The sequence below is a fragment of the Listeria rocourtiae FSL F6-920 genome, assembly GCF_000525975.1.
Taxonomy (GTDB): Bacteria; Bacillota; Bacilli; order Lactobacillales; family Listeriaceae; genus Listeria_A; species Listeria_A rocourtiae.
In genome coordinates, this window is sequence record NZ_AODK01000012.1 from 1 (window position 1) to 57,671 (window position 57,671).

Genomic DNA, 57,671 nt, shown 5'->3' on the forward strand with positions numbered 1-57,671 from the left:
ATTTCAAATAATTATTTGAATTCAGAAAAAAAAGAGGTTATTTATAAATTGGTTCTTTTTTTTTTATCTTTTTTTTAGAATAGCCCAATCCAGGCTCTGTATCATGTTAAATTAGATGTAACAAGAGCAAAGCATAGGATAAAATATAGGAGGTACAAAATGCAGCAGTTTTTTAAAATTTTTTGTTAGATGATGAGATATCACCCATTAAAAGTGAAAAGCAGACTTTTAATAAAGGTCAAAAATTATTACTTGAAGATATCGATAAGACAGTTAATTATGTGTTTGGTATTTCTGAAGGAATAGTTGCTATGAATAGCGATACAGTAACAATTGATTTTCTAGGAGTAAATCAATTTCTAGGGCTATATATGAATGATGAATTGAACCTACATGGAGAAATACTTTCAAAAACAGCGGTTATCTGGAAATTCGAATTAACAGATGTTTTAGCTAAAGTAACAAGTCATAAAAAAGGGTTGTTACTATACAATAAACATGTGATGGATATACAGAAAAATGTGACACAGAAAAGCAATGTAATGAAACTAAACAACAGTAATAAGGTATTACTTTCTTTAAGAACAATTGCTTCACGTTTTGGTGAAGAATTGGATAGTCACGATGTGGTTAGAATTCCAGCATACTTCACTAGAAAAGTGTTGTCAAATTATACAAATATTAAAGCAACAACTCTTACAAACGTCCTAAATAAATTATATAGTAAAGATAAGATTCTTTATGGTAGGCGTGTAATCCTTGTGTACATCTAAGTGTAAATGTGTTTAGAAGTATATATAGAACTAAAATGATACAAAGTTCATCATTTAGACACAAATTATACACAAAAATGTATAAAATTAGAGGTAAAAACGTATAAAATCATATATTTTTAGAGCGAAGGGCTATAAATTTGTTGGTATGATTGTTTATAGGAGGTATAAATTATGAGTATTGCAAAGCTTTATGATATGGAGGCTATTAAACAAGATTTTAACATCGAAAAACTGCTACCAATATTGCTGGAAGAGGATAATTATCCGATTGAGAAAGAAAAATTGGTTTTGGAGAAATCAGATATATTTCAAATCGACGATGATGCTAATAGGTATGTATTTGCGATTGAAAAAGGTGTCTGTTCAGTACATGTAGGAAATCAGAATGTAGACTTTGTTGGTTCTGGAGATTTTATAGGTTTACATTCTGAGGGAGATACAGATAAATTGAAAATTAGGATGGAAGCGATGACTGACGAAATCATTATCTGGAGATTTAAATTTCACGATGTATTAGCGAATATTATGAATATTCAAGAGGGGTATCTATATCATTATAACTATATGATGCAAATACACCGTATTTATTTAGAGAAGATGATGGCAATGGTATCTGATAAGGAACAACGGGTGTTAACCTTTTTAAAACTACTCGCAGAAAAATTTGGAGAAAATGATGGCGAACCGAATGTTTTTTTAAAACTACCGCCCTTTTTTACAAGAAAACTTATAACTGAATACATAGGAGTAAGTCCTATGACACTTAATAAGGCTATGAAAAAAATTAGAAAATAAGGGAAATATCATGGTGGATGAACGATTTACGTATATCAAAATGTAACTGCAGAATAAACTGAAAAATTTATTTAACATTTTAGTATTTGTGCTTATGGAGGTGATTAGACTGAATTTTTAATTTGAAACTCTAAAAATCAGAAGGAAATGAAAGTAAAAAAAATTTGAAAGAAGGAATAATAACAAAATGAAAAAAGCATTTAGTATTTTAGCAGTAACAGCAATTATTAGTTCAAGCGTTGTAGCACCATTTAATATGTATGTACCAAATATAGAAGCAGCAGAAGGAATCAATCCAGCTAATCTAATAGACAATCCAAATTTGATTAGTTCAGATATTACGATAGATCCTAATGATAAGTATCGTCTCTTAAGTTGGAATAATATTAATGGATATGGAGCTCTTAAAGTTGAAGGCACTTATGCAATAAGTCAAGGTGCTAGAACTTATAAAATTCATAATAATCACTCAATTGAACTTGATTTTATGTCTTTAAATAATGACACTCTGTCTCAGACGATTGATACCGAAATTGGTAAGGAATATACATTTAGTTTAAAGTTTAGTGTACCTCAATACATGGATAGAACGATTACCATGAGGGCTGGGAATGCTAGCAGAACTGCGTTCACTTCATCTGAGGGGACACGCACAGCTACAAGAACATTGAATTTCACTGCAACTGATACAAAGACTAAAATCTATATCGGAATAAGTGGTACGGCAGCAACTAGGCACGTTATGTACTTTTCTGAGCTGAGTGTCACAAAGTCAGATAAACAAGTAACAGCTGATATTAAAGCAGTTTTAGATGTAGCAGAAGCAAGTGTCAAAGGGCTATTCAACAACGGAGATGTCAAGGGAACAATTAAAGATACAACGAATCAGGTAGCAATCGATAGTGCTAGGGTGTTAGTCAATGCAGTAACAGATCAAACAAAGAAAACAGAATTAGAAAATAACCTAAAAGAAGCGCAAAAGCAATTAGATGCACGTAACGCAGCAGTGGCAGAAAAAAGCACGTCAAGAAGCAGCAGAAGCAAGTATCAAAGGACTATTCAACAACGGAGATGTCAAAGGAACAATTAAAGATATAACGAATCAGGCAGCAATCGATAGTGCTAGGGTGTTAGTCAATGCAGTAACAGATCAAACAAAGAAAACAGAATTAGAAAATAACCTAAAAGAAGCGCAAAAACAATTAGATACACGTAACGCAGCAATAGCAGAAAAAGCACGTCAAGAAGCAGCAGAAGCAAGCGTAAAAGAGCTATTCAAAAATGGTGATGTGACAGGAGTTATTAAAGATACAACAGATAAAGCAGCAATTGATAAGGCGCAAACTGCTATCAATGCGGTAACAGACACTACAAAAAAAGCAGCGTTACAAAAAGATCTAGATACAGCCAAAAAACAACTGAGCCAAATTGGTGAAGAGTACCTGTATACTTTTAAAGGCTATGCAGACCGCGTATTTGGAACTATGAAGGTTTCTATCAAGAATATGCAAGCAACAATGAGTACTATGGCAGGCGTACCACATTCTTATTTTTCAGATGCTTATGTAAGTGTACAGATTGAAAAAGAAAATGGTACGGTGACATATAGTAAAGACTACATTGGAAATAAAACATATCCAGATACTACAGAGCAAGCAACGCTAAATATTGGTGATTACATCACAGTAACGCATAAAGAGCCGGCTGTTCGTTTTTCCATCGATAACTTAACGAATCAAACAACATTAGCAAAAGGAAACACAACGATTTACATGGTTACAAGTACTGGTCTTGTGGAGGTAACGCAAAAGGAAAAGGATACAGCAATTGCAGAAGTTAGCGTGAAAGAACTATTCAAAAATAATGACGTAACAGGAGACATCAAAGATACAACGAATCAAGTGTCTATTGACAACGCTCAAAAACTAGTAGATGCCGTAACAGATACAACGAAAAAAAGCTGCATTACAAAAAGATTTAGATGAAGCGAAGAAACAATTAAAAGCAAAAAATGATGCAATAGCGGCAGAAAAAAGGACGTCAAGAAGCAGCGGAAGCAAGTGTGAAAGAACTGTTCAAAAACAATGACGTAACAGGAGACATCAAAGATACAACAAACCAAGCAGAGGTTAATAAAGCACAAGATTTAATCAAAGCAATAACAGATCCAACCATCAAAGAAGGTTTACAAAAGGATCTAAACCGCGCACAAGAATTACTAGATGCTAAAATTGCAGCAGAACTGGAAGCGGCAGCAGATGAGGGTCAACAACTAATCGCAACCTTCCTAGTAAATCAATTATTCCAAGACAATAATCCTATAACGGATGTAATCAAAGATATCACAACTCAGCAAGCCATCGACATTGCGCAAACACAAATTGATCTCATTAAGGTTAGCACAGTAAGAGGAAGTTTACAAAAAACATTAGATCGTGCACAAGAATTGCTAAATGAGAGAAACAATGCGTCAAAAAATGAAGCAGCAGAGAAAGCAGTTAACGAATTGTTCCAAGATAACAACCCGGGAACAGGCGTTATCAAAGAAACAACAGACCAAGGTGCAATTGATGCCGCGCAAAATCTCATCAACAAAGTCACAGATCCAATTATCAAAGTAGATCTACAAAAAGAACTAGATAAAGCGAAAGATTTACTAGCAGACAAAGTAGCGGCAGAAAAAATGCGCGAAGAAGCAGCAGAAAAAGCAGTCAACGAATTGTTCCAAGATAACAAACCAGAAACAGGTGTTATCAAAGAAACGACAGACCAAGATGCAATTGATGCTGCGCAAAATCTCATCAACAAAGTCACGGATCCAATCATCAAGGCAGACCTACAAAAAGAGTTAGACAAAGCACAAGAATTAGTCAACCTTCACAATGGGTCCACTTCACCAGAATTTTTGGCAGCAGAAAAAGCGATCCAAGATTTATTGACAACACTCGTTAATTTTGGGCAAAAGGCTGATGCTTTTGGTGCAGTGAAACTAGATACAACGCAAGAAAAAATATACGAAGCACAAGACAAACTAGACTTAGTCCCAGACAAAGTAGTGGAAAAAGTGGCTTTAGCTGCACAGCTTAAACAAGCACAGGATCTACTCATCGCACGCAATAATGAACAGATTGGTAATCGTGTGGTTAATGGTACTTTTGATAGTGCTCTAAATGGTTGGAAAACATGGATTGGTTCAGGTTCAACCGCACCAACAGTGGTGGCTAAAGAAGGTTTCGCAAGTAATGCATTGAAACTTGCTTCTAATTCCAGTGTAGAACAAACAATCCAAGGATTGAAACCAAACACGAACTATGTGCTGAATTTTTACGGTAAAGTAGACGACGGGACATTCCTATCTGCGGGTATTAAAAACCACGGTGGAACACAACAAAGTATCCGTGTAACCAGTGCCGATTATAGCAAAGGTCAAATCGCCTTCACAACAGGTGCTAACGCTAAATCAGCGACGTTCTTCTTGATGAAAGCAGCTGGAACTGGCAATGGTTTTGCCGATTTTGTTATTGCGAAAGCAGACAATGGTGAAGACAGCATTCCAGAAGTAGTAGAAGCAACAAATACGGTGGATAGCTTGTTTACGAATTTATCTGTCATTGGTGTGAATGAAAACACAACGACCCTGTACAAAAATGGCGCGCTAAAAATAACAACAAAACAAACGGATATTGATGCAGCAAAAGCGATGGTAGACGCAATGAAAGATAGTTATGAATCTAAAACGGATTTACTGGCAACACTGAAAACAGCGCAAGATCTTTGGGATATTCGTAGCGCAGAAGAAACAGGTAACTTGGTGAAAAATGGTGAATTCGATAGTGGAATTGCTAACTGGAAACCATGGAATAGCGCAACGTCAACTACACCAACAACAACACAAGAGAATGGAAATAATGTCTTGAGACTTGCAGCTGGATCAAGCACAGAACAAATTATCTCTGGCTTAAAAGCAAATACGACATACACCCTTGAAATTTACGGCAAAGTAGATAACAACGGCTATGTCAGTGTTGGTGTGAAAAATTATGGTGGTTCACAAAAAACAGCACGTATTAGTGGTACAGAGTATGCAAAAGCAAGTGTGACTATCCGTACTGGTACAACGAATAAAACAGCCACGCTCTTCATGATGAAAGGTTCAGGAACAGGCGCTGGTTCTATCGATGATGTAAGATTTAAAGATGTCACACCAGAAGGCGAACGTCCAGAAGTTAGCGCAGCCACAGAAGCGTTGGCAGATCTATTTACAGCACAAACAGCTGTTAGCACGACACATCTAACACCTGTACTAAGCGATAATGGTGCTATTAAGATGACGACAACTGATGCGGATTTAGCCGCAGTAGCTGCAAAAGTAGCTGCAGTACCGGCTAACTTAGCAGCGAAAGCTGTTCTAGAGGCCGAACTGGCACGTGCGACAACATTATTTGACAACTTAAAAGCTTCACAAACAGATAATCTAACAAAAAATAGTCAATTCGACAACAACCTAACAAGTTGGAGAACATGGAAAGCAGCGACAGCGCAAACTCCGGTTATCGTCACAGAAGAGGGTAACAAAGTAGTGAAGTTAGAAGGTAACTCAAGTGTTGAACAAACAATCACAGGTTTACTACCAAATACAACGTATACAATTTCTATGTACGGTAAAGTAGAACAAGGCGCTCGTTTATCTATCGGCGTGAAGACGTTTGGTGGGACGCAAGCCAACGCTTTTGTAACAGCAACAGATTACGCGCAAGGAATACTAACATTTACAACAGGCGCAACAAACACGAGCGCAATCATCTTCTTAAGTCAAGGAGCAGCAAACGGCATTGCTTATGCTGACCTAGTAGTTACCAAATAAATTTTTAATTGAGGTAAAAGATATGCTGGGTTTAGACTAGCATATCTTTACCTTACTAATACCGAAATTCCTTTTGTGTCCGATGTGTTAAAAAACGTCAAGAATCGTATGATGGATTCGGGTATAACGTTATATGACATAAGTACAACCAAGCAAAATAATCACGCAGAGAAGAAAGGATGGAGACAATGGATTATGAATTTAGATACAGTCAAATGAACGCGAAGAAAACATCATCTATGTTCCAATGCATGAAACGACTATTTGACCTTTTTTTTTTGCTACAACGTTACTAGTCTTGACCTCACCGGTAATACTCGTGACAGTGTGTGCTGTGAAAATAGAATCTTCTGGACAAATTATCTATAGACAACGCAGAGTGGGGCATAGAGGTAATGAATTTACTATTTACAAAATTAGGTCCATGGAAGAAAATGCGGAAGCCAGTGGCGCTAAGTGGGCGGAAAAGAATGATCCACGAATCACAAAAGTCGGCCACTTTATTAGGAAGACGCGAATAGACGAACTACCTCAACTGTGGAATGTATTAAAAGGTGAGATGAGCATAATTGGTCCACGACCAGAACGACCAATGTTCACCAAAGAATTCCAAGTTCTTTACCCCAAATTCACCCAACGATTAGTTGTCAAACCAGGTCTGACTGGCTGGGCACAGGTCAATGGAGGCTATGATATTTCCCCGAAAGAAAAATTAAAACTCGATTTGGAGTACATTAATTCCATGTCTATCAAAAATGAAGCGCGCATACTATGCAAAACGATCCAAGTGGTTTTAAGTGGTAGCGGTGCAAGATAAGGAGCGCAGAATGAAAAGAACAATTATATCAATAATCGCAATTTTGACAATTTTAACAGTAGCTTGTTCACATCAAGAAAAAGAATACAGTCCAGTCACATCATGGAAAAATGAAGATACAGAAGTAAGCAAACAGGAGTTTGCGGAACTGACGAAAAGCAATAATGCGTTGGAATATACAGATGGTGAGATTGTGATTCAGGATAAGGATGCGGTTACTAGAAGCGATACGGGTGATGCGACAACCTATTTTGTACAGAATGCTTACATTCCAATTACAGATGCCAAAGAAATCACCAAAAGAGACAACTGGACAAAAGAAGAATTGCTCACAAAATATGCAGGTGCAGCTCAGAGTATTGATGTGAATACAAAGGAAAACATGATAGAGGCCTTCTTCATCACTGGTCCTCGTGGATACGGAGAGCTACGTGTGACATTCGATGGTGATACATTAAAGACGATGACAAATACGTTTCAAGAATAGGTGAATAGTAGATGAGAGTAAAAGAAATACTGAATGAGAATCCATTTTTTCAGGAACAAATGGCGCATATCAGAACGACGATTGAGTTATCGGAGCAACGAGGTATCCAAGCAATAAGTGTGACATCATCTCTATCCAGCGAAGGTAAAAGCTCCATTGCAATAGGTATTGCTAGAAGTTTCACGGAGGCTGGCAAGAAGGTGTTGCTGATTGATAGTGATTTCCGACGTCCCTCTGTGCATAAGAAGTTAGGATTATCGAATGCGGTCGGATTTTGTGACGTATTAAAAGGTGAATATGCTTTGACAGAATGCATCAAGGATATTGATGTACAAGGGTTGGATGTTTTGACAAGCGGTTTAGTAGAAGATTCACCTAGCCTATTGTTTGATGCAACGAGATTAAAGAAGTTCATTTTTGAAGTGAAAAAGGACTATGACCTAGTGATTATTGATACGCCTCCTGTTCTACTTGTACCAGAAGTGAAAACAATCTTGAACCATAGTGATGCGACATTACTTGTCGTTAAATACGATGAAGTGAGGAAGGAAGAAGTAGAACGGACATACCATGTATTGAACCAAGTGTCAGCTACGTGCCTCGGAATTGTATTTAATCGTGTCAAAGTGAAAGTCAAAGATCGTTACCGTTATTATTACTAAAGCGTGCGATAGGAGAACAAAGATGGATTATAAAAGTGATATATCATGTGATTATGCTAACAGTATTTCCCCTCGCTATTCTAAAAATCAGGTTTTTCTACTCACATTGATGTTGTTGTTTCTCAGTATTGGAAGTCAGTTTAATTTACAGATTGGCTTGGCATTGAAGCCCTACATGCTTTTGTTCCTTGGCTTAATGTTGTACTACTCACCACAAATGACGATTTCTAAACTGTTGTTTTTTGAAATGGCATTTATCAGTTTTTATGTGTATTACGACTTACGTGGCGTAATCACGGCTTATCCAGCTGCTGCGCTTCGAGCGATTGGTGCTACGTTTATCTTGCTTATCTTTTACTTTTTTTTGTCGGTATTGGTTAGATCAGATTAAGTGGAAGGATATCGAGTGGACAATTATCATTTCAGGGTTTGTGTTCAATATTTTGAGTCTGGGCTATTACGTGATGGGGCTTGTTAATTTGGGATTCAACATGCAGGGAAACGGGATTCGCGAAATGGGAGTGATGATTGATCGGAGTTTTGCAAGGTTGCTTGGTCTGACGAATGATCCTAATATCTTCGTTTTTATCAACATGTTATTCATTGCTTACTTCCTGACGCATCGGGAAAAATGGTGGAACTTACTCGGTGGATTTATTGCGATATTATGCATTGTTTTAACGCTATCACGTGGTGCAATTATCTCTTTGATTATTGTATTAGCGCTATGTTTACTGGTTGGAAGTATGAAGTCCAAACTAATGTTAATTCTTGGTTCAATCGGATTTTTTCTTATAGCGAACTTCTTCTTTGATCAGTTCATGGAAGTGTCATTGTGGGAATTGATGATGGAGCGATTTGGAACGGTCGGTGAAGATGGCGGAAGTGGCCGGTTCGATATCTGGACGGATGGTTTGGCGTATTTCATGGACAAACCGTTGTTAGGGATTGGGTCTTTCAACTTTCAATTCTACCATGCTTTTTCAGCTGGAAAAGCGATTTTCATGCACAATTCTTTTTTGGAAATTTTAGTGGAAACAGGGATTGTCGGAATGATACTTTACGCAGTAGCGATTATTGCAATTCTGTGGACACTGGTACAAGCGGCTATAGAGGACCGGGAGCAATGGTGGTTGGTCATTACTTTGATTGGCTATTTATCGATGATGACCTCTTTGTCGCTAGTTTTGAACGAAATTTTTTTCTTCTTCTTTGCACTCGTTGCGAGGAGCTTGAAGGAAAAGGAAGCAAATATAGGACGACGTAAAGGATGGAGAATATGAAGCGAGAATTATCCTTAGTAAATATAGTCACCATCATTCGCAAAAAAATCTTGATTGCGCTGGTTATCGCGATTATGGCAACGTGTTTGGTTGGTGTTGCGAGTTATCAATTCATGGCGCCGAAATATGATGCGTCTGTACAACTGCTTATCAATCCGAAATTAACGGATGAAGAAACTAGGAATTACCGAAGTTCGGATTCCAATACACAATTAGTGAATACCTATAATGTCATTTTGCAGAGTAAAGTGATCTTAGACGACGTGATTGAGCGATTGGATCTTTCTACAAGTGTTTCTGGGCTGCGCCAAGTGATTAGTGTACAAAATGAGAAAGAGTCCAAAGTCATATCAATTCATGTCGAGCAGGAAGACCCAAAGATGGCGCGCGCGATTGCAGAGACGCTGGCCTTGTCCATGGAGAAAGAAGTACCGAAACTGATGAATATTGACAACGTGAATATTTTATCAGATGCAGAGCTTAGCGGTAATTTAACTATGTCACAAATCCGGATTTATATGATTCTTGCTTTTGTGATGGTACTAACACTCAGTTTAGCTAGTCTTGTTATTCGAGAGTCTTTGAAAAGCACATTTAAAACGATAAAAGATTTTGAAGATGTGACGAAATTACCAGTGATTGTCACGATTCCGGAGATATAGGGGAGTGAGGAGCGATATGATGATACAAAAATATGAAGAGTAGTTGAAAGTACTGAATAGTTTGTTTTTATCAACGCAGGAAGCCATTGAGTGTCTGGTGTTTCCAAACAATGTTTTCATTCACTTGTAGCACGCGGAAAGATTCAGAAGATACGAAAAGGCTCAGCGGTGTTGTATTCTGCAGAGGAAATCAGGGATCGCAAAGGACAACAGCCGTGGCTGCGCCAAAAATATGGTACGTTTCAAGAAGGATAGGTGTTTCATGAGGCAAGGATATCAAGCAGATGTAGTGAGCATTATTATGCCAACCTACAATAATAGTACGGTTTTGAAGGAAAGTATTGTGAGCATTCAACAGCAAGGGTATCAGGATTGGGAGCTATTGCTAGTGGATGATTGCTCGACAGATGGGACGCGGGATATGTTGCGGGAATTGGCAGAACGGGATTCGCGGATTCAACTGATTTTATTGACGGAGAACCGTGGTTCGGGCTTTGCGCGGAATGAGGGATTAAGTCGGGCGCGTGGACGGTTTGTTGCTTTTTTAGATAGTGATGATTTGTGGCATCCGGAGAAGTTGGAGAAACAACTGGCATTTATGAAGGCGCACAATTATGGCTTTACATTTACGGCGTATCATGTGTTTGAAGAACAGCCGACAGTATTTAAGCGAACCGTGCGCGTACCTGAGAAAATACATTATCGGCAATTGTTGAAAAATACGATTATTGGGTGTTTGACGGTGCTAATTGACCGGGAAAAAGTTGGCGATTTTCGAATGCCATTGTTGCGGGCGAGGCAGGATACGGCAACGTGGCTATCGATTTTAAAAAAACAGGACTATGCCTATGGGATGACGGAACCGCTCGCGTATTATCGGGTGAGTGCGACATCGCTATCGAGTAATAAATGGAGAATGCTCAAAAAAAAAACTGGCAGATGTACCGGAAACAAGAAGGTTTATCGCTCGTCTATACGAGTTATGTTTTCAGTTGTTACGTGGGCAATGCCTTATGGAAGAGGAGAGGACGAATAGGATGAAAATAGCAGTTGCAGGTGTGGGTTATGTCGGTTTGGTTTCTGCGGTAGGATTCGCGCATCATGGACATATGGTCACAGCGGTGGATGTAGATGCGATGAAAATTGCGGGACTGACGGCAGGGATTTCACCGATTTTTGAACCAGGTTTAGAAGCATTATTGCAAGAACAATTGGCGGCTGGTCGAATTCAGTTTACAACGGATAGTGCCAGTGCTTATGCAGATGCCGAGGCGATTGTGATTGGCGTTGGAACTCCGGAAAATGAAGATGGCTCAGCGAATTTGGCAGCGGTGTATCAGGTCGCGCATGAGATTGGTGCCAGCATGCAGCAGGATGGCCTTGTAATTGTGAAATCGACGGTTCCAGTTGGGACGAATGACAAAATTGAAGCGATTGTGCGTGGTGCGCTGCGAAGTGCGGTGGATGTGGATATCGTGTCTAATCCGGAATTTTTAGCGCAAGGAAGCGCGGTGTATGATACGTTACACGGTTCGCGGATTGTGGTGGGAACGGAGTCGGCAACTGCGGAGGCAAAAATGCGGGATATATACGCGGCTTATGGACAGCCCATCGTTTCGGTATCACGAAAAAGTGCGGAACTTATCAAATACGCCAGTAACGATTTTTTAGCTCTCAAAATCTCGTTCGTAAATGAAATTGCAAATTTGTGTGACATTCTGGGTGCAGATATCGAGGAAGTCACAGAAGGAATGGGTTATGACCCGCGGATTGGAAATAGTTTCTTGCGAGCAGGCATTGGTTATGGCGGTTCTTGTTTCCCAAAAGATACGAAGGCGCTCCATTGGCTTGCCGAAGATCACGGTTTTCTCTTACGAACCATCGAAGCAACAATCAAAATTAACGAGAAGCAAAAATATTTATTACTTCACAAATTGCGTCAAGAGATGCCAACAATCGCAGGAAAGAAAATTGCCGTTCTTGGTCTAACATTCAAGCCAAATACCGATGATTTACGCGAAGCTCCCTCGATTCCTAACATGAAGGTCTTACAAAAAGAAGGCGCGATTATTCAGGCGTATGATCCGATTGCGATGGCGCAAACAGCGGAAAAACTCGGCGATGCGTCGATCATGAAGGATTCCATCGAAGCGGCGTTAGAAGGTGCAGACGTTTGCCTTATTTTCACTGAGTGGGACGAGATTCGTGCGATATCACCAGATACTTTTAAAAAATGGATGGCGAATCCAATCGTACTAGATGGTCGAAATTGTTTTAACAAATATGAGATGGAAGCAGCTGGCATCGCCTATCAATCTGTTGGTCGTCCGCTAGCTAAAGTGAGGCAGTTGCAATGAATCGCTTCACGAAAATATCGGTGATTGTCGCGACACTGGGTGACCGTGTCATGGAACTAAAACGGATGTTAGAAACGTTGGAAAATCAAACATACAGCCATTTAGAGGTTATCCTCGTTTTGCAGCAGGAACAAGATACGTGGAGTGAGGTCTTAGCGGGATATAAGCTAACGACGCGGGTTGTGATGATGCAAGAACGCGGTCTTTCTAAGGCGCGGAACCTCGGATTAGAATACGCAACGGGTGATATCGTGACATTCGGTGACGATGATTGTTGGTACGCTCCCGAGACCTTTGAACACGTAGTCGCATCCTTTCAAACCGGCAAAGATGTGATCAGCTTCAACATGTACGACCCAGACCGTCAACAATTCGGCCGATTACAGCATATCCAAACGTCAAAATTCCTAACGAAACGTGAGTTAATGAGTCGCTCCTCGATTGAAATATTTGTGAAACGGTCATGTTTGGAGAAGAACGAAGCAGGGCCAGCTATCCGTTTTGATGAAGTATTTGGACTAGGCGCTACCTATATTTCTGGCGAGGAAAACATTTTCTTATCTGATTTATTCCGACAAGGATATGTCACTTATTTTCATCCAGAATGTTTGGTGTACCATGCCGTACAACCGCGAATAACGAGACTCACCGAAGCACAAATGTTGAGTAAGGGTCCGCTATTCAAGCGTATGTATAGCACACCAACAGCCTTTTTACTCGTATCATTATTTTATATCAAAAAGAAACAAAAAAACTTATTCTGGGAAGTCCTCCAAGCAACGTGGACCTACCAGCCAAGAGGAGAGCGTTAACGTGTATCAATGGATTTATAAGCAAGGCGTCAAGCATCGCAACCCCCTTTTACCAGCTGCGGAAAGTTTTCTACAAGAAAGCGATACATGGTCACGAGCAGAACTGGAAGCCTATCAACTGGAAAAGTTACAAGCACTTGTCAGCTGGGCATATAAATATTCTCCGCACTATCGCACCAAGCTAGACGAATCGAATGTGCATCCTAGGCAGATTCAAACGCTAGCTGATCTCCAACGTATCCCCCCGATAACGAAGCAAACGCTACTCGAAGAAAATGAAGCTATCCATGCGACGGCTGATTTTAAACAATTGCTATTTTCTGAAACGTCTGGCAGCACAGGGTCTCCTCTCACGTTTCAACGTAATTTAGAATGGGATGCCAGACACCGGGCGGCTATCCACCGAGGCTACAGTTGGTATGATATTCAGCCGTGGGACAGAAATGGCTACTTCTGGGGCTACAATTTGGATGTGAAAAAACATTGGAAGTTAAAAATCATGGATAAACTAGTGAACCGATTCCGTATCTTTTCCTATGAAAAAGACGAGATTCAAACTTTTATCAAAAGATTAGAGCGAGCGGATTATTTAGAAGGCTATTCCTCGATGATTTACCACGTGGCACGGAAGATAGAACAAGAAAACATCTCGATAAACACAAAGCTGAAAATGATCAAAGGTACATCTGAGAAGATTTTTGACGCGTATCAGCCGACTGTAGAAAAAGTGTTTGGACGAAAAATGATTAGTGAATACGGTGCGGCTGAGACGGGAATTATCGCCTTTGAGTGCCCTGAGGGGAACATGCATACAACGATGGAGAATGTTATTGTTGAAGTCATTGATGGTGAAATTTTAGTAACAAACTTGTTCTCACACTCCTTTCCAATCATTCGTTACGCCCTGGGCGATTATGTCGAATTGGACACGGAAACAGCATGTGCTTGTGGCCGCGAGCATACGATTGTGACATCTGTGATGGGGCGCATTGGCAAAGAAATCATTGGAGAAAAAGAGAGCTATCCAAGCCTCACTTTGTATTATATTTTCAAGAATATCGTGATGGACAGTGGCGATGCGATTCGCTATCAAGTGCTACAACATCGAAAAGGACATTTGGAATTCCGCGTGGAACAGAAACTTAAGCCAGCCGTGCAAAAGCGACTAGAAGCAGAAATCAGGAAATATTTCGCGCAAGACATGGTCTATGATATACGAGAAGGCCTCGCTTTTCACCGAGATGGTGGCAAGCTGAAGGATTTTGTTTCTTTCATATGAAACAGTATGAGAAAGGAGAATTTTAGATGGCATTCGCAAAAGTATCGATTATTATCCCAGTGTACAACATTGAAAAGTATATCGCGCGCTGTTTGGACTCCGTCGTGGCGCAGACGTATCCACATTTTGAGGTACTTGTGGTAGATGATGGTTCCACGGATCAAAGTGGTGCGGTGATAGAACAATACTTGCACGAAGACGAACGGATACAGTGGATTCGCAAAGCGAACGGCGGACAAGCTAGCGCACGTAATTTAGCTTTACAAAAAGCATCTGGAGATTATATTCTGATGGTCGATGGCGATGATGCTATTTTGCCTAATTTGCTCGAAAACTGTGTGTCAAAACTAAATCAAGGTGCGGATATTGTGTTATTTGACTATATGACACTAAGCAAAAAGGGGCAACAACAGTATATAAGTGTTGGTACTTCCGCTATATCGGCTGGGACTGCACCTTGGAATAAAATGTATCGCACAACGCTATGGCAAGATACTTTTTTTCCGGAAGGGTGTTGGTATGAAGATCTTGGCATTGTACCTTATGTCTTGTTGAAAGCCAAGCATATTTGCAAAATTGATAAAGCACTCTACGTATACGATCAGTCTCGCGAAAACTCGCAAACTAATACAGTGAATACCACACGTTACACAGATATTTTACGAGTTCTGACTCATTTGAAACAACTTGTGGAAACATTGCCAGATACGCATACATCTTTTGTGCAGGGTATGTATTTAGAACAGTTAGGATATGTTATGGCATTGAGCAAGAGCCAACACATCTCAGATAAGACAGAACGTCGTGCTTTTCTCCAAATGATGCAAGCCGAGCTTGAAAAAGTATGCCCCCAATGGTTCCACATGGCACATCGTCCCGAAAGTATAGTGATGAAAAACATGCGTCGAATGGCTATCAAAGCCTACTTCCGTGGTCATTTTCTGCTAGGAGACATGTTGTATGTATGGCCTAAAAAACTAAAACAGATAGGAGCTGGCTCATGAAGTTAATCATGCGTTATATCATTGCCTTATTCCGTTTATTCCCAGTGAAGAATATCATGCTTTTCGAAAGTATGTCTGGATTTCAAGATAATTCTAAGGCACTTTTTGAGGAAATCATTGCACAAAATCTGCATCAAACCTATCAAATCATCTGGTTTGTCGCTGATCCAAAAAGGATGCAAGATCAAGACTATCCGAATGTACACTTTATGAAAAAATCAGGCATCACAAAAAAATCATTACGTTACCTTTATTATAACTGCGTCGCGAAATACTGTTTTTATACACATGAAGTATTAGGATATCGAACAGATGACAAGCAAATTTGCTTTTTCCTCACACACGGCACCCCTTTAAAGGATAGCCGCGGGTGTTTTGGGCCAACGGAAAACCATACGCACATTTTAGCTACGTCTTATTTTGCAGCAGAACTACGTGCAACATCATTGCTCGGTGGTGCCGAGAAAATGCAGGTGCTAGGCTTTCCGCGCAACGACAAGATGTTTCGAGAAGACGCGGGGACAGAAATATTCCTCGCGAAGCAGAACTATAAAAAGCTAATCGTCTGGTTACCAACGTTTAAACATATAAACAACAGTGACCGTGTTGATTTTGCAACAGATAGCGAACAAGATATATCATTGATGAGCCCCACTTTTTTCAAGGCATTAAATGAAAAATTAGTGGCGACAGAAACCCTGTTGATCATCAAGTTCCACCCAAATCAAGACCTTCGATTCGTGTCCTTCTGTGATTTATCGCATATTGTCACGCTGTCCAACCAGGACATGCTACAAGAGAACATCGATTTATATGCCTTGCTCGGAAAGTCGGATGCGCTAATCACCGATTTTTCCTCAGTCTATTTTGACTACTTGCTGCTGAATAAACCAATTGGCTTTGAACTGGCAGACATGAATAACTACAGCTCAGGACGTGGTTTTCTCGTTGATGAGCCGCTAGACTATATGCCTGGTGCTAAAATTCATGATGAAACGGGATTCTTACAATTCATCCATCAAGTCGTGCGAAACGAAGACAATCACGTACTCGAACGCGCCAAGTTATGTACGAAAATGAATCACTATCACGATAATAAATCAGCCAAACGAATCTTGGAATTTCTAGAATTGGACGGTGCAAATGCATGAAAAAATATAAAATAGGCTACACATCGGGTGTCTTTGATCTTTTCCACATCGGTCACCTCAACATTTTAAAAAAAGCGAAAGCGCAGTGTGACCACTTAATTGTCGCGGTGAGCACAGATGAACTCGTGCAGAGCTATAAAAATAAAACACCAGTCATCCCGTACGCCGAAAGAATGGAAATCGTAAAATCTATCACGTTCGTTGATGAAGTTGTGGCACAAACGAATCGCGATAAGGTTGCCGCTATGGAAAAATACCAATTTGACGTTATGTTTGTCGGTTCCGATTGGAAAGGTAACACATTATTCACCGAAACCGAACGAATTTTTAACGAAAATGGTGTCGAGGTTGTCTATTTTTCCTACACGAGTAACACGTCTTCCACTTTGCTAACCGAAGTGCTTACTAAAATAGCCCAGCCAAATTAAAAAATGGAGATGAGTCAAGATACATGAGCAGTAAATATAAAAAATTATTTCAGAATACGGTTCTATTCTCGATTGGGAGTATGGGAAGTAAGCTTATCAGTTTACTACTTGTCGTGGTTTTCACTCATCATTTAAATCCACAAGAATATGGCGAAATAGAACTTATATCAGTCATTATCAACCTCTCTTTACCATTCGTAACGCTCTCGATTTATGATGCTGTGCTGCGATTTGTGATCAAAAAAAATGAAAATAAAGGGAGCGTTTTACTGAATGGGCTTGTAATATGCGTGATTGTTGGCCTCACTTTTATAGTTGGAAGTGTGGTTGGTATCCTTTTTTTCGGATTAGAAATAACCGCACTTGTGATTGTCGCGATTATTTTTGCCCAGTCAATTAACCTCGTGTTTGCCCAATATGCACGTGGAACAGGGCGCATCAAATTGTATGTTGTCAACGGGTTGCTTACCGCTGTGCTGATTTTTGGCATCGTTAGCGTTTTGCTGGTTTACTTCCACGTGGGTATCATGGGTTATTTTATCGGTATGGTGATTGCTTTCTCAATCAGTAATGTCCTCCTATTTTGCTTCAGTGGAAACGTTGCTGAGACGCTTGCAAAAGCACCATGGGATAGCGAGTTGATGAAACGCATGCTGCTTTATAGTCTGCCACTTATCCCGAATACTCTCATGTTTTGGGTTATGGATACATCTGACCGCCTGCTGATTCAGTCTTTCCTCGGACTTGCTGCAAATGGCTACTACGCTGTTGCTAATAAAATTCCAGTCATTTTAAATACACTCAGTTCTATCTTTATGCAAGCTTGGCAACTAACGGCGATGGAAGAAAGCGAGCAAAAAGATCGAGATCGTTTCTATTCGAGTGTATTCAACGCGCTTTCCTCCTTCATGATTATCATCAGCGCCTTGATTCTGTGCGCGTTAAAATGGGGATTCGGCATTGGACTTGGAAGCGAATTTTATGAATCTTGGAAATTTGTTCCAATTCAGTTATTTGCTGTTATTTTCGCCAGTTTTTCCAGTTTCCTCGGTGTGATTTATGCGGTACAAATGCGAACGAATCAAGTATTCACAACATCTTTCGTCGGAGCAGCGCTGAACATCGTGCTCAATCTTTTACTCATTCCGCGAATCGGTTTATACGGCGCTGCAATTGCGACGGCCATTAGTTTTCTCTCCGTCTGGATGGTTCGCTTACTACAAACGAGAAAATATGTCAAAATACGCATCAATTTCCTAACTATTATTCCCGCATTAGCCGTACTCGCTGTGCAAGCACTATTCTTATATCAAACCAAAGTCCCTGACCTACTTACAAACACACTATCCGTAAGCTTGATATTCCTAATCAATCTCAGAAATATCCAATTTATGACTCGAAATTTATTAACAAAAAAACGAAGAAAGAGTGATTTAGCATGAGTTTAGAAACAGTTTTAGTTACAGGTGGTGCAGGTTTTATTGGAGGGCATTTGGTGGAACGATTACTGGGGAAATATCATGTCGTTGTGATAGATAACCTAAGCACAGGAAAAATATCTAATTTACCACAACATCCGCAGTTAGATTATGTATTCGGCGATGTCAGTAAGGAAGAGGATGTTACGCGTATTTTTGAAGCATACACCTTCACCTATGTATATCATTTAGCCGCCATCGCGAGTGTTGCCGCATCCATCGAGAAGCCGCTAGAGACCCATCAAACGAATATGGACGGGACAATCCATCTACTAAACGCCTCAAAAAAACAAACCAATACTATTCAAAAATTTGTTTTCGCATCATCGGCTGCAGTGTATGGTAGTGAACCAACCCTTCCAAAACGAGAAACCTCGGTCATTGCGCCCATCACACCATATGGCATTGACAAATTAGCCTCTGAAAGCTATGTTATCTCCTACAGCCACTTATTCGGTCTCAAAACGAGTGCGGCTCGCTTTTTCAATGTTTACGGACCACGACAAAACCCAGCATCACCTTATTCAGGTGTCCTATCCATCTTGACAAATTGCATCCAGCGGGTGGTAGCGGGAGACGAAACAGCAACATTTACTTTATACGGTGATGGCTCACAAGTTCGCGATTTTGTGTATGTAGACGATATTGTCAATGGATTGATTTTACTAGCTGAATCTGCAGAAAGCCGATCTGAAGTATTTAATATTGCCTCCGATGAAAGCCATACGCTCCTTGAAGTCATTGCAATGTATGAAGCTATCGTAGGTAAAAAGCTTCCATTGGTGTATAAAAATGCAAGAGCAGGAGATATTCACACATCCTACGCAGATATCAGTAAAATCAAAAAAATAGGATACCAGACAATGACAACTTTAAAAATAGGTTTATCAAAGTACAGTCAGTATGAAATATTCTCACATCAATAAGACCAGAATGTTATTGTCTAGGGAAAAATGCGAACGCTTGCTACCGATTTTTTTGGTTATGGGCCAGCCCCCTTTCCATGAAATAGACCAATTTATAAGCTCTTATACACCATTAATAATCCGCACATATTGACAAGCGCAAAAAAATCCTAGCGATGTGCAAACCGCTAGGAATTATTCTATTTTCGTCGTTCTGCTAAAAAATGAGGTAATTCTGGGATAATAAGTTGATTAATTGCAAGCTCGCATGCATTGGAAGAGCCAGGAATCACGAATAGTAGTACATTATCTAGCGTAAATCCTGCAAATGCACGTGACAACATGGCCCGTGTTCCAATTTCTTTATAACTAAGCATTCGGAACAATTCTCCAAAACCTGGAATCTCCTGTGCCACTTGATCCCATAAAGCTTCAAACGTTACATCACGCATGGCAATTCCCGTACCACCGTTTGAAATTACACAATCACATTTTGGCTTTAATTTTGCAAGTCCTTCATTGATTAAGAAATCGTCATCTTTTACGACAATACGTTGCACGACAAGGTGCCCAGCTGCCTCAAGTGCTTTTACAAGTAACTGCCCACTTTTATCAGTGTCCAAATTTCGCGTATCACTAATCGTCAAAATCCCAACACGAGCCTGAATAAATTCCTTTTGTTCCATTTTTGCGCCTCCTCAAACTTCATTAAAAAAGTGCTGATATTGTTTCTTAGCAATCATTAAATCATTTGTTCCGTGTACCAACACACGCCCATTCTGGAAAACCGTAAAATCATATCCTTGAAAATGAAAAGTAAGAACGAAACGGTTGACGTTAGTGGGAATTTCTTGTTGACCAAGCACTGCCTGTAACTCCTTGAAATCAATGGCTGTACCAATCTGAAATTGCACTGTATCACGTCCACAAAGCAGCATCGGTTGTTTTGAAAAAGTGGTATCTAGCTTCTTCTTGTGGACGCAAACCGCACAATCTGGATTTCGCGTCACACCAAATTTCTGAAACGTCATCTCCCAATTATCCAATTGATAGTAATTAGTATGTCGCTCTCCAAGTAACGACTTCGTTAAAAGTGACACTTGAAGCCCAGCCAACATTGGAATCAGCGCACCATGTACCCCAACAATATCACAACTCGTTTCATTAAAAAGTGGCATCTTCTCCATTAAACAATGCAAACAAGCCGTCTCACCTGGAATAATCGGCATTACATTGGCAAATGTACCTGCGCACGACGCAAAAATCCAAGGTATTTGCTGTTCCAAGCACCACTGGTTCAAAAATTGTCGCGTTGCAAAATTATCTGTACAATCCAAAACCGCGTCCAGATTCCCAGCAAACGGTAAAAGTGATTGACCATTCGCATCATCCACCAAGAAATCAATTTGAATATCTTGATTAATTGCACGCAAAGCCTTCGCTGCGGCCCAAGCCTTTGCCTCCTTTTGCATCGCATCTTGTTCTGTAAACAATGTTTGCCGCTGCAAGTTCGATAATTCCACAAAATCACGATCTGCTAAAATAAGCCGGCCAAACCCCATACGTGTAGCAATCTCAGCTGCATATGTACCGATAGCGCCGATTCCAACGATAAGAACAGTGCTTGTCCGCAAGATTTCTTGCCCCTTTTTTCCAATTTGAGCAACCCGCATTTGTCGATCATAACGCTCCATGTGAAGCACCTTCTTTCCGCTCTTTCATTTTACCAGAAAAACACTTTGGAAGCTTTAAAAATGAGCCAAAATTAACAATTCAAGTAAACAAATATTTACTAAAAAGAGTGCTCAGTGCGATAGAAATTCTGGTTGTGTTCATTTTAACTAGCATTACAAAACTCGGAATATGTGCTTGATTTACAGTTTTTTATGCAAAGTAAAGCGTTGACCCAAATAATGTATGAAACAAAAAGCAATCCAAGCATGCGTATGAGCACTCGGATTGCTTTTCTTATCTATTCGTAAACAATAACATCAGGTGGCAAATACGATGGATTCTCCTTATTGATATGATCATAAAACATAATTCCATTCAAATGATCAATCTCATGCTGAACGACAATTGCGGGATAACCCTTCAAACGTAATTTTAAGGGCTTTCCATCGATATCAAAAGCTTCTAATGTCACACGCGCATGGCGCACAACAAAACCAGGAACCTCGCGATCAACAGATAGGCAACCTTCACCGCCACCTAAACAAGCATTTTCTACGGAATGACTACGAATTTTCGGGTTGTATAAAATATAACTGTATAAACGATCATTATCGTCATGAACATGAATTGCAATCAAACGTTTAGAAACGGCGATTTGTGGAGCAGCGATACCAACCCCACCCCGCAGCTCATGCTCCTCAGCGATGTCGGGATCTTGACTATTAATGAGGAACTGCAACATTTCTTGACCAGTTTTCTTATCTTCATCCGATAGTGGGAAATTGACAGGCTCTGCGACAGCGCGCAAAACAGGATCTCCTTCACGGACAATATCATCCATTGTAAGCATTATTTTCTCTCCTGTTCTTATAAACTTATCTCCATTTTATCAAAAAAAGCTCTTATTGTGAATGAATTTTACTTTTAGCTAATATTCAAAAGGGTAAATATTAGGAAGGAAATAACTTTTATGTTAAAATATAAGCACCTAAAAGACGAACGTTAAAAACGACAAGCAATATATTGTTCGATATGTAGAGCTGTTATACAAATGTTATTGTTTGTGAATTCACAAACAATATAAAGCTCTTTTAAATAAAATTCTAAAGATGAAGCCTAAGCCATCTTTGCTTTATTATATAACAGTTTTATCTTAGAAACACAATTCCTAATACAGTTTTTGAAAGCGAATATTTGGACGTAAAACCTTGGTATTGCGATAAAACAAAGTAAGCTTAAGCTGTTGACGAAAGCGGGCAGATGGTGTAAATTAAAGAGGAAGATTGGTGTATTAATATTAAGGCATTAAAAAAATGTAACAGCAAAGTCTAAATCTAGGCAAGCGAGATGAATTTGTGAATAGGATGGTGTTTCATATCTTTTTCACAAACTCATCCCAAAATCATGTTTTCAGTTGTGAAAGCTGAGAATAAGCAAAAGGATAGATTTCGCTAGGAGTAGTTTTTCGTTTTGCCGAATAATACATGAATCCAGTTAGGAAAATTGAGAAGCGAACCATACATTGTATTGCTTGCCTGACAAGCGGAACTTTTGCTACATTATACGTAGTGGAAAGAATAACTAATGTTTGCGCATTCAATTCTTAAAATATTTCAAACCAGAAGGGAAGAGATTACACGATGGCTTCTAAAACAAAGAAGACTGTAGTAGACGTACAAGCGCAGTTTCAAGCTGTTGCCGATCAATTTGAATTGGTCCAAATTTTAAATGAAAAAGGAGAGGTTGTTAATCCTGACTTGATGCCTGATTTAACAGACGAGCAGCTAGTAGAATTAATGACACGCATGGTTTGGACACGTGTTCTTGACCAACGCTCGATTTCCTTGAACCGCCAAGGTCGCTTAGGTTTCTACGCGCCAACAGCTGGACAAGAAGCTTCACAACTTGCAAGTCACTATGCTTTAACAAAAGAAGATTACGTGCTTCCTGGTTATCGTGATGTGCCACAAATGATTTGGCACGGTCTTCCATTGACAAAAGCGTTCCTATTTTCACGTGGACATTTTGTCGGAAACCAATTTGCAGACGACTTAAACGTTCTTTCTCCACAAATCATCATCGGTGCACAAATCGTTCAAGCAGCTGGTGTTGCTTTGGGACTTAAGAAGCGCAAAAAAGATGCAGTTGTTATCACATATACAGGTGATGGCGGGTCTTCACAAGGTGATTTCTATGAGGGTATGAACTTCGCAGGTGCTTACAAAGCTCCAGCAATCTTCGTTGTTCAAAATAACATGTTCGCTATTTCAACACCGCGTGAAAAACAATCGGCAGCCGTAACATTGGCTCAAAAATCTGTTGCAGCAGGTATCCCAGGCGTTCAAGTAGACGGCATGGATCCACTAGCAGTTTATGCGGTAACAAAATTTGCGCGTGATCGTGCAGTTGCAGGTGATGGTCCAACTCTAATCGAAACAATGACTTATCGTTATGGACCACATACACTTTCAGGTGATGATCCAACTCGTTACCGTACGAAAGAGCTTGATGGCGAATGGGAATTAAAAGATCCAATCGTTCGTTTCCGTACTTTCCTAGAAGCAAAAGGACTTTGGAACGAAGAAAAAAGAAAAACGCAGTAATCGAGCAAGCAAAAGAAGAAATCAAAACATCTATCAAAGAAGCTGACGCTACACCAAAACAAAAAGTATCAGATCTTCTTAAAAATATGTACGAAACACCAACTGCTCCAATCAAAGAGCAACTGGCAATTTTTGAAGCGAAGGAGTCGAAATAATCATGGCGCAAAAAACAATGATTCAAGCGATTACAGATGCGCTTGCAGTAGAACTAAGAAATGACGAGAACGTTTTAGTTTTCGGTGAAGATGTAGGTAATAACGGTGGGGTTTTCCGTGCTACTGAAGGTCTTCAAGCAGAATTCGGCGAAGATCGTGTATTCGATACGCCGCTTGCAGAATCAGGTATTGGTGGTTTGGCAATTGGTCTTGCCCTTGAAGGATTCCGTCCAGTTCCTGAAATTCAGTTCTTTGGTTTCGTTTTTGAAGTAATGGATTCTGTGTCTGGTCAAATGGCACGTATGCGTTACCGTACTGGTGGTACACGTACTGCTCCAATCACAATTCGCGCGCCATTCGGTGGTGGGGTTCATACTCCTGAGCTTCACGCGGATAACTTAGAAGGCCTAATGGCACAATCACCAGGTCTAAAAGTAGTTATTCCATCAACTCCATACGATGCAAAAGGTCTTTTAATTTCTGCTATCCGCGATAACGATCCAGTTATTTTCTTGGAGCATATGAAATTATACCGCTCATTCCGTCAAGAAGTTCCAGAAGGTGAGTACACGATTGAAATTGGTAAAGCAGCTGTTCGCCGTGAAGGAACGGACGTTTCTGTTATCACATACGGTGCAATGGTTCAAGAATCTGTGAAAGCAGCAGAAGAACTAGAAAAAGAAGGCGTATCTGTTGAAGTTATTGACCTTCGTACAATCAGCCCGTTGGATATCGACACAATCATTGCTTCCGTTAAGAAAACAAATCGCGTAGTAGTTGTTCAAGAAGCACAAAAACAAGCAGGAATCGCTGCCAATGTTATTGCTGAAATCAATGACCGTGCCATTCTTTCATTAGAAGCACCAGTTATGCGTGTAACAGCACCAGACAGCATTTTCCCATTTGCACAAGCAGAAACAGTTTGGTTACCAAACCATAACGATATTGTTGAACGTGTGAAAGAAGTGCTTGCTTTCTAAATAGAAAAGCGCAAACAGCCCGTTAGCTCCGAAAAAAACTGGAGCGGCGGTCATGAAAACCCGCACTTGGTTTTTATGGCCGGCGTGAAGTTTTGGAGGAGCTGGCTGTTGGAGCTTGATTCGAAGATACTAAACATGATGAGCGCAGTACATGGATTACATGCTCACTTCGTTCTCATGCACATTGAGGCTCTAAGGAAATACAGTACATTTTCTAAGAGCCTCAACAAAACAGGAGGCTTTAAAAAAAAAATGGCATATTCATTTAAATTACCGGATATTGGTGAAGGTATACATGAAGGAGAAATCGTGAAATGGTTCGTAAAACCAGGCGATAAAATTGAAGAAGACGCGTCTCTTTTCGAAGTACAAAATGACAAATCTGTTGAAGAAATTACATCTCCCGTAACTGGAACTGTAAAAGAAATTCTAGTTGGTGAAGGCGTAGTAGCCACAGTTGGACAAGTGCTAATCACATTTGACGGTGTTGAAGGTCACGAGAACGATGCAGAAGAAGCTCCAACAGCATCAGCTACGACATCTGTAGCTGCTCCGGCACCAGCAGGTGGAAAAGGTATTTTTGAATTCAAATTACCAGACATTGGTGAAGGAATTCATGAAGGAGAAATCGTGAAATGGTTCGTGAAACCAGGCGATCAAATCGAGGAAGACGCGACTATTTTTGAAGTACAAAATGACAAATCTGTTGAAGAAATTACATCTCCTGTTGCAGGAACTGTTAAAGATATTTTAGTTGGCGAAGGTGTAGTAGCAACAGTTGGACAAGTTCTAATCACGTTTGAAGGTGACTTTGAAGGCGAAGCAACAACAGATCATTCATCTACTCCAGAAGCGCCAGCCGATACTGCGAAATTGGAAAACAATAACGCAGCAAAAGCACCAGTATCAGGTGGAAACGGTACGCCATCATCACAAAAAGATCCAAATGGTCTTGTTATCGCTATGCCATCTGTTCGTAAATATGCACGTGAAAAAGGTGTAGATCTTCGTCAAGTTGCAGGTTCAGGCAAAAACAACCGCGTTCTTAGCGCAGATGTTGATGCATTCCTAAATGGTGACACTGCAGCAGTAGCGACAAATGAAGCGGCGCCAGTAGCGGCAACACAAGAAACTACGACAGCAAAACCAGCAGCGAAAGTAGCACCAGTTGTCAGCGGTGGAACGTATCCAGAATCACGCGAAAAATTAACACCAACACGTAAAGCTATTGCAAAAGCGATGGTTAACTCAAAACATACTGCGCCACATGTAACGTTAATGGACGAAATCGAAGTATCTGCTTTGATGGTTCATCGTAAACGTTTCAAAGATGTAGCAGCTGAAAAAGGTATCAAGCTTACATTCCTACCTTATATGGTAAAAGCGCTAGTAAACACGTTGCGTGAGTTCCCAGTCTTAAATACAACACTCGATGATGCTACGGACGAACTAGTATATAAACACTATTTCAATATCGGTATTGCAGCTGACACAGATCACGGTCTTTACGTACCAGTCATCAAAGACGCTGACAAAAAATCGATTTTTGCAATCTCTAACGAAATTAACGAATTGGCTACAAAAGCACGCGACGGTAAATTAACAGGAGAAGAAATGCGTCACGGTTCTTCTACTATCTCTAATATTGGATCTGCTGGCGGACAATGGTTCACACCAGTTATCAACTACCCTGAGGTTGCGATTTTAGGTGTAGGTCGTATCGCTGAAAAAGCAATCGTTAAAGATGGTGAAATCGTAGCAGCACCAGTACTTGCTCTATCGCTAAGCTTCGACCACCGCGTAATCGACGGCGCAACAGCTCAAAAGGCTATGAACAATATCAAGCGGTTATTAAATGACCCAGAACTTTTACTAATGGAGGCGTAAAAAATGGTAGTAGGCGATTTTCCAGAAGAAAGAGACACCATCGTCATTGGTGCAGGACCCGGCGGATATGTTGCGGCAATTCGCGCAGCACAATTAGGACAAAAAGTAACGATTATCGAGAAAGAACATTACGGTGGCGTTTGTTTAAACGTTGGTTGTATCCCTTCCAAAGCATTGATCACAGTTGGTCACCGTTTTGCTGAAGCGAAACATTCCGATAATATGGGTATCACAGCAGATAACGTAAACCTCGATTTCACAAAAGCGCAAGAATGGAAAGGTTCTGTCGTTAGCAAATTAACAACAGGTGTGAAAGGTTTGCTTAAAAAGAACAAAGTGGAAATGTTAGAAGGAGAGGCGTTCTTCGTTGATGAGCATTCCCTGCGTGTTATCCACTCTGAATCAGCACAAACCTACACATTCAACAATGTCATTATCGCTACTGGTTCTCGTCCAATTGAGATTCCAGGTTTTAAATTCGGCAAACGCGTTCTTAGCTCAACAGGTGCGCTAGCTCTTACAGAAGTTCCGAAAAAACTTGTTGTAATCGGCGGTGGTTATATCGGGACAGAACTTGGTGGCGCATTTGCCAATCTTGGTACAGAGCTAACAATCCTTGAAGGCGGACCAGAAATTTTGCCAACGTACGAAAAAGATATGATTTCTCTTGTAAAACGTAACCTTAAAGGTAAAGGCGTAGAAATCGTAACAAAAGCACTTGCAAAATCTGCCGAAGAAACAGAAAACGGCGTAAAAGTAACGTACGAAGCTGGCGGTGAAACAAAAACTATTGAAGCTGACTATGTACTAGTAACAGTAGGCCGTCGTCCAAATACAGATGATATTGGTTTAGAACAATTAGGCGTTAAATTAAGTGAACGTGGCTTGATTGAAGTAGATAAACAAGGTCGCACAAATATTTCTAACGTTTTCGCTATTGGTGATATTGTTCCTGGCGTTCCACTTGCCCATAAAGCAAGCTATGAAGCAAAAATCGCTGCTGAGGCAATTGCAGGAGAGGCTACTGAAAATGATTATACAGCATTACCAGCAGTCGTTTTCAGTGATCCAGAACTAGCAACAGTTGGTTTAACAGAAAAAGAAGCAAAAGAAAAAGGATTTGACGTAAAAGCTGCTAAATTCCCATTTGGCGGTAATGGCCGTGCCTTATCTCTTGACGCTCCAGAAGGTTTTGTACGTCTTGTAACACGTAAAGAAGACGGTCTTATCCTTGGCGCGCAAGTTGCAGGAATGAACGCATCCGATATTATTTCTGAAATCGGACTTGCAATCGAAACAGGCGTAACAGCAGAAGACATCGGGCTTACAATCCATGCTCATCCATCTTTAGGTGAGTTGACAATGGAAGCAGCAGAACTAGCATTGGGACGCCCAATCCATATGTAATAAAAAAAGGACGCTATCTGGGAACATTCCGGATAGCGTCTTACCTATGGGATTTAATCATTGTGAAATTGGAAACAAAGTAGTATGATAACTATATAAATTAAAAGAATCCAGGTGTAAAAATGAAAAAGCAGATAGAAAAAATTATTTTCGGTATCGTTTATGGTTTCTCCGCGATTTTCTTTCTAGGTTTTGTCGTTAATATCGTTCATGGCTTTATTATTCACATGCATGAAACCGATAGCTGGAAAGCAGTCCTTCGTATTTTAGCAAGTCCTGTTACTGATCCTGCTATGTTTACTATTCATGTGACAAATCCAGTTTGGTCAATGCTGTTAGTAATTATTATCAGCTATTTGATGCCAGCATTTTTCTGTGTAGCGACTTATTTCTTGAAACAAGACTATTTGGAGACGCACGAAAACAGTCGATTTCTTCGCTAAAAATTGTCTTTGTGTGATTTTACATAATAGAAAAGGTAAGCACACAAAATGTAAGGGGAGCTGGTGAAAAATGGGGATATGGAAACGAGGTCTATTTTGGTTGGCTTATATCATATCAGGAATTTGTTTTGTACTAACGATTGTTGTTTTTATCATCGGTTTTTTCCATCATATGCATGATACTGGTGGGATAAAATCTGTGATACAAATTTTAGAAACACCAATTACTGGATTTATTAAGTTGACGAATGGAACTATCCAAAAATCTGTTATAGAAATCATCTTGTTATGTATTGTGAGTTATGTTTTACCAACGTTTTTTTGCATTGCAACACATTATATTCGAAAAAATAAACGTCTTGCCTTAGAAAGCAAAGATGAATAGTTTTGGTGCTGATTCTGCGGGAGTAGAGTTGGCGTTTTTTTTTTATAATCACATTATTTTTAAGCTTGCGGCTTTCATGATAAAATGAAGTAGAACATCAGAAAAGGGAGCGTGAGGCGGGTTTGACAGTAGAACAGAAGAGGATTGCGGTTATCGGAAATAATAAGATAAGCACAAGTTATGCTTTTGCGATGATGAATCGACAGCTGAATGTGGAGGTTTGTCTGATTGCAGATAAGAAGGTGCAATCCTTGAAAGATATGGCATACGGTGCTTATTTCAGGCCTAAAATGGGACTTACTTCGGGTGGTTTTGCAGAATGTCGGAATGCTACCATGATTATCTTTGCACATGATCCTTTTCTGGACGCTGAAAATACGCAACAAGCTTCATCGATTGTTCGGAGATTCGTCAATCGATGGATGGAGACCGGATTTCAAGGCATTTGTCTAGTTGCAACACCGCAGAGTGAAGTGGTGGCGCATTGGATTATGAAATTTTCAGGTCTTGCTTCGGAAAAAATCATTGCGCTAGGAACGATGCTTGATACAGCTTTTCTGCAATCGGAATTGGGTCGCTATTTTCAAGTTAACGCAAAAAATGTCCATGCTTATATGATTGGAAGTACGCTGAAAAATGGTGTTCCAGCTTGGAGTAGAGCTTTTATTGGAGGTCGACCAATTTTGAGCTATATTATGGACGATCCGGATCACTATTCCTTTGAGAAGCTAGAACCTATCGTAAAACAAATGCAAGAGTTGCCTAATGAGCCCTTAGGTGAGGGCCGGTTGTTTGATTGTAGCATTGCGCTTGCTTTAGTAGAACTGACAAGAATTATTTTAGAGGATGAAGGCATGATTTTGACGGTAGGCGTTCACGTGCAAGATAAGTTCGGGATGACATCAGGCTTTATTAGTGTTCCAGCTGTCATTGCCGCATCTGGTGTGAAGAGGATTGTTCCTTTAACACTTTCAGATTCTGAGCAAAAACAACTAGCAGTAGCTGTAAAATCAATACAAAATGCTGTACAAGCAGGTTTGCCGAATGAAAGGGGGACGAAACATGGAATATAGCTATCCGATCAATTTAGATTGGTCCAAAGAAGAAATGGCGACGGTTATTAACTTTTATCAAGCCGTTGAGAAAGCCTATGAAGTAGGTATCGATGCGTCAGAAATAAAAGCAAAATATAGTGATTTTAAGCAAGTCGTACGCTCCATCGGTGAAGAAAAAAAGCCTAGGGAAAGAGTTTGAGAAGGTAAGCGGTTATTCACCTTATCGTGTCATGCAACTCGTGAAGAATGCGACGACAAGTAAAATCAAAATGCAACCATAAGGAGGAAATTTTAGATGGATATTAGTGAAATTATTGCAGGTAATGTAGGAACAGAGGCAGGAATTCATATTGGGAAGAGCGATGCGCCGGTGAAAGTGATTTCATTTGTGAATGTGCGTTGTCCGTTTTGCCGTGAGTGGCATGAAAAATCACGTGATGTAATCAGTCGTTATTTGGATTCAGGGCGGATTGAGCTTATTGTTAAGCCATTTGATAAGGAGAAAGAGTCATTGCAACGCGGCAATATTATACATCATTATTTAGATTATGCGGCACCAGAACAAACGCTTGAAGTTTTGGATGAAGTGTATGCAAGACAGGATCTTTGGGGCTCTTTGACACACGAGGAAGTTGCCAATTTTGCAGAAGATGAGCTTGGACTTTCGGAGCAAGATAATAAGGAACAAGCTGCGAAAATTATTGCAGAAGCAAATGCTGCGAATATCCGTCTTGTACCAACTGTGATTATCGGAGAACATATTTTTGATGAGCATATTTCGCCAGAAGAATTGGAAAAGCTGATTTTAGAAGAAGTAGGGAAAGAATAAAAATAAGGGTCTGGCACATAACCCAGATAAATCGGCGACAAGCGCTCGCATTCCATGGATTTAGCAGACTTCCGGTTCTCACATACACAAGTATGCTCCGCTTCCGGCTTCCGCAAAATCCATGGAATACAAACGCTTTCGCTCGATTTGTGTGAAGCAAGATATACGTCTTACCCGAAAAAAGGGCTTCGTGATATCTTGCTTATTTTGGTTAGAGATATATTTTGTCCCAGACCCATATTTTTATTTAGTAAAACTTGTGGTAATCTTCACGCCATCTAGTGGGTCTTTGAAATTACTAACTGTATAATCTGTTTTGTCGTTTTGCCAGCTAATGATATTGCCGTCAGCTTTATTTGGCATGGCCTCTAGCTTCATACCGCCAACTTGATGAGGAGCAGGAAGCGTTTTCTTTTTCAAGCATAGCCACCACTTTTTTTTGCGAGATCGATGGAATCTTGCTGGTCTGCGCTTGTCGTGTTGCGCACGCTCATACTCCAACGGCCTTCCGCCCAGTTTAGGAAAGTTGAACCGGCGCCAGCATCAGTATATCCAGTAATATTTGAGCCAAGATCTACGCCATTCATACCTGTATTAACGTTATCCATATGACCAGTCGCATCGGCTGCTTCTTGCTCTGTCATGTAGCTTTTACCAGAAACAGTAGCAATCGCTGTGGCTTTAGATGCTTCTTTCAAATCGTCACTATTCACCGAAATAGGATTTTTTGTTTCGTAAAAAATAACTTGATAGGCATCCGGAGCATCGGTTGTTTTTGCGCTTAAAAAGTGACTATCAGATGAAAGGGGGATATCTTTTGGAAGCATTACCACAATATCTGAGTTAATCTTTGATTTCACCGTTTCCAAAACATCTTTTTGCGTCAGTATCATCGGTTTTGAATCACTGCGCATGTCGTTTTTATTGCTATCGTTTGCAGTACTGCCATAGCTATTATTATTGCTACCGTAAGAATTTGTGCTATCCGAACTGTTTGAGGAGTAAGAACCACCACAGCTTGCAAGAAGTAGCATACTAAAAACGACTGGAGTAATCATAAATTTAGCATTCATTACTTTTCACCTCTTTGCTACAGGTTTTCCCGCTTTTTACATAAGAAAACCACTTCCTGTAATAGAAAGTGGTTTAAAGCTAGAAAAATTTCCGTTTCCAAAAGACAAATCCAAGTATCCCAGCGATTCCAAAAGAGATACAGATGACTAGAATCCAAGCCAATGGTGCTTGGGATAGTGGCAAGTCAACGTTCATTCCATAGAAACTAAACACCATGGTTGGTATCGTCAAAATGATGGTAAACGACGTCAAAAATTTCATTACGATGTTCATGTTGTTTGAAATAATAGAGGCGTAGGCATCCATCATCCCACTCAAGATATTTGAGTGAACTTCCGCCATTTCAATCCCTTGTCGGTTTTCAATAATAACATCTTCTAGTAAATCTTGGTCTTCCTCGTACATCTTCACAATATGTTGACGCATCATCTTGTCCAGCACTAGTTTGTTTGATTTGAGGGCAGTCAAGAAGTAAACTAAACTTTTTTCAATCCCCATCAAATCATAGAGCTGTTTATTTTTCATCGATTCATGCAGCTCTTTTTCAATATCATCCGTTTGGCGACTCATCCGTTTCAAATGACGGAGAAATTGCGTGGAAATCATATACAATATCTGCAATGCAAAGCGCGTTTTCATGTGTGTAAAAAAGCCTTTTATCCGATTTTTAATGAAGGACTGGATAATCGATGAATCAATCGTACAAATCGTGATGAAATAATCCTTCGTCATAATCATCCCAAGTGGAATAGTTTCAAACGAAGCATAGTGAATATCATCCTCATCGACAATAGGAAAGTCACAAATAATTAAGACCGCTTCCGTATCGTCATCTCGCTCGATCCGTGCACTTTCATCTTTATCCAATGGATCTTCGAGAAATTCAAGTGGAATCCCATACTGATCGGCAATTTGATTAATTTCTTCCGATGATGGCGCCACGATATTAATCCAGCAATTACGTTCTGGTTTCTCTAGTTCCTCTAATTTACCAGCTTCATTCGATTTGAAAATTTGATGCATAGGCGTATTCCTCCTTTTCTAAGGATTCGGCCGTATGGAGTGCTGTTGCAAGCCATGACTTGAATCCCTGTATGACCTCTGATGCGGATCTGGTTCGCTCGGCGCGATACTTATTTTCATGGTGCTCAACTCCTTTTCTCAAATAATCACAACCTCACCATTATACAGAGATTTAGCGTTTTTGTACATCCTATCGTTTAAATTTCTTGCATTTCAAAACTCATATCATAGAATGGCAACAACAAGTCTATCGTTTTCTCAAGTTCATTTGTAAACGTAGCATCATCTTTCAAAGCACTATCACCGGGTTTGAAAATACGACCAACCATAAATTCGCCCTTTTTTACGTCACGGAATCGCTCTAAAATTTTCTTTAAATCTGTATTTTGGATGAGGCTTGTTGGTTTTTCTGTATGATCTGGTGAAATTGAGAAGTTTATAGGTAATTTCTCTAATAGGCTAAGATTTTCTAGGAAATTATGCACGACTATTTGGCGGTTTTCCGTTTCATATATGTAGGCAAGCCAGATAAAGACATAGTCATCCCAAATCCCAACTTGGAAATGCGGGTGTTTTTTTGTAGCCGCGTTTGCTGTTAGCTACCGCAAGCCATGTACTATCAGGTGGATTTACAGAACGACGAGCATGACGCGCAATATGCAGAAACATGTCGGTTCCAGTTTTGGCACTTAAATAAGTTGCGAGGCTCTCGCCGATTTCGCGAAATTTTGGCTGAATCTGTGTTTGGATTACTGCCATCCGTTCTTCAAGCCCAGGCGTTTGCATCGCTTTAAAATCTTTTTTTGTAAAAGTCATTAAAATTCCTCACTTTCATATAGTTCATTATAACGTAAAATAGAACTTTGAGGCTGTATTTAGCTTAAAATTATGATAAGCTAGGAAAAACAAACGAAGGAGTGATGCGAAGGTGGTACTAGAGAAAATAGATCAACTAGCGCGAGAATGGCTAGAAGAAGCGGGTAATCGGATTTTTATGGCGCTTGAGCAGTCTAATGTTGAAGTTGAGTCAAAATCAGATCGCAATGATTTAGTGACGAATGTAGACAAAGCAACAGAACGTTATTTTGCTGGAAAAATTAAGGCTTATTTCCCAGAACATCGCTTACTAGGTGAAGAAGGCTACGGCGAAGAAATTACGAGTTTAGAAGGCATTGTTTGGGTGTTGGATCCGATTGATGGTACGGTGAATTTTGTTGAACAGAAGCGGAATTTTGCTATTTCACTTGGCATCTATCGAAATGGTGTCGGGGAGCTTGCTTATATATATGATATCGTTGGTGGTGAATTTTACTTCGCTAAGCGTGGAGAGGGCGCATTTGTGAATGATGTAGAAATTCCGAAACTCGCGGTGGATAAAAGATTAGAAGATGCACTCGTTATTATTAATGCAGCATCGGTACGGAAATTTCCATATATGCTTCCTGTGATTCAAAAGGCTCGCGGGTTACGACTGTATGGTGCGGCAACACTCGAATACATGGCAGTTGCAACTGGACGTGCAGATGCGTATGTCAGTGCGAATCTATCACCGTGGGATATTGGCGCTGGAAAAATTATTGCAGAGGAAGTAGGAGCTGTTGTGACAAGGGTTAATGGTTCTGAGATGATTATCACAGAAAAAGGTGACTCTTTCGTTGCAAGCCCTGGCGTTCACGCAGAGATTCTGCGTGATTATGGTCGTTAAATGTTTAGAAGCATGAGACGTTCGTTAAATTTCATTTTATGGAATAAAAATCGTGCTAAACCCGAGCAAATGTGCTATAATTGGAAAGTTGATTAAAACTAAACGATCCAGAAACGGGGAAAATAAGCCAATTTTCCTCTTTCTTTTGGCTCTGGTAGCTAAGTCGTATTACCATATATGAAGAGCGCTTGACTTTAGTTAGGCCATTTTTGAGTAGCTGAGTAGATGTTTATCAGCTTCCGGAAGGTAATTTAATATTAGGAGGAAACATTTTGAAATTAAGAGAAGATATTCGTAACGTAGCCATTATTGCCCACGTTGACCATGGTAAAACAACTTTGGTGGATCAGCTTTTGCGCAAGTCAGGAACATTCAATGATCATGAGCAAGTAGCTGAGCGTGCGATGGATAGTAATGCCATTGAAAAAGAACGTGGTATCACAATTTTAGCAAAAAAATACTGCCATCAATCATAACGGTGTGCATATTAATATTTTAGATACTCCTGGACATGCCGATTTTGGTGGGGAAGTAGAACGTATTATGAAAATGGTTGATGGTGTTGTCTTAGTCGTTGATGCCTACGAAGGTACAATGCCACAAACGCGCTTCGTATTGAAAAAAGCGTTAGAACAACATTTAACACCACTTGTTGTTGTTAATAAAATTGACCGCCCATCCGCGCGTCCTGCAGAAGTTGTAGATGAAGTTTTAGAATTATTCATCGAACTTGGTGCAGATGAGGACCAATTGGAGTTCCCAGTTGTATACGCTGCGGCGGTTAATGGAACAAGCTCGTTAAGCGATAAAGTAGAAGATCAAGAAGAAACAATGGACCCAATTTTTGATCTTATCATTAATAACGTACCAGCGCCTGTGGATAACAGTGATGAACCATTGCAATTCCAAGTTTCTTTACTTGATTACAATGACTATGTTGGTCGTATCGGTATTGGTCGTATTTTCCGTGGAACCATGGAAGTTGGTCAATCGGTAGCCTTGATGAAATTAGATGGTACTGTGAAGAAATTCCGTGTAACAAAAATGTTCGGTTTTCTTGGACTAAAACGTATCGAAATTACACAAGCAAAAGCTGGCGATCTCGTTGCCGTTTCTGGAATGGAAGATATCTTCGTTGGAGAAACTGTAACACCAGATGATCACCAAGAAGCATTGCCAATTTTGCGCATTGACGAACCTACTCTGCAAATGACTTTCGTAACGAACAATAGTCCGTTCGCTGGTCGTGAAGGTAAACATGTAACAAGCCGTAAAATTGAAGAGCGTTTACTATCTGAGCTACAAACAGATGTAAGTTTGCGTATCGACCCAACTGCTTCACCTGATGCTTGGATTGTGTCTGGTCGTGGTGAGTTGCATCTATCTATTTTAATTGAGAACATGCGTCGTCAAGGTTACGAAATCCAAGTATCCAAACCAGAAGTTATCATCCGTGAAATCGATGGCGTAAAATGTGAGCCAATGGAGCGTGTACAAATTGACACTCCTGAAGAATATGTTGGTAGCATCATGGAATCTATTGGCTTACGTAAAGGCGAAATGGCTGATATGGTCAATGACGGTTCCGGTCAAGTACGCTTGATTTTCTTAGTACCATCACGTGGACTTATTGGTTATACAACAGAATTCCTATCGATGACTCGTGGTTACGGTATCTTAAACCATACGTTCGATTCTTACCAACCAATGCAAAAGGGCCGTGTTGGTGGACGTAGCCGTGGTGTTCTTGTATCGATGGAGACTGGTAAATCAACTACTTACGGAACAATGCAAGTAGAAGATCGTGGTACTATCTTTGTAGAACCGGGTACAGATATTTATGAAGGTATGATTGTCGGCGAGAATAATCGTGAAGGCGATATCGCAGTAAATATTGTAAAAGCGAAACAAATGACAAATATTCGTTCAGCAAATAAAGACCAAACAAACGTTATCAAAAAACCTCGTACATTAACATTAGAAGAGTCATTAGAATTCTTAAATGATGATGAGTACTGCGAAATTACACCGGAAAACATTCGTTTACGTAAAAAAATATTGAATAAAAACGAACGTGAAAAAGCTGCGAAACGCACAAAAATCTCAGACTAAGCTACATGAAAAAAGTCGTCCTTCATTGGGCGGCTTTTTTTTAGTTGCTGAAAAATTTGCAAAGATAAAAAAAATTGTAACATGATTGTAATATGCCTTTTTGTTTGGTATAGTTAATATACAGGGAAACGTAAAAGAAGGAGGGATTTACATGAAGAAATTACTGATGGTAGGCACAATGAGTGTATTGGTTTTTGGACTGGCAGCTTGTGGTTCGGGGGCGGATTCGAAAAGCTCTGAATCAGGGGAACAAGCAACAAAAACAGAGGAAAAGCAGGAGACGAAAAAAGAAGAGACAGCAAAACAAGATGTGAATTCCAGCGAAGAAGCAAAAGATAAAACAGAAGCAAAACAAGATAAAGAAGTAACAACAAAAGAAGATGTACCAACAGGAGAAGACACGCAGGAGAAAGAAGCAGAAGCCACGACTCCTGATAAAGCGACAGAAACGCCTAAAAAAGACACTACAAAAAAATCAGCAGAAGCTATAGCGCCAAAAGCAGGTAACTTTTCTTTAAGTGCAGAGGGCTTTAAACAGTCTGCAGTAGCGCCGAAAACAGGCGGAACAGTATCGCTTGTATATTTGAATACAACACCTGAAACAGCTGATTTTGGCCCGTTAAAAGTGACTGTAAAGCAATACAAGCTGGAAAGCGTGACAGGAGCAAACAAAAAAAATGGATCCGTATAGTCCTGAATCGTATTTAGCGAACCAAGATGGTTTCGTGGTAACAGCAGATGTAATCATTGAAAATACATCTGCTAGTAACGTTAACTATTTAGCAGAGCGCATCCAAATTAACGGTGGTGGCATTTCCAAAGGTGCTAGCTTAGAGAATTTTGTACCAACAGCCTATCAATTATCTGGTAGCCCATCAGCGCATAATATTTTCCCAGCGAAATCAAAACGAGAGGGTGCAATCACATATATGCTCAACAAACAGAATTACTACACGCTTGTGCATCTAACAAAACTAGCTGTGCCAAACCCGAATGACTTTGCGGAAAAAGCATTACCAACGAAAACAGCGAAAGCTATCGATTTAGATTTTAGGATTACAGAATAAAATCCGAGCAAGACAGTATTGCCCAACACTAGTGGTCTAAAGCTAGAACAAACTCGGGCCTAAGTACGTATCAGCGCATAGGCACGACGCTTAAGGAAGACGAAAAAACCCGCTATTCGATGTTAGCGGGTTTTTCGATAAAGCTTTTTGTTTTTGGTTTATGGAATTCGAACTTGCCAGAATTGATTCGAGCCACTGTTTTATCAGCGATACGTCCTTCACAGTTTGGGCAAAGATACATTCGAATTGGCTTATTGCGAAGTTGTTTCGTTTTAAATTTCTTATCATCAAGTTCATCTATTGTTTCACATAAAATGCATTGTGCTTTCACTGCGCTCACCTCGTAATTTTATTATAGCATGAAAAAAATAAAAGATAAACAATGGCAAATTAGCGGAGGTTAAAGAAATGGTATTAGAGAAAAAAGCGGGGCATAAAGAAATGGTGTGTACCTTATTGGCATCAGTTGGTGCTTTTTTAGCATTAATATTTGTTCGACCAGCAGTGTTTTGGTTCGATAGTTTTTATTGGGCATTTGGTATTGGGTTTGCGCTAGTTTTAGTATACGTTGTAATTACGCTAGTTTCATTCATCCGATCTTTCTATCGCCGTTTCCAATTTTTTGATAAAGTTATCATTTATCTGTCCATACCACTGAGCTTGTGCTTTACCTTTTTTATATACGAGTTGTCAACGAGGTCCTTTTCTTAAAAAATGTTAGGATATCAGGTTACATGGCAAAAAAAATATGCTATACTAAAGAAGATAAAATTTGCAAAATTATGCTTTCGATATAATAGATTGATTACGCGCATATGAGTGTGTGTTGAATGGGGGGTTCTGTGATGACAAATAAACAAATAGATCACAGAGAAGAGGCAATTACTCTTCTTAAAGAAGATGCGAAAAGAATTTTGCAGTTAATTAAAGTACAGATGGATAATCTAACTTTACCTCAATGTCCGGCCTATGAAGAAGTATTGGATACCCAAATGTACGGCTTATCGCGAGAGATAAATTTTGCGGTGAGGTTGGGTTTGATTGATAGAGCGGAAGGAAAGAGTTTATTGAGCACGCTTGAGAAAGAGCTTTCCGTGTTACACGAATTATCGACAAGTAAGTGATATAAGATATGCAATAGCACCCCTTTTTGACGTGTTCGATGCGTTGGAAGGGGTGCTTTGTTGTTGAGGCTCTTATGAAGCATTTTTTGCTGAATTAGAGCCTCAATATGCATGAGAGCGAAGCGAGCATGTAATCCATAAGTGGCTCTTAGATGAAGAACTCGGAATAAGTAGTGGACAAATAAGAAGCTAGCAAGTAGTAAAGTCTTTGGTTTATGTATGAAGTCATGGTTAGAATAAGCCTTGTGTTGCATCATGTTTGACGCCTCAATATGCATGAGAGCGAAGCGAGCATGTAATCCATAAGTGGCTCTTAGATGAAGAACTCGGAATAAGTAGTGGACAAATAAGAAGCTAGCAAGTAGTAAAGTCTTTGGTTTGTGTATGAAGTCATGGTTAGCACAAGCCTTGCCCTGCGTCATTGCCAAGCAGTCTCTGAATCTGGCCTAACGGGCCGTTTCAGCACTTCTCGCTATAATAGAACTTAAACTCCATATCTTTCTGGTGATTTCCGAATCCTTTCCCAAATATCGTAGTCCCGCCAATGTTTTTAGCGTCCTTCTCAACGGCAATACGGAATGTTAGGAGTTCTTCTGTTATGTCTAAATCACCTAAAGTTAATTCAGATAATATTTCTCCATCAAAATGTGTGCCATGCTGAGAAATACGAATGGATTTGAAGAGTCCGTATTGACTGTTAGAGTCTGCCCACCAACTTGGCGTGTACTTACCACGGATATCAGAAAAATTACCAGGACAAGTCCATGTTCCAAGCGCGTGGCCATTTAAATAAAAAGATATATCCGAGGGCCAAACGTTATTGGAGTAAGGGAACTCAGAGGCAATTTCAAAGCTGATTTCAAGCAGTTCTATTTGTTCGTCCTTTTGTAGTGGATTAGGGACTTTGTATTCGAGGTAGCCTTGTGTAAACCAGATGATTTGTGCGTCCATTCGATTGGCATCCATGAAATATTTTGGCTCGTCCACATGACCAATGAATTCTTTGCTGGAAGCTAAACCACATGTGGGTGTGACGTTATAATCGGTATAGTGCCCAACAGGTAACTCTAAGGAACGCATTTTAAAATTAGGGTAGATAGTGGTTGGGAACGTAATCTCAATCTTGTCGACAACGAGCTTGGAAATTTTCTGGATGCCAGATTTTCCAGGTATTTTTTCTGTGCGGATTAATTTGGCGTTTTCTAGTTGGTTGATGTGGCGGGTGATGATCGCGCTACTCATATGTAAGGCGTGTGCGAGCTCTTTAATGTTCATCGAATTTTGTGAAAGTAGGTTCAAAATCTGAATTCTAGTATCGCTGGCAAGAGCTTCATAAACGTGAATGGAATCTTTGGAAATGTCTAATTGCATGTACAAAAATCCTCCTTTAGTTAATAGTTAGATAGATTAAAAGTAGTTTGTAAATAGTGTAAAAACAATTTAGTGAACCTATTGGTTTATCATAACATAAAATTGCTAATAAAAGAACTAAAAGTGTTGACAATAAAATTTTAGTGAATTATAGTAAAAATATAAAAGAAATTTAGTTATTAATTTACTTAATGGTTAATTAAAAAGATTTCTTTTTTTTGTAGTATTTTATGTAGGCGTTTACATTGGATGATGATTGGTATGAGTCGAGGTGTTTGTTTTTCACAAGTGGGGCTTAATCTAGAAATTATTCTGGGTTTGGAGGCAAGAGCCGTTTGGGGATTACATGCTTGCTTTGCTCTCATGCATATTGAGGCTCTAACTTAGCAAAATACGCTTCGTAAGAGCCTCAACAAAGAGGGAGGAATATAAAATGAAGAAAATGTTAGGTCTTGTTTGTATGTTACTATTGGTTGCTGGATTGGCTGCATGTGGGGGTTCTGGTGAGGCGAAGGATACAGCTAAAAGTAAGGAAATTATTTTTTGGAATCCATTTACTGGCCCAGATGGTGCGAATATGCAAAAAATGGTGGATGCTTACAATAAAACAAATCCGGAATTCAAAGTTAAAAACATGTCTTTAAAAGAGGGTGATATGTACACGAAAATCCCAACAGTTGTAAACTCTGGCAAAAATATTCCTGATTTGACGATCGTTCATGCTGAGCGTATTAAGCAATACGTAGACAATGACATGTTGCTAAACTATGATGATTATTTGGCAGATTTCCCAGACTTAAAAGCGGAAAATTATGTGCCGGAAGCTTGGAATATTGGTGAATTGGATAATAAACGATATAGTATACCACTCGATATTCACTCTTTCATTATGTACTATAACAAGGATTTAGTGAAAAAATATGCTCCAAACGCGCTAGACGATAATATTGTCACTTTCGATGAAATAAAAGCGGCGGGTGCACTGGCTAAAAAGGACAAAATTGATGCGGTGTCTGTAAGCTGGGTGAAACCGGTATTCCTATCTCTCTATGCGCAAAACGGCGGGAAGTTAACAGAAAATGGTGTTGATCCAACGCTTGATAATCAGCAGGCAAAAGATACGTTTAACCTGTGGAAAGATATGTATAAGGATGGCATTACAACAAAAGATGGCGAAGATTATTTCCAAAAATTCATTGCTGGAAAAGTAATATTCGCACCAGAGGGAATCTGGATGCAGAATAATGCGAAAGATGCTAAGTTCGATTGGGGTATCACAAATGCACCGCAATTAAGCGATGATAAAAATAAGATGGTGAACTGGTCTAGCTCGCATCAATTCACGATGTTTAACAGTGAAGGCCGTTCGAAAGAAAAAACAGAAGGCGTGCTGAAATTTATCGATTGGGTGCAAGATAACTCGCTAGAATGGGCGAAGTCAGGTCAAAATCCAGCATCTCTAAAAATCATGGATGAGCCAAGCTACAAGGAGATGCCACAGTCGTTCTTATTGCTGAATCCTGCTGAGCAGAAATCGTTGAAGATTTTTGATTATAAGTATAATGGTTACGTTTCGGAACAATTGGATGCGAATGGAAACGATATTATTTTCGGTAAGACGCCGGTGAATAAAGGATTAGCAGATATGCAAAAAGCAGTGGAAGATAAGATTGCTAAAGATAAATCCAATAATTAAATCAAATAAAGGGCTTGAGAATTTGCGAATTCTCAAGCCCTAGATGAAAAATTGGGAGTGATTGTAATGGAAGCAAATGCTAAAACGATAACATATAAAACAAGAAAATGGCAGTTCACACCGTGGTTATTCGCAGGTCCGCATTTAATTATTTTCTTGATCTTTTTTCTTGTTCCTGTAGTTTATGGAATTTATATTTCCTTTACGGATTGGGATTTGATTGGTACGCCTGATTTTGTAGGATTTGATAATTATCGCGAAATATTATTTCAGAAAGATTCGACTTTTTATGAACAGTTACATAATGGGTTGCGAAATACATTTATTTTCGTCGTGTTAACCGTACCATTTTGTATCATTGTCCCGTTGTTATTAGCTAGTGCACTAAACGCGAAACCAAGGCTAAATAAGCTGTTTCAATCGCTATTTTATTTGCCATCGTTGTTTGCAATTTCGGCGGTTATCATTATTTGGGGGTTGATGTTTAATGTTAGTTTCGGTCCAATTAATCAGTTTCTTGGCACGACGATTAATTGGGTTGGCACGCAACCTTACGCTTGGATGACGCTTGTAATTGTAACGGTTTGGTGGTGTATCGGTGGGAATATGATTATTTATCAGGCTGCACTAAATGGCATTTCGCAGGATTTTTATGAAGCAGCTGAAATCGATGGTGCTACTGCTATGCAAAAATTCTTCAAGATAACGCTTCCGAGTATTCGCGCGCAGTTATTATATACTGTGGTAATGACGACGATTGCTCAGTTTAACGTTTATGGGCAACCACTGATGCTGACAAAAGGTGGTCCGTCTGGCTCGACATCGGTACTCTTAATGTATATTCAGCAAAATGCGTTCGGTACTGGCCAATCGATTGCGGGAATTGCATCTGCAATGGCAGTTATTCTCGGCTTGTGTATCATGGCTGTTTCCGCAGTCCAATTTTTCTTTTTACGGAATAAAAATTAACGGCGAGAGGGGATGGGTTTCTGATGAAAAAAGATGCACGTTTTATACCAAAATTAATTGCTTTTATATTCTTGCTTGTAATGGCTATCATCTGGGTTGTTCCGCTCGCGTGGGGGATTGTGACCTCCTTTAAATCGGAGGCAGAGGTTGCGACAGTTGGCTTTAAATTCCTTCCTGTGCAATGGGTGACGACGAATTATACGGAGTTGCTATTTAATAATGCAGCCACGCCACTTTTAAGGTGGTTTATGAATTCAATGATTATTGCTGTATCGCAGACGGTGCTTGTGCTTGTGGTAGTATCTTTGGCGGCGTTTGCATACAGTCGCTTGAAATTTCGCGGACGTAATGCCATGTTTGTTTTTTTGATGGCAACGATGATGTTTCCTAGTGTCGTGAATTTAATTCCACTTTATAAAATTATCGATACTTTCGGCTGGGTGAACAATTATTTAGCGGCTATTGTGCCGGGAGCTGCGGCTGTATTCAATATCTTTCTCGTTCGGCAGTTCATGGTGAATATTCCGATTGAATTTGATGAGGCGGCTCGTATTGACGGTGCAGGTGATTTCAAAATTTTCTACAAGGTGATTTTGCCACTTTTGCGACCAGTATTGATGGTTGTGGCGTTGTTCACTTTCACGGCAGCTTGGAACGACTTCCTGTGGCCTTCAATTGTGTTTAATGACATTGAAATGATGCCGATTACGCCAGGGCTCCAGCTTTTGCAAGGGATGTATCAGGCGCAACCGGCGCATTTGATGGCAGGGGCACTTGTCGCGATTGTACCGACTTTCATACTATACTTGTTCGCGCAAAAATATTTCCTACAGTCGATGGCACTATCATCTGGCGTAAAAGGATGAGGACTGATTTTACTAAGTGTGAACAAAGAGAACGATTAATCCTTCGACTTGTGTGAAGCTAAAATTAGCATTTATTTAAGAATAGAAGGTCAGGAGGGATTTTTAGGTGAGTAGACGATTAGAGCGGATATTTATTTATATCGCAGCGGCTTGGCAGTTGTTGGATGGGCTGTTGACGGTCTTTGTTTATGGGATATTTATAAAACGGCAGGGGCTAGATGTTGCAGGGCTTTCTGTGGCGCAAATGCGAGCGATGAAAGCGTTGTTTGGAAGTATTTTTAACTTTGTAGTCATCTTCGGGGTGTTATTGATTTTACTTGGGTTGTTGAATATCTATTTGGCACGAAAACATTGGAAAGACGGTGCTATTGGCTGGAAATTACCGGTTTGGTTAATTGTTTGTGGTGTATTTTCATATTTTATTATGGATATACCAAATATTTTCTTATTTATGAGTGCCGGAATTATTGGTTTGGCTAAAAATAAAGGCATGCGATTACAGCAAAATAAGATAATTGGGGAGGAATTGGGATGACAGAATTACATCCAAGACCGCAGTTTGTACGGGAGAATTGGGAGTTGCTAAATGGTAAATGGGCATTTACGTTTGATGATGGGAATGTTGGTATAGCAAACGGTTGGTTCGAGAGTTTGCCAGCGGAAAGCGTGATTGAAGTGCCTTTTACTTATGAAACGAAGGCGAGTGGTATTCACGATGAGTCGCATCATGCAGTCGTTTGGTATGAACGCGACGTGGTAGTTTCGGAAACCGAAAAAGATGTGTTGTTGCATTTTGAAGGTTCGGATTATGCGACAACAGTCTGGGTGAACGGGAAAAAGGTTGGCGAACATCGCGGTTGTTATACGTCATTTGTTTTTAATGTGACAGATTATATCACAGCTGGGACGAATCGAGTTACTGTTCGCGTTCAGGATAGCATGGATACAGCGCAACCACGTGGCAAACAGCGCTGGATTAAAGACAATTTTGGCTGCTGGTACGTTCAGACGACGGGGATTTGGAAATCGGTTTGGTTGGAATATGTTTCTCCAGTTCATATTGATTATGTGAAAATGACACCGGATTTTGATGCTCGCAAAATTGATTTCGAGGTAGAGGCTAACGTTTGGCATGATGATGTGACAGCGTGTGCGACTATTCAGTTTGATGGTGAACTAATTGAGGAAGTTAGTGCCAGTGTAAAGGACGGTGTGGCACACTTACAAGCCTCAGTTCTTGCTAAAGGTGACCCGTGGAGTATGAAAGTCTGGAACACAGAGACGCCAAATTTATACGATGTCACATTCACTTTGCTCAAAGAAAATACAGTCATTGATCGCGTAGAATCTTATTTCGGTATGCGAAAAATTGCGATTGAAGGCGAAAAAGTGATGCTGAATAATGAGGAACTGTATCAACGTTTGATTCTTGATCAAGGTTACTGGCAAGATAGTGACTTGACACCACCATCTGTTGCAGCGCTAGAGCTTGATATCGAAAAAATTCTCGAAATGGGCTATAACGGTGTCCGCAAACATCAGAAAGTTGAGGATAATCGTTTCTTGTATTTATGTGATAAGAAAGGCGTGCTCGTTTGGTCTGAGGTCGGCTCCACCTACAGTTTTAGCGATAAAGCAGTTGCAAACTTCACGGCGGAATGGCTTGATATCGTGAAGCAGAACTACAATCATCCATCGATTATTACGTGGGTACCTTTCAATGAATCGTGGGGTGTTGAGAACATTCATGAAAATAAGAAACAACAGCAGTTCACGGAAGGTATTTATTATTTGACTAAAACGTTCGATGCAATGCGTCCTGTAGTGACGAACGATGGATGGGACCACACAATTTCTGATATTATTACGCTCCATGACTATGAAGAAAATGGTAGGATATTTACCGAACGTTATGCAGATAAGGAAAAATTGCTATCCAATGCATTTCAACACAATCAGTTCCGTCACCCGTTCGCTAGCGGTTACGAAAACATCGGGAAGCCAGTAATTATTTCTGAGTTTGGTGGTATCGCATTCCAATCAGAATCTGGCTGGGGGTACGGCAATCAAGTGCAAGATGAAGCCGCATTTTTAGAGCGTTTTGAAAATATAACAGGTGCAATTCAAGGGTTGGATTATATCTCTGGCTTCTGTTATACGCAAGTTACTGATGTACAGCAGGAAATCAACGGTTTACTCACAATTGACCGCAAAGCAAAGGTCGATTTAGCTAAAGTACGTAGTATCAATGAGAAGCGTAAAAAATAATTCCTTTTTAGAATGAGTCATCCTTATCATTTCTTTTCAAGTAAGTTTCCTATATAATGGAGAGATACTACAGTGGGGACCTTGAATGAGGCTCGAAATGATTGGACGATGTGTATGTTTAAAAAAAATGTTAAAATCCTATGACTATCCTCTTTTAGCGGTGTACATTATTGTATGTCTGTTCGGATTGATTATGGTTTATAGTTCCAGTATGTTTGTTGCGATTAATAAAGGTTGGGATCCCGCGACATTCTACAACAGTCAATTAAAAAATTGGATTATATCCCTATTTTTACTGATTTTCTTTGCAGTGTTTCCATATAAAATCCTTCAAAATAACAAAATGCTGATGTTAATTATGTTTGGCTCAGTTTCGTTACTGCTACTCGTTTTAGTACTCGGAGACTCGGCGAATAATGCGCAGAGTTGGTTGGCGCTCGGTCCAATTCGGATTCAGCCTTCTGAGTTTATTAAAGTATCGATGATTGTTTATATGGCCGCGGTGTATTCGAAAAAGCAGCGTTATATTGATGATTTTAACCGCGGTGTTTTGCCGCCGGTCTTGTTTTTAGTTGTGATTTGTTTCTTGATATTATTACAACCAGATATCGGGACGGCCGCGATAGTTTTCATGACGGGGTGCGGTATTATTATGGCATCAGGTATGCGACTCAAAACAATCCTGAAGTTAGTAGGACTAGGATTGCTTATTTTAGCTGTCTTATGCGTCATCGTCTTTTTACTACCAGAAGATATTCGTTCGAAACTGATTACAACGAAGCGAATTGGGCGAATTACAAGCTTTCAAAATCCCTTTACAGATCATGGTGCGAGTGGCTACCAGTTAGTGAACTCATTTTATGCGATTGGCTCTGGTGGATTTTTTGGTCAGGGGCTAGGTGAAAGTGTTCAAAAGCTAGGTTATTTACCGGAGGCATATACCGATTTTATTAGTGCGATTATTGCAGAAGAGCTTGGGTTTTTTGGAATCTTGATTACGGTTGGCGGTATTTATTTTATCGTTCTGCGTTCGATTATAAATGGCATGCGTGTCCATGATTCGTTCGGTTCGTTGCTTTGTTATGGCACTGCGACGCTCATTGGTATTCAGGCGTTTATTAACCTAGGCGGTGCGGCCGGAATGATCCCACTTACTGGGGTGACGCTACCATTCACGAGTTTCGGTGGATCATCACTCATGTCAATGTCAATTTTGGTCGGAATTGTACTGAATGTATCGATGATGAATAAATTCCAGAAGAATTATGGTTCAGAAAAGGATTTGGCGAAACCTGCAAAAGCAGTACAGTAATGAACGCTAAAGAGTAGGAAAACGAGCTGAGAAATTTTGGCTCGTTTTTTCTATCAGAAAGTATCAGATATACAGTATTTTTCGAAATTCATTGTATATCTGATACTTTAGGTGGGCGTTGGTATCGACAAGCTCAAAACTTTGATACAATGCGCTTTTGATAAATTATCTGAACATTTTTTATAAAAATCAGCGAAAACAATTTACATCTAGGGTACTTTAATACTATAATTATCTGATATACCGTTTTTCTCCATGACGGTAATAATGTTAGCAGCTATGTATATAGAAAAATCAGGTAGTGTAGGTTAGGAGGAAAAAAAAAAATGAACAACATTAAAAAGGTATTAGTTGCCAATCGTGGCGAGATTGCGATTCGCGTGCTTCGGGCGTGTACGGAACTAAACATTAAGACAGTAGCGATCTATTCGCAAGAGGATACGGCGGCGTTTCACCGTTATAAGGCGGATGAGGCTTACCTCGTAGGTGAAGGGAAAAAACCAATTGATGCATATCTGGATATTGATAATATTATCGAAATTGCTAAGATAGCAAACGTTGACGCGATTCACCCTGGTTATGGCTTTTTGTCGGAAAATATCGACTTTGCCAAGCGTTGTGAAAAAGAAGGTATCATTTTTGTAGGACCTAAATCGAAACACCTAGATATGTTCGGTGATAAAATTAAAGCGAAAGAACAAGCTTTACTTGCGGACATTCCAGTTATTCCAGGCAGTAACGGGCCTGTGGCAAACGCGGAAGAAGTAGCTGCATTCGGAGAAAAACACGGCTATCCATTGATGGTAAAAGCTTCTCTTGGCGGTGGCGGACGTGGTATGCGTGTGGTTCAAGGTCCAGAAGACGTAAAAGAGTCATTTGAACGTGCAGGTTCTGAGGCAAAAGCGGCTTTCGGAAACGATGAAGTGTACGTGGAAAAATGCGTTGTGAACCCAAAACATATTGAAGTGCAGATTTTAGGGGATTCTCACGGAAATATTGTCCATTTATTTGAACGTGATTGCTCTGTACAACGCCGTCACCAAAAAGTAGTAGAAGTGGCACCGTGTAACGCGATTACATCCGAATTACGTCAGCGTATTTGTGATGCTGCTGTGAAATTAATGAAAAATGTTGACTATCTAAATGCCGGAACAGTAGAATTTTTAGTCTCTGGCGAAGATTTTTATTTCATTGAAGTAAACCCGCGCGTTCAAGTAGAGCATACAATTACCGAGATGATTACAGGCGTGGATATCGTCCAGTCGCAACTGTTTATCGCTGATGGTTGCTCCATGCATGATCAAATTGTAGGGATTCCACAACAAGAAGACATTCGTATTAATGGCTCGGCTATTCAATGTCGGATTACGACAGAAGATCCGTTGAATAACTTTATGCCAGATACTGGTCGTATTAATACATACCGCTCAACTGGTGGTTTTGGAGTGCGTCTTGATGCTGGAAATGGGTTCCAAGGTACGATTGTAACACCTTTTTACGACTCCTTACTTGTAAAATTATGTACGTGGGGCATGACGTTTGAGCAAGCTTCGCGCAAAATGATTCGTAACTTGATTGAGTTCCGGATTCGTGGCGTAAAAACGAATATTCCGTTCTTGCTAAACGTCGTACATCATCCCGATTTTATTAGCGGAAACTATAATACATCGTTTATCGATACGACACCTGAATTGTTTGATTTCCCTAAAGTACGTGACCGTGGTACGAAGACGCTTCGCTATATTAGTAACGTGACAGTGAATGGCTTTCCTGGTATCAAGCATCGTGAAAAACTGGTGTATGACGATTTACGCATTCCGAAGATTCCTTTCGATGCAAAAATCGAACCGGGAACGAAACAAATTTTGGATGCAAAAGGTCCAGCTGGTATTGTCGAATGGGTAAAATCACAAGAAGAGGTATTGCTGACAGATACAACGTTGCGTGACGCGCATCAATCGCTGTTGGCGACGCGTGTTCGCTCGAAAGACATTTTCCAAATTGCTGATCCGATGGCGCATTTATTACCAAACATGTTCTCTTTTGAAATGTGGGGAGGAGCAACGTTCGATACAGCTTACCGATTCCTAAATGAAGATCCGTGGGTGCGTCTAGAAACATTGCGCAAACAAATTCCAAACGTGATGTTCCAAATGTTATTACGTGGAGCGAATGCTGTTGGATACAAGAATTATCCAGATAATGTGATTCGCGAGTTCGTAAAGCAGTCTGCGCAAAGTGGCGTCGATGTGTTCCGTATTTTTGATAGCTTAAACTGGCTAAAAGGCATGGAAGTGTCGATTGAGGCTGTTCGTGACGCTGGTAAAGTGGTCGAAGCTGCGATTTGTTATACAGGTGATATTGAAGATGCAACACGTACGAAATATAACGTAGATTACTATAAAAATATGGCGAAAGAACTTGTGGCGCAAGGTACGGATATCTTGGCAATTAAAGATATGGCGGGACTTTTGAAACCACAAGCGGCGTATCGTCTTGTGAGCGAATTAAAAGACACCATTGATGTGCCGATTCATTTGCATACGCATGACACGAGCGGTAATGGAATTTATACGTATGCTGCGGCTGTTAGTGCGGGTGTGGATATTGTCGACGTATCATCCAGTGCGATGAGTGGCGCGACGTCTCAACCGAGCATGACGGGACTTTATTACGGTCTTGAAAACGGGAAACGACAAGCGATTTTAAACGCACACAATTCGCAAATGATTAACCATTATTGGGAAGATGTTCGTAAATATTACAAGGATTTTGATAATGCGTTGAATTCACCGCAAACCGAAGTTTACATTCATGAAATGCCAGGTGGTCAATATACGAATCTACAACAACAAGCTAAAGCAGTGGGCTTAGGTGACCGTTGGGATGAAGTGAAAGACACGTACGCGGTCGTGAATGAAATGTTCGGCGATATCGTGAAAGTAACACCATCTTCGAAAGTAGTTGGTGATATGGCACTGTTTATGGTGCAAAATGATCTTTCCGAGCAAGACGTGTACGATAAAGGTGAATCGCTAGACTTCCCAGATTCGATTATCGAGTTCTTTATGGGCGAGATTGGCCAACCATATGGCGGGTTTCCGGAAAAACTACAAAAACTTGTTCTGAAGGGACGCACGCCTTTGACAGAACGTCCTGGAGCTTTGATGGAGCCGGTTGATTTTGAAGCGGTTCGTGCAGAGTTGGCTGAGAAGATGACGACAGGAGCACCAACGGATCATGATGTGATGTCTTATATCCTATATCCGAAAGTGTTCTTGGACTACTTAGCGATGATTGAGAAATACGGTGACGTGACGGTGCTTGATACGCCGACCTTCTTTAAAGGAATGCGTTTAGGCGAAACGGTCGAAGTGGAGCTTGAAAAAGGTAAGACACTGATTATCAAACTTAGCTCGATTGGTGAGCCGATTGCAGATGGAACGCGCGTGATTTACTTCGAGCTAAACGGTCAACCACGCGAAATCTCGATTCAAGACTTCAATGTTCAGTCAACAGTCGTGACGCGTCATAAGATTGATACGACCAATCCAGAACATGTCGGTGCAACAATGACTGGTTCTGTGATTAAGATTGTCGCTGAAAAAGGCCAAGAAGTGAAAAAAGGCGATCCACTTCTAATCACGGAAGCGATGAAGATGGAAACAACAATCCAAGCCCCATTTGATGGCAAAGTCAACGCGATTTTTGTTACGGATGGCGATACGATAGAATCAGCTGATTTATTGATGGAAGTTGGAAGAGTCTAACACATAGAATGCGAGAAGAGTCGGGATATCAAACGCCCGACTCTTTCCAATTTTGAAAAGGAGAATCTAGATGAATTTCAAGAAAATAATTATTGCATCAAGCATGGCTATCTTATTGGCTTTAGCAGGTTGCAGTGCACCAACTACATCTGAAAAACCAACACAAAGTTCAGAATACATAGCGACAGACGCGACAGGCACTAAAATTGAGCTCAGCGCGAAACCGAAGAAAATCGTATCTCTTATACCGAGCAATACAGAAATTTTATATCGTCTTGGCCTCGGTGAAAATGTCATTGGAGTTACATCAAGCGATGATTATCCAGCAGCCGTTAAACAAGTTCCGGTCGTTGCCACAACCGAAATCAATGTCGAAAAAATTATTGGTATGAAACCAGACCTCGTTCTCGGGCACGCCTCGATGATGAGCTACAATAAAGATGCCTACAATCAAATTACGAAAGCTAATATTCCACTCTTCGTCGTAGAAGATGCGCAAAACTTTGATGCGGCATACAACACATTCATTCAAATTGGTGATTTGACAGGCACAACCAAAGATGCCGAAAAGTTAGTGTCATCCATGCAAGCAAGTGGAGCGGTGAAAGAACGCGCCAGAAAAGAGAAAGCTAAAGTCTGGCTAGAAATCAGTCCTGACCTGTACACAGCTGGCCAAGAAACGTTCATCAACGAAATGTTGACAAACATCCAGGCAACAAATATCGTTTCTGAAAAAGGCTATCCACAATACAGCGAAGAACAGGTCATCCAAGCCGCACCAGATGTTATCATCACCATCTATCCTAATGCCAAGCAAGAAATCGCCAAACGTTCAGCATGGAAGAACATTCCTGCTGTGAAAAATAACCGTATTTATGAAATTGATCCATCAATTGTAAGCCGTCCAGGGCCGCGCTTAATGGAAGGACAAGAAGCATTATTACAAGCAATTTATCCATAGTAATTTAACCGAAATGCAAGAACTTACTTTACAAATGCTCACTTTTGAGGTAATTTAACATAAGGTGGGTTTTTATTAATTTTTAAAGAACTCGCCGCAAATAAGAAGAAACGGATCTACATTTACGGAAGAATCGACTAAAAGCAGCCTGGAACAACAACCAAGAAAAGCGTAAACGACATCATTATGTACCTTTTTCTCGAGCAAGGGGTGGAGCCTATACGATAAAGAGTAAGTTATTTTCGGTTACTGAAATAAGTTAACCGCATTATTATTCCGGAAAGAAGTGTTTTTGTGAAACAAGTATTAGAAGTCCTAAAAGAACAATTTAAGTACGCGCCAATGATTTTTCGAATTGCGCGTTATGAAGATAAAGCGACGTATCAGAGCCATTACCTAGGCCTTGCGTGGCAAATTTTAAACCCATTAATTCAAGTTGCAATTTACTACTTTGTATTCGGATTTGCGATGCGTACTAGATCGGGGATTGAAGGTGCAAGTTACATCGAGTGGATGCTAGCTGGTATTATCCCTTGGTTTTTCATCAGCGCTGTTATTTTGCAAGGAGCAAATAGCATTTTCAATAAAATTCACATGGTTTCAAAAATGAAGTTCCCGATGAGTGTAATGCCAAACATTACAATCGTATCGAATTTGACAAGTTACGTTACGATGATGGTTATCTTTTTTGCGTTGCTATTCATCAAAGGTGCACCAGTTTCGATGTACTGGGCGCAGTTTTTCTATTATTTTGTGGCGATGATTGCCTTTTTGTTCAGTGTAACCTTACTAAATGCCACAATCAGCGTACTTGTTCGCGATTATTTCGTGTTCCTACAATCAGTCCTACGCGTCCTATTTTACGTGTCGGGTGTCGTCTGGAACTTGAACACGATGCTACCAGAATGGGTTGTCGCGATTTTGAAATTAAATCCAATTGTCTACATTATAGAAGGATTTCGAGACAGTTTTGTCGGGCATAAAGGTTTTTGGCAAGAGCCATCCTACACCGTTTATTTTTGGCTCATCACGCTCGTTTGCCTCTATGTCGGATCCGTATTACACATGAAATTCCGCGAACGTTTCGTGGATTATTTATAGGAGGTAAGGACAAATGGGAAAAAATATCAAAGTAGCATTCAAACATGTGTCCAAAGAATACGACCTCTATCAAAATAAATCCGATAAAATCAAAGGCCTATTCTTGCCAAAAAATAAACAAGTGCAATCCTTTTGGGCTTTGCGCGATGTCAATTTCAACATTTACGACGGCGAAACAGTTGGACTAATTGGTATTAATGGCTCTGGAAAATCAACCATTTCCAACATCATGTCTGGCGTTATCCCGCCAACCCAAGGAGAAGTAGTCATTAACGGCGAAACATCCCTCATTGCCATCGCAGTCGGCTTAAAAGGCCCACTCACAGGTTACGAGAATGTACGCTTAAAACTGCTCATGCACGGCTTGAAAACGTCTGAAATCGATGCCCTCATGCCGAACATTATTGATTTTGCGGATATTGGCGATTTCATGAATCAACCAATCAAAAACTATTCCAGTGGTATGCGTTCACGGTTAGGTTTTGCGATTTCGGTTCACACCGATCCAGATATTCTTGTCATAGATGAGGCTCTGTCTGTAGGTGACCAGACGTTTTATAAGAAATGCGTCGATAAAATTACCGAGTTTAAAGAAGCTGGCCGCACCATCGTGTTCGTCAGCCATTCTTTAGGCCAAATGAAGAGCCTTTGTGATCGGATAATTTGGATGCACTACGGTCAAATTCGCGAAATGGGAGCAGCCCAGGAAGTAGCTGACAAATACGATACATTCGTACGCTGGTTCAACGGTCAATCCAAATCTTACAAAAAAGAATACCAAGACGACTTCAAACGCAAACAAAAACGCCCGCAAAAAGTGATTTATCCGAATCCAAATGCGAATAAATATCGACTGACTTGGTTCGATAAAATCGCGCTGACGGTGCTCATTGCGCTGACGATATTCTTTGGATATTGCGTTGGGACTGGGCAATCAGTGCTAGGGATGTTTAAGGCGAGTGATGGTGGTCAGCCGGTTGTGACGGAGACGGTGAATGTGGTAAGTAAGACCAAACAGCTTTATTAGTTCCCGAAGAAATAGTATAATGAAAGCAGACAGTTAAATATTAGGCTGTCTGCTTCTTTGAGAGAAATCGTATTTAAAGGGGAGAAATCAATGAAAAAAATTGCAGTACTTGGCAGTTGTGCCACGCGCGATAACTTTAATTCCATTTTTAATGCTGATTATAAGAAGAAATTTGAATGTGTCCTCATGCAAAATCAGAGTTCGATTATTTCCATGGCATCTAATAAAAGAGCTAACCCAGTTGTAGCGACTGATGAGTTTTCCGAATACGATGAGTGGTGCGTTAGATCAGATTTTACAAAAGAGTTTTTTGATCACTTAGAAAGGTTACAGCCAGATACAATTATTGTTGATTTGTTTGGTGATGCCCATTTTGGTGTACTGGAGATAGAGCCAGGTCAATATGTATCGAATAATCGTTGGAAGCTTTGGCGGACGGCGTATTATAAAGATATGTTGAAAGGTAAAGTTGATGAATTATCTATTGATAAGAATCGTGAAGCATATATGGAGGTTTGGAAAAAATCGTGGGATATCGTTCTTGGTAAGCTGAAAAAAGCGTCACCTAAAAGTAAGATTATTTTGCATAAAATCCAGAATGTGAAAGAATATTATAATTTTGATGACAATCGCTTTGACATTGCGAGTTCTGGTAAGGTCAAGAACATTGATGTGGATTATTATAATGAGATATTGAATGAAATGTACGCATATATTAAGAAAAGCGATAAATCGATTAAAACGATTGATGTATTTACTAGCAAAAAAGAATTTTTAAGTTTTGATGAACATCCATGGGGACTTTTTTATGTGCATTACACGATGGATTATTATCCTTTGTTTATGAATCAACTTATTGCAATTGAGAAGGAAAACAGTTGGTTTAGCATATTTAGGAAGAAAAGAGTCGCCGAGTAGCTCTGATAATGAATTATGTATGGTTCGATTTGATTAAGATTGAATAAAAATAATCTGGGTTCCCAGGTTATTTTTTTATGGTAACTCATATTATGCCATGTTTCTCAAGACTTTCCTTTTATGAATAAATTTTTTCTGTTATACTGAACGAGTATGTAAAAAAACAATGAGGATGTAGAAAAATATGAAATTATTAACAATCTCGGTGCCTGCTTACAATGAAAGTGAGGTACTGCCACATTTATACGAGCGCATAAAGGAAGTTATGGCCACGGTTTCGGACCGTTATGATTATGAGCTTTTGTTCATTAATGATGGCAGTTCGGATAATTCTGTTCAAATCATGAAAGAGTTGCGCGCCAAGGATTCTCGTGTTTGTTATGTGGATCTTGCTAGGAATTACGGAAAGGAAATAGCAATGGCTGCAGGGTTTGACTATGCGAAGGGCGATGCGATGGTGACGATGGACGCTGACTTGCAACATCCGCCTGAACTAATACCAGAAATGTTGTTGCTATGGGAACAGGGATACGAGGATATATATGCAAAACGGAAAGTTCGTGAAGGCGAAACATGGCTGAAAAAATATACATCGAAAAAATACTATCAATTACTCCAAAAAATGTCGAAAACACCGGTTCTTCCAGACGCTGGCGATTTCCGTCTATTGGATCGCCGTTGTATTGATGCACTCAAAAAAATTGCGGGAAACGCAACGCTACTCCAAAGGCCTGTACAGTTGGATGGGATTCAAGAAAGTAGAAATTGAATTTGATGCTGCGCCACGCCTTGCCGGAGAGACAAAATGGAACTACGGTTCGTTGTTCAATTTAGCGCTGGAAGGAATGACTTCATTCACGACGACGCCACTCAAAATTTCTTCTATCCTTGGATTTGTCGTATCAATTGCAGCTTTTATTTATATGATATACATATTCATCGCAACACTTATAACGGGGAATGCCGTCGAAGGTTTCCCAACATTGATGATTGTTATTTTATTTTTAGGTGGAATTCAGCTGATTTCGATAGGGATTATTGGCGAATATTTGGGTCGAATTTTTAATGAAGTGAAAGGCCGTCCGCTATACTTTGTTGAAGAATACAACGATGAGAGAGAGCCGATAAAATGAAAAAGATACAGGAACTAATCGCTAACTTTAGAAAAAAACATGCCAATCTGTACAGCATTATTATGTACATCATTATGGGTGGGTTTACGACCGTCGTGAATATTGTATCTTTCTGGCTGTGTAACTCGGTTTTGGGAATTGATTATGTGACATCTAACACGGTCTCTTGGGTCGCATCGGTTGTTTTCGCTTATGTGACGAACAAACGCTATGTGTTTGAAAGTTATACACCAACCTGGAGAGACCGCGTTCGGGAGGCATCATCATTCTTTGGTTTTCGCTTTTTGACATATTTAGTCGATTTAGCTGTTATGGTTATTCTGATTAGTGGATTAGGCACAAATGCGCTGTTGGCGAAAATTTTAACAAACGTGATTGTGCTCGTGTTGAATTACGTATTTAGTAAGTGGATAATATTTAAAATTAGGAATTAAAAAGGTAGGTTAATTATGATTCGAACAGAAAGAAATTGGAAGTTATTAAGTATCGTAGGATTTTTAGTATTTTTTATTTTATATGTATATTGCATATCGCACGCCGTTAACACATGATGATTGGACATGGGGTATGGCTAAAGGTATGGAGCGTTTCCATGAAGGGTTTAAAGATTATAACGGACGCTATTTTGGAAATTATACTGAGTTGTTAATTACTCGTGTAGACTGGTTACGCATTTTTATAATGGGTTTATTCGGAGCTTTACTAGTGGTGTTACCAGCTTTAATTGCAAAGACGAATTCGATTGGTGTCTATTTGCTTAGTTTCTTACTTTTTTTAACTGTACCGGCGAATATGTTTGCGCAAACGTATGGTTGGGCGGCTGGATTTTCTAACTATAATACGGCGGCTGTTTGTACATTAATTTTTTTGCTCGTCGTAAAAAATGTATTTTATGATAAAACACCTAAATATAGCATTTGGTTGACTATTTTGATGGTTCCGCTAGGCATCATCTCGCAATTATTTGTGGAGCATGCAACACTTTATAATTTGATT

The 57,671-nt window shown here is 39.9% G+C and carries 53 protein-coding genes and 6 pseudogenes (1 of these 59 running past the window's edge); 50 read left to right on the forward strand and 9 right to left on the reverse strand.

Annotation, left to right across the window (positions count from 1 at the left end; all coding sequences use genetic code 11):
• Positions 1-182: 182 nt before the first annotated feature.
• The 21 genes and pseudogenes from PROCOU_RS04725 (at position 183) to PROCOU_RS04820 (ending at position 19,781) form a co-directional block, all read left to right on the forward strand.
• Positions 183-773, forward strand: a complete 591-nt coding sequence (locus PROCOU_RS04725; protein ID WP_036070007.1) for a cyclic nucleotide-binding domain-containing protein — start codon at positions 183-185, stop codon at positions 771-773.
• Positions 774-947: 174 nt separating this feature from the next.
• Positions 948-1,571, forward strand: a complete 624-nt coding sequence (locus PROCOU_RS04730) for a Crp/Fnr family transcriptional regulator (RefSeq protein ID WP_036070008.1) — start codon at positions 948-950, stop codon at positions 1,569-1,571.
• Positions 1,572-1,758: 187 nt separating this feature from the next.
• Entirely contained in the window at positions 1,759-2,661 is a 903-nt protein-coding gene (locus PROCOU_RS04735; protein ID WP_036070011.1) for a toxin Cry1Ac domain D-VI-related protein, read from the forward strand.
• Positions 2,561-3,556 carry a toxin Cry1Ac domain D-VI-related protein gene (locus PROCOU_RS04740; protein WP_036070012.1) on the forward strand — a complete coding sequence of 332 codons (996 nt, stop codon included), beginning with the start codon at positions 2,561-2,563 and terminating at the stop codon, positions 3,554-3,556. The genes PROCOU_RS04735 and PROCOU_RS04740 overlap by 101 nt, the downstream gene beginning before the upstream one ends.
• A gap of 68 nt (positions 3,557-3,624) precedes the next feature.
• Positions 3,625-4,218: pseudogene (locus PROCOU_RS19025) on the forward strand (toxin Cry1Ac domain D-VI-related protein); the annotation flags it as partial.
• A 36-nt stretch (positions 4,219-4,254) separates the two neighbouring features.
• A complete protein-coding gene (locus PROCOU_RS19030) occupies positions 4,255-6,435 on the forward strand; it encodes a carbohydrate binding domain-containing protein (RefSeq protein ID WP_341871250.1) in 2,181 nt (726 codons plus the stop codon).
• Between the two features lie 334 nt (positions 6,436-6,769).
• Positions 6,770-7,252, forward strand: a complete 483-nt coding sequence (locus PROCOU_RS04750; RefSeq protein ID WP_244266232.1) for a sugar transferase — start codon at positions 6,770-6,772, stop codon at positions 7,250-7,252.
• Between the two features lie 10 nt (positions 7,253-7,262).
• A complete protein-coding gene (locus tag PROCOU_RS04755; RefSeq protein ID WP_036070017.1) occupies positions 7,263-7,739 on the forward strand; it encodes a hypothetical protein in 477 nt (158 codons plus the stop codon).
• Between the two features lie 11 nt (positions 7,740-7,750).
• Positions 7,751-8,401, forward strand: coding sequence for a CpsD/CapB family tyrosine-protein kinase (locus PROCOU_RS04760; RefSeq protein ID WP_051994193.1), 651 nt, complete (start codon positions 7,751-7,753; stop codon positions 8,399-8,401).
• 22 nt (positions 8,402-8,423) lie between these two features.
• Positions 8,424-8,792: a hypothetical protein gene (locus PROCOU_RS04765; RefSeq protein WP_036070019.1), complete on the forward strand. Its 369-nt coding sequence runs from the start codon at positions 8,424-8,426 to the stop codon at positions 8,790-8,792.
• 40 nt (positions 8,793-8,832) lie between these two features.
• Positions 8,833-9,684: an O-antigen ligase family protein gene (locus PROCOU_RS04770; protein ID WP_036070021.1), complete on the forward strand. Its 852-nt coding sequence runs from the start codon at positions 8,833-8,835 to the stop codon at positions 9,682-9,684.
• On the forward strand, positions 9,681-10,346 hold the full coding sequence (locus tag PROCOU_RS04775) for a YveK family protein (RefSeq protein ID WP_159101183.1): 666 nt from the start codon (positions 9,681-9,683) through the stop codon (positions 10,344-10,346). The genes PROCOU_RS04770 and PROCOU_RS04775 overlap by 4 nt, the downstream gene beginning before the upstream one ends.
• 262 nt (positions 10,347-10,608) lie before the next feature.
• A complete protein-coding gene (locus PROCOU_RS04780) occupies positions 10,609-11,382 on the forward strand; it encodes a glycosyltransferase family 2 protein (protein ID WP_341871249.1) in 774 nt (257 codons plus the stop codon).
• A 1-nt stretch (position 11,383) separates the two neighbouring features.
• Positions 11,384-12,703 carry a UDP-glucose dehydrogenase family protein gene (locus PROCOU_RS04785; protein WP_036070023.1) on the forward strand — a complete coding sequence of 440 codons (1,320 nt, stop codon included), beginning with the start codon at positions 11,384-11,386 and terminating at the stop codon, positions 12,701-12,703.
• Complete coding sequence (locus tag PROCOU_RS04790; RefSeq protein ID WP_051994195.1) at positions 12,700-13,515, forward strand: glycosyltransferase family 2 protein; 816 nt, start codon at positions 12,700-12,702, stop codon at positions 13,513-13,515. Before PROCOU_RS04785 ends, PROCOU_RS04790 begins: the two co-directional genes overlap by 4 nt.
• Position 13,516: 1 nt before the next feature.
• On the forward strand, positions 13,517-14,794 hold the full coding sequence (locus tag PROCOU_RS04795) for a phenylacetate--CoA ligase family protein (RefSeq protein WP_036070024.1): 1,278 nt from the start codon (positions 13,517-13,519) through the stop codon (positions 14,792-14,794).
• A 26-nt stretch (positions 14,795-14,820) separates the two neighbouring features.
• The gene (locus PROCOU_RS04800) at positions 14,821-15,798 is read left to right on the forward strand and encodes a glycosyltransferase family 2 protein (RefSeq protein WP_036070025.1); all 978 of its coding nucleotides are present in this window, start codon (positions 14,821-14,823) and stop codon (positions 15,796-15,798) included.
• Positions 15,795-16,949, forward strand: a complete 1,155-nt coding sequence (locus PROCOU_RS04805) for a CDP-glycerol glycerophosphotransferase family protein (protein WP_036070026.1) — start codon at positions 15,795-15,797, stop codon at positions 16,947-16,949. The genes PROCOU_RS04800 and PROCOU_RS04805 overlap by 4 nt, the downstream gene beginning before the upstream one ends.
• On the forward strand, positions 16,946-17,377 hold the full coding sequence (locus tag PROCOU_RS04810) for an FAD synthase family protein (RefSeq protein ID WP_036070027.1): 432 nt from the start codon (positions 16,946-16,948) through the stop codon (positions 17,375-17,377). The genes PROCOU_RS04805 and PROCOU_RS04810 overlap by 4 nt, the downstream gene beginning before the upstream one ends.
• 23 nt (positions 17,378-17,400) lie before the next feature.
• Positions 17,401-18,819 (forward strand): lipopolysaccharide biosynthesis protein, encoded by a 1,419-nt coding sequence (locus tag PROCOU_RS04815; RefSeq protein WP_051994196.1) that lies wholly within the window; start codon positions 17,401-17,403, stop codon positions 18,817-18,819.
• Positions 18,816-19,781, forward strand: a complete 966-nt coding sequence (locus tag PROCOU_RS04820) for a GDP-mannose 4,6-dehydratase (protein WP_036070029.1) — start codon at positions 18,816-18,818, stop codon at positions 19,779-19,781. The genes PROCOU_RS04815 and PROCOU_RS04820 overlap by 4 nt, the downstream gene beginning before the upstream one ends.
• 179 nt (positions 19,782-19,960) lie before the next feature.
• On the opposite strand, the gene PROCOU_RS04825 is transcribed toward PROCOU_RS04820, so the two are convergent.
• The 3 genes from PROCOU_RS04825 to def all read right to left on the reverse strand — a co-directional run bounded on the left by PROCOU_RS04825 (position 19,961) and on the right by def (position 22,284).
• Complete coding sequence (locus PROCOU_RS04825; RefSeq protein ID WP_036070030.1) at positions 19,961-20,446, reverse strand: MogA/MoaB family molybdenum cofactor biosynthesis protein; 486 nt, start codon at positions 20,444-20,446, stop codon at positions 19,961-19,963.
• Positions 20,447-20,458: 12 nt separating this feature from the next.
• A complete protein-coding gene (locus PROCOU_RS04830) occupies positions 20,459-21,454 on the reverse strand; it encodes a ThiF family adenylyltransferase (RefSeq protein WP_036070031.1) in 996 nt (331 codons plus the stop codon).
• 278 nt (positions 21,455-21,732) lie between these two features.
• The gene (def, locus tag PROCOU_RS04835) at positions 21,733-22,284 is read right to left on the reverse strand and encodes a peptide deformylase (RefSeq protein ID WP_036070032.1); all 552 of its coding nucleotides are present in this window, start codon (positions 22,282-22,284) and stop codon (positions 21,733-21,735) included.
• 790 nt (positions 22,285-23,074) lie between these two features.
• Here def and pdhA point away from each other — a divergent pair.
• The 9 genes and pseudogenes from pdhA to PROCOU_RS04880 all read left to right on the forward strand — a co-directional run bounded on the left by pdhA (position 23,075) and on the right by PROCOU_RS04880 (position 31,178).
• Positions 23,075-24,192, forward strand: a pseudogene (gene pdhA, locus PROCOU_RS04840) (pyruvate dehydrogenase (acetyl-transferring) E1 component subunit alpha).
• Positions 24,193-24,194: 2 nt separating this feature from the next.
• Positions 24,195-25,172, forward strand: coding sequence for an alpha-ketoacid dehydrogenase subunit beta (locus PROCOU_RS04845; protein WP_036070033.1), 978 nt, complete (start codon positions 24,195-24,197; stop codon positions 25,170-25,172).
• 252 nt (positions 25,173-25,424) lie between these two features.
• Positions 25,425-27,059, forward strand: coding sequence for a dihydrolipoyllysine-residue acetyltransferase (locus PROCOU_RS04850; RefSeq protein WP_036070034.1), 1,635 nt, complete (start codon positions 25,425-25,427; stop codon positions 27,057-27,059).
• A 3-nt stretch (positions 27,060-27,062) separates the two neighbouring features.
• The gene (lpdA, locus tag PROCOU_RS04855) at positions 27,063-28,466 is read left to right on the forward strand and encodes a dihydrolipoyl dehydrogenase (protein WP_036070036.1); all 1,404 of its coding nucleotides are present in this window, start codon (positions 27,063-27,065) and stop codon (positions 28,464-28,466) included.
• 122 nt (positions 28,467-28,588) lie between these two features.
• The gene (locus PROCOU_RS04860) at positions 28,589-28,909 is read left to right on the forward strand and encodes a hypothetical protein (protein WP_051994197.1); all 321 of its coding nucleotides are present in this window, start codon (positions 28,589-28,591) and stop codon (positions 28,907-28,909) included.
• A gap of 70 nt (positions 28,910-28,979) precedes the next feature.
• Complete coding sequence (locus PROCOU_RS04865; RefSeq protein WP_036070037.1) at positions 28,980-29,294, forward strand: hypothetical protein; 315 nt, start codon at positions 28,980-28,982, stop codon at positions 29,292-29,294.
• A 122-nt stretch (positions 29,295-29,416) separates the two neighbouring features.
• The gene (locus PROCOU_RS04870) at positions 29,417-30,367 is read left to right on the forward strand and encodes a Rossmann-fold NAD(P)-binding domain-containing protein (RefSeq protein ID WP_051994198.1); all 951 of its coding nucleotides are present in this window, start codon (positions 29,417-29,419) and stop codon (positions 30,365-30,367) included.
• Positions 30,357-30,630: pseudogene (locus PROCOU_RS04875) on the forward strand (UPF0223 family protein). Before PROCOU_RS04870 ends, PROCOU_RS04875 begins: the two are co-directional and overlap by 11 nt.
• A 14-nt stretch (positions 30,631-30,644) precedes the next feature.
• Complete coding sequence (locus tag PROCOU_RS04880) at positions 30,645-31,178, forward strand: DsbA family protein (protein WP_036070038.1); 534 nt, start codon at positions 30,645-30,647, stop codon at positions 31,176-31,178.
• A 243-nt stretch (positions 31,179-31,421) separates the two neighbouring features.
• On the opposite strand, the gene PROCOU_RS17695 is transcribed toward PROCOU_RS04880, so the two are convergent.
• The 4 genes and pseudogenes from PROCOU_RS17695 to PROCOU_RS04895 all read right to left on the reverse strand — a co-directional run bounded on the left by PROCOU_RS17695 (position 31,422) and on the right by PROCOU_RS04895 (position 34,091).
• Complete coding sequence (locus PROCOU_RS17695) at positions 31,422-31,598, reverse strand: hypothetical protein (protein WP_159101184.1); 177 nt, start codon at positions 31,596-31,598, stop codon at positions 31,422-31,424.
• Positions 31,595-32,251, reverse strand: coding sequence for a hypothetical protein (locus PROCOU_RS04885; protein ID WP_036070039.1), 657 nt, complete (start codon positions 32,249-32,251; stop codon positions 31,595-31,597). Before PROCOU_RS04885 ends, PROCOU_RS17695 begins: the two co-directional genes overlap by 4 nt.
• Positions 32,252-32,330: 79 nt before the next feature.
• Entirely contained in the window at positions 32,331-33,275 is a 945-nt protein-coding gene (locus PROCOU_RS04890) for a magnesium transporter CorA family protein (RefSeq protein WP_036070040.1), read from the reverse strand.
• Between the two features lie 197 nt (positions 33,276-33,472).
• Positions 33,473-34,091, reverse strand: a pseudogene (locus tag PROCOU_RS04895) (YktB family protein).
• A gap of 112 nt (positions 34,092-34,203) precedes the next feature.
• On the opposite strand from PROCOU_RS04895, the gene PROCOU_RS04900 reads away from it, so the two are divergent.
• The 4 genes and pseudogenes from PROCOU_RS04900 (at position 34,204) to PROCOU_RS18785 (ending at position 38,159) form a co-directional block, all read left to right on the forward strand.
• On the forward strand, positions 34,204-34,980 hold the full coding sequence (locus tag PROCOU_RS04900; protein WP_051994199.1) for an inositol monophosphatase family protein: 777 nt from the start codon (positions 34,204-34,206) through the stop codon (positions 34,978-34,980).
• 272 nt (positions 34,981-35,252) lie between these two features.
• Positions 35,253-37,092: pseudogene (typA, locus tag PROCOU_RS04905) on the forward strand (translational GTPase TypA).
• A 151-nt stretch (positions 37,093-37,243) separates the two neighbouring features.
• Positions 37,244-37,783, forward strand: coding sequence for a DUF5068 domain-containing protein (locus PROCOU_RS18780; protein WP_051994200.1), 540 nt, complete (start codon positions 37,244-37,246; stop codon positions 37,781-37,783).
• Positions 37,770-38,159 (forward strand): DUF5068 domain-containing protein, encoded by a 390-nt coding sequence (locus tag PROCOU_RS18785; protein ID WP_051994201.1) that lies wholly within the window; start codon positions 37,770-37,772, stop codon positions 38,157-38,159. Before PROCOU_RS18780 ends, PROCOU_RS18785 begins: the two co-directional genes overlap by 14 nt.
• A gap of 112 nt (positions 38,160-38,271) precedes the next feature.
• Here PROCOU_RS18785 and PROCOU_RS04915 read toward each other — a convergent pair whose 3' ends face one another.
• Positions 38,272-38,490, reverse strand: coding sequence for a YlaI family protein (locus PROCOU_RS04915; protein WP_036070041.1), 219 nt, complete (start codon positions 38,488-38,490; stop codon positions 38,272-38,274).
• A gap of 77 nt (positions 38,491-38,567) precedes the next feature.
• On the opposite strand from PROCOU_RS04915, the gene PROCOU_RS04920 reads away from it, so the two are divergent.
• Both PROCOU_RS04920 and PROCOU_RS04925 read left to right on the forward strand, forming a co-directional pair.
• Positions 38,568-38,870 (forward strand): hypothetical protein, encoded by a 303-nt coding sequence (locus tag PROCOU_RS04920; RefSeq protein WP_036070042.1) that lies wholly within the window; start codon positions 38,568-38,570, stop codon positions 38,868-38,870.
• A gap of 134 nt (positions 38,871-39,004) precedes the next feature.
• A complete protein-coding gene (locus PROCOU_RS04925) occupies positions 39,005-39,283 on the forward strand; it encodes an Fpa/YlaN family protein (RefSeq protein WP_036067182.1) in 279 nt (92 codons plus the stop codon).
• Positions 39,284-39,742: 459 nt separating this feature from the next.
• Here PROCOU_RS04925 and PROCOU_RS04930 read toward each other — a convergent pair whose 3' ends face one another.
• The gene (locus PROCOU_RS04930; protein ID WP_036070044.1) at positions 39,743-40,654 is read right to left on the reverse strand and encodes an ArsR/SmtB family transcription factor; all 912 of its coding nucleotides are present in this window, start codon (positions 40,652-40,654) and stop codon (positions 39,743-39,745) included.
• Positions 40,655-41,087: 433 nt separating this feature from the next.
• Between PROCOU_RS04930 and PROCOU_RS04935 the strand changes: the two genes are divergently transcribed.
• The 14 genes and pseudogenes from PROCOU_RS04935 to PROCOU_RS05000 form a co-directional block, all read left to right on the forward strand.
• Positions 41,088-42,350 carry an extracellular solute-binding protein gene (locus tag PROCOU_RS04935; RefSeq protein WP_036070046.1) on the forward strand — a complete coding sequence of 421 codons (1,263 nt, stop codon included), beginning with the start codon at positions 41,088-41,090 and terminating at the stop codon, positions 42,348-42,350.
• Positions 42,351-42,416: 66 nt separating this feature from the next.
• Complete coding sequence (locus tag PROCOU_RS04940; RefSeq protein WP_036070048.1) at positions 42,417-43,319, forward strand: carbohydrate ABC transporter permease; 903 nt, start codon at positions 42,417-42,419, stop codon at positions 43,317-43,319.
• Between the two features lie 23 nt (positions 43,320-43,342).
• Positions 43,343-44,185, forward strand: coding sequence for a carbohydrate ABC transporter permease (locus tag PROCOU_RS04945; protein ID WP_036070049.1), 843 nt, complete (start codon positions 43,343-43,345; stop codon positions 44,183-44,185).
• A 106-nt stretch (positions 44,186-44,291) separates the two neighbouring features.
• Positions 44,292-44,720: a hypothetical protein gene (locus PROCOU_RS04950; RefSeq protein ID WP_036070052.1), complete on the forward strand. Its 429-nt coding sequence runs from the start codon at positions 44,292-44,294 to the stop codon at positions 44,718-44,720.
• Positions 44,717-46,453, forward strand: coding sequence for a glycoside hydrolase family 2 protein (locus tag PROCOU_RS04955; protein ID WP_036070053.1), 1,737 nt, complete (start codon positions 44,717-44,719; stop codon positions 46,451-46,453). Before PROCOU_RS04950 ends, PROCOU_RS04955 begins: the two co-directional genes overlap by 4 nt.
• A gap of 97 nt (positions 46,454-46,550) precedes the next feature.
• The gene (locus tag PROCOU_RS04960) at positions 46,551-47,765 is read left to right on the forward strand and encodes an FtsW/RodA/SpoVE family cell cycle protein (RefSeq protein WP_036070055.1); all 1,215 of its coding nucleotides are present in this window, start codon (positions 46,551-46,553) and stop codon (positions 47,763-47,765) included.
• Positions 47,766-48,091: 326 nt separating this feature from the next.
• Positions 48,092-51,535 carry a pyruvate carboxylase gene (gene pyc / locus PROCOU_RS04965; protein ID WP_036070056.1) on the forward strand — a complete coding sequence of 1,148 codons (3,444 nt, stop codon included), beginning with the start codon at positions 48,092-48,094 and terminating at the stop codon, positions 51,533-51,535.
• A gap of 70 nt (positions 51,536-51,605) precedes the next feature.
• Positions 51,606-52,496, forward strand: a complete 891-nt coding sequence (locus tag PROCOU_RS04970) for an ABC transporter substrate-binding protein (protein ID WP_036070057.1) — start codon at positions 51,606-51,608, stop codon at positions 52,494-52,496.
• 294 nt (positions 52,497-52,790) lie between these two features.
• Positions 52,791-53,597, forward strand: a complete 807-nt coding sequence (locus PROCOU_RS04975) for an ABC transporter permease (RefSeq protein ID WP_036070058.1) — start codon at positions 52,791-52,793, stop codon at positions 53,595-53,597.
• 13 nt (positions 53,598-53,610) lie between these two features.
• Positions 53,611-54,624 carry an ABC transporter ATP-binding protein gene (locus PROCOU_RS04980; RefSeq protein ID WP_036070059.1) on the forward strand — a complete coding sequence of 338 codons (1,014 nt, stop codon included), beginning with the start codon at positions 53,611-53,613 and terminating at the stop codon, positions 54,622-54,624.
• 90 nt (positions 54,625-54,714) lie between these two features.
• A complete protein-coding gene (locus tag PROCOU_RS04985) occupies positions 54,715-55,542 on the forward strand; it encodes a DUF6270 domain-containing protein (protein ID WP_051994202.1) in 828 nt (275 codons plus the stop codon).
• 184 nt (positions 55,543-55,726) lie between these two features.
• Positions 55,727-56,675 (forward strand): annotated as a pseudogene (locus PROCOU_RS04990) (glycosyltransferase family 2 protein).
• Positions 56,672-57,109 (forward strand): GtrA family protein, encoded by a 438-nt coding sequence (locus PROCOU_RS04995; RefSeq protein WP_036070060.1) that lies wholly within the window; start codon positions 56,672-56,674, stop codon positions 57,107-57,109. Before PROCOU_RS04990 ends, PROCOU_RS04995 begins: the two are co-directional and overlap by 4 nt.
• A gap of 82 nt (positions 57,110-57,191) precedes the next feature.
• A protein-coding gene (locus PROCOU_RS05000; RefSeq protein ID WP_149023616.1) for a DUF6056 family protein crosses the window boundary here: on the forward strand, positions 57,192-57,671 show its 5' portion. 945 nt of this gene lie beyond the right edge of the window; the window shows 480 of its 1,425 coding nt (coding positions 1-480); its start codon is at positions 57,192-57,194; the stop codon falls past the right edge of the window.

Bases quoted from the DNA above. Each gene is read 5' to 3' on its own strand.
- PROCOU_RS04865 (WP_036070037.1), top strand. From the start codon at position 28,980: ATGGGGATATGGAAACGAGGTCTATTTTGGTTGGCTTATATCATATCA.
- PROCOU_RS04880 (WP_036070038.1), top strand. From the start codon at position 30,645: ATGGATATTAGTGAAATTATTGCAGGTAATGTAGGAACAGAGGCAGGA.
- PROCOU_RS04740 (WP_036070012.1), top strand. From the start codon at position 2,561: ATGCACGTAACGCAGCAGTGGCAGAAAAAAGCACGTCAAGAAGCAGCA.
- PROCOU_RS04755 (WP_036070017.1), top strand. From the start codon at position 7,263: ATGAAAAGAACAATTATATCAATAATCGCAATTTTGACAATTTTAACA.
- def (WP_036070032.1), bottom strand. From the start codon at position 22,284: ATGCTTACAATGGATGATATTGTCCGTGAAGGAGATCCTGTTTTGCGC.
- pyc (WP_036070056.1), top strand. From the start codon at position 48,092: ATGAACAACATTAAAAAGGTATTAGTTGCCAATCGTGGCGAGATTGCG.
- PROCOU_RS04995 (WP_036070060.1), top strand. From the start codon at position 56,672: ATGAAAAAGATACAGGAACTAATCGCTAACTTTAGAAAAAAACATGCC.
- PROCOU_RS04985 (WP_051994202.1), top strand. From the start codon at position 54,715: ATGAAAAAAATTGCAGTACTTGGCAGTTGTGCCACGCGCGATAACTTT.
- PROCOU_RS18780 (WP_051994200.1), top strand. From the start codon at position 37,244: ATGAAGAAATTACTGATGGTAGGCACAATGAGTGTATTGGTTTTTGGA.
- PROCOU_RS04845 (WP_036070033.1), top strand. From the start codon at position 24,195: ATGGCGCAAAAAACAATGATTCAAGCGATTACAGATGCGCTTGCAGTA.
- PROCOU_RS04825 (WP_036070030.1), bottom strand. From the start codon at position 20,446: ATGGAACAAAAGGAATTTATTCAGGCTCGTGTTGGGATTTTGACGATT.
- PROCOU_RS04935 (WP_036070046.1), top strand. From the start codon at position 41,088: ATGAAGAAAATGTTAGGTCTTGTTTGTATGTTACTATTGGTTGCTGGA.
- PROCOU_RS04860 (WP_051994197.1), top strand. From the start codon at position 28,589: ATGAAAAAGCAGATAGAAAAAATTATTTTCGGTATCGTTTATGGTTTC.
- PROCOU_RS04820 (WP_036070029.1), top strand. From the start codon at position 18,816: ATGAGTTTAGAAACAGTTTTAGTTACAGGTGGTGCAGGTTTTATTGGA.
- PROCOU_RS04760 (WP_051994193.1), top strand. From the start codon at position 7,751: ATGAGAGTAAAAGAAATACTGAATGAGAATCCATTTTTTCAGGAACAA.
- PROCOU_RS04970 (WP_036070057.1), top strand. From the start codon at position 51,606: ATGAATTTCAAGAAAATAATTATTGCATCAAGCATGGCTATCTTATTG.
- PROCOU_RS04780 (WP_341871249.1), top strand. From the start codon at position 10,609: ATGAGGCAAGGATATCAAGCAGATGTAGTGAGCATTATTATGCCAACC.
- PROCOU_RS19030 (WP_341871250.1), top strand. From the start codon at position 4,255: ATGCGCGAAGAAGCAGCAGAAAAAGCAGTCAACGAATTGTTCCAAGAT.
- PROCOU_RS04940 (WP_036070048.1), top strand. From the start codon at position 42,417: ATGGAAGCAAATGCTAAAACGATAACATATAAAACAAGAAAATGGCAG.
- PROCOU_RS04805 (WP_036070026.1), top strand. From the start codon at position 15,795: ATGAAGTTAATCATGCGTTATATCATTGCCTTATTCCGTTTATTCCCA.
- PROCOU_RS04785 (WP_036070023.1), top strand. From the start codon at position 11,384: ATGAAAATAGCAGTTGCAGGTGTGGGTTATGTCGGTTTGGTTTCTGCG.
- PROCOU_RS04830 (WP_036070031.1), bottom strand. From the start codon at position 21,454: ATGGAGCGTTATGATCGACAAATGCGGGTTGCTCAAATTGGAAAAAAG.
- PROCOU_RS04960 (WP_036070055.1), top strand. From the start codon at position 46,551: ATGATTGGACGATGTGTATGTTTAAAAAAAATGTTAAAATCCTATGAC.
- PROCOU_RS04815 (WP_051994196.1), top strand. From the start codon at position 17,401: ATGAGCAGTAAATATAAAAAATTATTTCAGAATACGGTTCTATTCTCG.
- PROCOU_RS04955 (WP_036070053.1), top strand. From the start codon at position 44,717: ATGACAGAATTACATCCAAGACCGCAGTTTGTACGGGAGAATTGGGAG.
- PROCOU_RS04800 (WP_036070025.1), top strand. From the start codon at position 14,821: ATGGCATTCGCAAAAGTATCGATTATTATCCCAGTGTACAACATTGAA.
- PROCOU_RS04790 (WP_051994195.1), top strand. From the start codon at position 12,700: ATGAATCGCTTCACGAAAATATCGGTGATTGTCGCGACACTGGGTGAC.
- PROCOU_RS04930 (WP_036070044.1), bottom strand. From the start codon at position 40,654: ATGCAATTAGACATTTCCAAAGATTCCATTCACGTTTATGAAGCTCTT.
- PROCOU_RS04775 (WP_159101183.1), top strand. From the start codon at position 9,681: ATGAAGCGAGAATTATCCTTAGTAAATATAGTCACCATCATTCGCAAA.
- PROCOU_RS04765 (WP_036070019.1), top strand. From the start codon at position 8,424: ATGGATTATAAAAGTGATATATCATGTGATTATGCTAACAGTATTTCC.
- PROCOU_RS18785 (WP_051994201.1), top strand. From the start codon at position 37,770: ATGGATCCGTATAGTCCTGAATCGTATTTAGCGAACCAAGATGGTTTC.
- lpdA (WP_036070036.1), top strand. From the start codon at position 27,063: ATGGTAGTAGGCGATTTTCCAGAAGAAAGAGACACCATCGTCATTGGT.
- PROCOU_RS04890 (WP_036070040.1), bottom strand. From the start codon at position 33,275: ATGCATCAAATTTTCAAATCGAATGAAGCTGGTAAATTAGAGGAACTA.
- PROCOU_RS04980 (WP_036070059.1), top strand. From the start codon at position 53,611: ATGGGAAAAAATATCAAAGTAGCATTCAAACATGTGTCCAAAGAATAC.
- PROCOU_RS04735 (WP_036070011.1), top strand. From the start codon at position 1,759: ATGAAAAAAGCATTTAGTATTTTAGCAGTAACAGCAATTATTAGTTCA.
- PROCOU_RS04920 (WP_036070042.1), top strand. From the start codon at position 38,568: ATGGTATTAGAGAAAAAAGCGGGGCATAAAGAAATGGTGTGTACCTTA.
- PROCOU_RS04925 (WP_036067182.1), top strand. From the start codon at position 39,005: ATGACAAATAAACAAATAGATCACAGAGAAGAGGCAATTACTCTTCTT.
- PROCOU_RS04850 (WP_036070034.1), top strand. From the start codon at position 25,425: ATGGCATATTCATTTAAATTACCGGATATTGGTGAAGGTATACATGAA.
- PROCOU_RS04885 (WP_036070039.1), bottom strand. From the start codon at position 32,251: ATGAATGCTAAATTTATGATTACTCCAGTCGTTTTTAGTATGCTACTT.
- PROCOU_RS04730 (WP_036070008.1), top strand. From the start codon at position 948: ATGAGTATTGCAAAGCTTTATGATATGGAGGCTATTAAACAAGATTTT.
- PROCOU_RS04810 (WP_036070027.1), top strand. From the start codon at position 16,946: ATGAAAAAATATAAAATAGGCTACACATCGGGTGTCTTTGATCTTTTC.
- PROCOU_RS04945 (WP_036070049.1), top strand. From the start codon at position 43,343: ATGAAAAAAGATGCACGTTTTATACCAAAATTAATTGCTTTTATATTC.